The 57,385-nt window shown below is 45.1% G+C and carries 62 protein-coding genes (2 of these 62 cut by a window edge); 13 read left to right on the plus strand and 49 right to left on the minus strand.

Annotation, left to right across the window (positions count from 1 at the left end):
- The 3 genes from C7460_RS05970 to C7460_RS05985 all read right to left on the minus strand — a co-directional run.
- On the minus strand, positions 1-215 hold the 5' end (the start) of the coding sequence (locus tag C7460_RS05970; RefSeq protein WP_115867176.1) for a hypothetical protein. 286 nt of this gene lie to the left of the window's left edge; only the first 215 of its 501 coding nucleotides appear in the window; the start codon lies at positions 213-215; its stop codon lies off the left edge, out of view.
- Between the two features lie 202 nt (positions 216-417).
- Entirely contained in the window at positions 418-756 is a 339-nt protein-coding gene (locus tag C7460_RS05980; protein WP_115867178.1) for a hypothetical protein, read from the minus strand.
- A 105-nt stretch (positions 757-861) separates the two neighbouring features.
- On the minus strand, positions 862-1,173 hold the full coding sequence (locus C7460_RS05985; RefSeq protein ID WP_115867179.1) for a hypothetical protein: 312 nt from the start codon (positions 1,171-1,173) through the stop codon (positions 862-864).
- A gap of 136 nt (positions 1,174-1,309) precedes the next feature.
- Here C7460_RS05985 and C7460_RS05990 point away from each other — a divergent pair, with 136 nt between their 5' ends.
- Positions 1,310-1,723 (plus strand): hypothetical protein, encoded by a 414-nt coding sequence (locus C7460_RS05990; protein WP_115867180.1) that lies wholly within the window; start codon positions 1,310-1,312, stop codon positions 1,721-1,723.
- Between the two features lie 30 nt (positions 1,724-1,753).
- Here the strand turns inward: C7460_RS05990 and C7460_RS05995 are convergent, their stop codons facing one another.
- The gene (locus C7460_RS05995; RefSeq protein ID WP_115867181.1) at positions 1,754-2,959 is read right to left on the minus strand and encodes a tetratricopeptide repeat protein; all 1,206 of its coding nucleotides are present in this window, start codon (positions 2,957-2,959) and stop codon (positions 1,754-1,756) included.
- 135 nt (positions 2,960-3,094) lie between these two features.
- Positions 3,095-3,274, minus strand: a complete 180-nt coding sequence (locus tag C7460_RS06000; RefSeq protein ID WP_115867182.1) for a hypothetical protein — start codon at positions 3,272-3,274, stop codon at positions 3,095-3,097.
- A gap of 168 nt (positions 3,275-3,442) precedes the next feature.
- Here C7460_RS06000 and C7460_RS06005 point away from each other — a divergent pair, with 168 nt between their 5' ends.
- Entirely contained in the window at positions 3,443-3,691 is a 249-nt protein-coding gene (locus C7460_RS06005; RefSeq protein WP_115867183.1) for a hypothetical protein, read from the plus strand.
- A gap of 98 nt (positions 3,692-3,789) precedes the next feature.
- On the opposite strand, the gene C7460_RS06010 is transcribed toward C7460_RS06005, so the two are convergent.
- The 33 genes from C7460_RS06010 to C7460_RS06170 form a co-directional block, all read right to left on the minus strand.
- Entirely contained in the window at positions 3,790-4,032 is a 243-nt protein-coding gene (locus tag C7460_RS06010) for a helix-turn-helix domain-containing protein (protein WP_115867184.1), read from the minus strand.
- An 87-nt stretch (positions 4,033-4,119) separates the two neighbouring features.
- Positions 4,120-4,560, minus strand: a complete 441-nt coding sequence (locus C7460_RS06015; RefSeq protein ID WP_115867185.1) for a hypothetical protein — start codon at positions 4,558-4,560, stop codon at positions 4,120-4,122.
- Positions 4,561-4,670: 110 nt separating this feature from the next.
- Entirely contained in the window at positions 4,671-6,788 is a 2,118-nt protein-coding gene (locus C7460_RS06020; RefSeq protein ID WP_115867186.1) for a hypothetical protein, read from the minus strand.
- Positions 6,785-7,546, minus strand: coding sequence for a hypothetical protein (locus C7460_RS06025; protein WP_115867187.1), 762 nt, complete (start codon positions 7,544-7,546; stop codon positions 6,785-6,787). The genes C7460_RS06020 and C7460_RS06025 overlap by 4 nt, the downstream gene beginning before the upstream one ends.
- A 2-nt stretch (positions 7,547-7,548) precedes the next feature.
- Positions 7,549-7,968, minus strand: a complete 420-nt coding sequence (locus tag C7460_RS06030) for a hypothetical protein (protein WP_115867188.1) — start codon at positions 7,966-7,968, stop codon at positions 7,549-7,551.
- A 1-nt stretch (position 7,969) separates the two neighbouring features.
- Positions 7,970-9,229 (minus strand): hypothetical protein, encoded by a 1,260-nt coding sequence (locus C7460_RS06035; protein ID WP_115867189.1) that lies wholly within the window; start codon positions 9,227-9,229, stop codon positions 7,970-7,972.
- The gene (locus tag C7460_RS06040; RefSeq protein ID WP_115867190.1) at positions 9,222-9,587 is read right to left on the minus strand and encodes a hypothetical protein; all 366 of its coding nucleotides are present in this window, start codon (positions 9,585-9,587) and stop codon (positions 9,222-9,224) included. The genes C7460_RS06035 and C7460_RS06040 overlap by 8 nt, the downstream gene beginning before the upstream one ends.
- Positions 9,584-9,931 (minus strand): hypothetical protein, encoded by a 348-nt coding sequence (locus C7460_RS06045; protein ID WP_115867191.1) that lies wholly within the window; start codon positions 9,929-9,931, stop codon positions 9,584-9,586. Before C7460_RS06045 ends, C7460_RS06040 begins: the two co-directional genes overlap by 4 nt.
- Position 9,932: 1 nt before the next feature.
- A complete protein-coding gene (locus C7460_RS06050; protein ID WP_170147908.1) occupies positions 9,933-10,811 on the minus strand; it encodes a hypothetical protein in 879 nt (292 codons plus the stop codon).
- Between the two features lie 72 nt (positions 10,812-10,883).
- Entirely contained in the window at positions 10,884-13,763 is a 2,880-nt protein-coding gene (locus C7460_RS06055) for a phage tail tape measure protein (RefSeq protein ID WP_115867193.1), read from the minus strand.
- Between the two features lie 60 nt (positions 13,764-13,823).
- Positions 13,824-14,183: a hypothetical protein gene (locus C7460_RS06060; protein ID WP_115867194.1), complete on the minus strand. Its 360-nt coding sequence runs from the start codon at positions 14,181-14,183 to the stop codon at positions 13,824-13,826.
- Positions 14,184-14,231: 48 nt separating this feature from the next.
- Positions 14,232-14,714: a hypothetical protein gene (locus tag C7460_RS06065; RefSeq protein WP_115867195.1), complete on the minus strand. Its 483-nt coding sequence runs from the start codon at positions 14,712-14,714 to the stop codon at positions 14,232-14,234.
- Entirely contained in the window at positions 14,711-14,926 is a 216-nt protein-coding gene (locus C7460_RS06070; RefSeq protein ID WP_115867196.1) for a hypothetical protein, read from the minus strand. The genes C7460_RS06065 and C7460_RS06070 overlap by 4 nt, the downstream gene beginning before the upstream one ends.
- Positions 14,927-14,929: 3 nt before the next feature.
- Positions 14,930-15,754, minus strand: coding sequence for a hypothetical protein (locus C7460_RS06075; RefSeq protein ID WP_115867197.1), 825 nt, complete (start codon positions 15,752-15,754; stop codon positions 14,930-14,932).
- Positions 15,754-16,260: an N-acetylmuramoyl-L-alanine amidase gene (locus C7460_RS06080; RefSeq protein WP_115867198.1), complete on the minus strand. Its 507-nt coding sequence runs from the start codon at positions 16,258-16,260 to the stop codon at positions 15,754-15,756. Before C7460_RS06080 ends, C7460_RS06075 begins: the two co-directional genes overlap by 1 nt.
- Positions 16,257-17,234 carry a DUF6712 family protein gene (locus C7460_RS06085; RefSeq protein ID WP_115867199.1) on the minus strand — a complete coding sequence of 326 codons (978 nt, stop codon included), beginning with the start codon at positions 17,232-17,234 and terminating at the stop codon, positions 16,257-16,259. The genes C7460_RS06080 and C7460_RS06085 overlap by 4 nt, the downstream gene beginning before the upstream one ends.
- Entirely contained in the window at positions 17,218-18,567 is a 1,350-nt protein-coding gene (locus tag C7460_RS06090) for a hypothetical protein (RefSeq protein WP_115867200.1), read from the minus strand. The genes C7460_RS06085 and C7460_RS06090 overlap by 17 nt, the downstream gene beginning before the upstream one ends.
- The gene (locus C7460_RS24010; protein WP_147302870.1) at positions 18,564-18,773 is read right to left on the minus strand and encodes a hypothetical protein; all 210 of its coding nucleotides are present in this window, start codon (positions 18,771-18,773) and stop codon (positions 18,564-18,566) included. Before C7460_RS24010 ends, C7460_RS06090 begins: the two co-directional genes overlap by 4 nt.
- 300 nt (positions 18,774-19,073) lie before the next feature.
- A complete protein-coding gene (locus C7460_RS06100) occupies positions 19,074-19,394 on the minus strand; it encodes a hypothetical protein (protein WP_115867202.1) in 321 nt (106 codons plus the stop codon).
- A gap of 340 nt (positions 19,395-19,734) precedes the next feature.
- The gene (locus C7460_RS06105; protein WP_115867203.1) at positions 19,735-20,076 is read right to left on the minus strand and encodes a hypothetical protein; all 342 of its coding nucleotides are present in this window, start codon (positions 20,074-20,076) and stop codon (positions 19,735-19,737) included.
- Positions 20,077-20,492: 416 nt separating this feature from the next.
- Complete coding sequence (locus tag C7460_RS06110) at positions 20,493-21,011, minus strand: hypothetical protein (RefSeq protein WP_115867204.1); 519 nt, start codon at positions 21,009-21,011, stop codon at positions 20,493-20,495.
- Positions 21,012-21,082: 71 nt separating this feature from the next.
- Positions 21,083-21,481: a hypothetical protein gene (locus C7460_RS06115; protein WP_115867205.1), complete on the minus strand. Its 399-nt coding sequence runs from the start codon at positions 21,479-21,481 to the stop codon at positions 21,083-21,085.
- A 323-nt stretch (positions 21,482-21,804) separates the two neighbouring features.
- Positions 21,805-22,302, minus strand: coding sequence for a hypothetical protein (locus C7460_RS06120; RefSeq protein WP_115867206.1), 498 nt, complete (start codon positions 22,300-22,302; stop codon positions 21,805-21,807).
- A gap of 1 nt (position 22,303) precedes the next feature.
- Positions 22,304-22,555 (minus strand): hypothetical protein, encoded by a 252-nt coding sequence (locus tag C7460_RS06125; RefSeq protein WP_115867207.1) that lies wholly within the window; start codon positions 22,553-22,555, stop codon positions 22,304-22,306.
- 27 nt (positions 22,556-22,582) lie between these two features.
- Positions 22,583-24,301, minus strand: a complete 1,719-nt coding sequence (locus tag C7460_RS06130) for a hypothetical protein (protein ID WP_115867208.1) — start codon at positions 24,299-24,301, stop codon at positions 22,583-22,585.
- Positions 24,291-24,923, minus strand: a complete 633-nt coding sequence (locus tag C7460_RS06135) for a hypothetical protein (protein ID WP_115867209.1) — start codon at positions 24,921-24,923, stop codon at positions 24,291-24,293. Before C7460_RS06135 ends, C7460_RS06130 begins: the two co-directional genes overlap by 11 nt.
- The gene (locus tag C7460_RS06140; protein WP_115867210.1) at positions 24,916-25,635 is read right to left on the minus strand and encodes a hypothetical protein; all 720 of its coding nucleotides are present in this window, start codon (positions 25,633-25,635) and stop codon (positions 24,916-24,918) included. Before C7460_RS06140 ends, C7460_RS06135 begins: the two co-directional genes overlap by 8 nt.
- Before the next feature lie 174 nt (positions 25,636-25,809).
- Positions 25,810-26,028: a hypothetical protein gene (locus tag C7460_RS06145; protein ID WP_115867211.1), complete on the minus strand. Its 219-nt coding sequence runs from the start codon at positions 26,026-26,028 to the stop codon at positions 25,810-25,812.
- A 586-nt stretch (positions 26,029-26,614) separates the two neighbouring features.
- Positions 26,615-26,854: a hypothetical protein gene (locus C7460_RS06150; RefSeq protein WP_115867212.1), complete on the minus strand. Its 240-nt coding sequence runs from the start codon at positions 26,852-26,854 to the stop codon at positions 26,615-26,617.
- 27 nt (positions 26,855-26,881) lie between these two features.
- Positions 26,882-27,253 (minus strand): P-loop NTPase family protein, encoded by a 372-nt coding sequence (locus C7460_RS06155; protein WP_115867213.1) that lies wholly within the window; start codon positions 27,251-27,253, stop codon positions 26,882-26,884.
- A gap of 69 nt (positions 27,254-27,322) precedes the next feature.
- Positions 27,323-27,655, minus strand: coding sequence for a hypothetical protein (locus tag C7460_RS06160; protein ID WP_115867214.1), 333 nt, complete (start codon positions 27,653-27,655; stop codon positions 27,323-27,325).
- A gap of 10 nt (positions 27,656-27,665) precedes the next feature.
- Entirely contained in the window at positions 27,666-28,454 is a 789-nt protein-coding gene (locus C7460_RS06165; RefSeq protein WP_115867215.1) for a phosphoadenosine phosphosulfate reductase family protein, read from the minus strand.
- Between the two features lie 84 nt (positions 28,455-28,538).
- Complete coding sequence (locus C7460_RS06170) at positions 28,539-28,982, minus strand: hypothetical protein (protein ID WP_115867216.1); 444 nt, start codon at positions 28,980-28,982, stop codon at positions 28,539-28,541.
- Between the two features lie 383 nt (positions 28,983-29,365).
- On the opposite strand from C7460_RS06170, the gene C7460_RS06175 reads away from it, so the two are divergent.
- Entirely contained in the window at positions 29,366-29,836 is a 471-nt protein-coding gene (locus tag C7460_RS06175; protein ID WP_221409460.1) for a hypothetical protein, read from the plus strand.
- A 55-nt stretch (positions 29,837-29,891) separates the two neighbouring features.
- On the opposite strand, the gene C7460_RS06180 is transcribed toward C7460_RS06175, so the two are convergent.
- The 10 genes from C7460_RS06180 to C7460_RS06225 all read right to left on the minus strand — a co-directional run bounded on the left by C7460_RS06180 (position 29,892) and on the right by C7460_RS06225 (position 36,050).
- A complete protein-coding gene (locus C7460_RS06180) occupies positions 29,892-30,275 on the minus strand; it encodes a hypothetical protein (protein WP_115867218.1) in 384 nt (127 codons plus the stop codon).
- A 51-nt stretch (positions 30,276-30,326) separates the two neighbouring features.
- The gene (locus tag C7460_RS06185; RefSeq protein ID WP_115867219.1) at positions 30,327-30,698 is read right to left on the minus strand and encodes a hypothetical protein; all 372 of its coding nucleotides are present in this window, start codon (positions 30,696-30,698) and stop codon (positions 30,327-30,329) included.
- Positions 30,699-30,711: 13 nt separating this feature from the next.
- A complete protein-coding gene (locus C7460_RS06190) occupies positions 30,712-31,164 on the minus strand; it encodes a hypothetical protein (RefSeq protein WP_115867220.1) in 453 nt (150 codons plus the stop codon).
- A 50-nt stretch (positions 31,165-31,214) separates the two neighbouring features.
- Positions 31,215-31,544: a hypothetical protein gene (locus C7460_RS06195; RefSeq protein WP_115867221.1), complete on the minus strand. Its 330-nt coding sequence runs from the start codon at positions 31,542-31,544 to the stop codon at positions 31,215-31,217.
- A 62-nt stretch (positions 31,545-31,606) separates the two neighbouring features.
- Positions 31,607-32,140 carry a hypothetical protein gene (locus tag C7460_RS06200; protein WP_115867222.1) on the minus strand — a complete coding sequence of 178 codons (534 nt, stop codon included), beginning with the start codon at positions 32,138-32,140 and terminating at the stop codon, positions 31,607-31,609.
- Positions 32,141-32,143: 3 nt separating this feature from the next.
- Positions 32,144-32,635 (minus strand): coiled-coil domain-containing protein, encoded by a 492-nt coding sequence (locus C7460_RS06205; RefSeq protein ID WP_147302871.1) that lies wholly within the window; start codon positions 32,633-32,635, stop codon positions 32,144-32,146.
- Between the two features lie 76 nt (positions 32,636-32,711).
- Entirely contained in the window at positions 32,712-33,776 is a 1,065-nt protein-coding gene (locus C7460_RS06210; RefSeq protein ID WP_115867224.1) for a hypothetical protein, read from the minus strand.
- A 3-nt stretch (positions 33,777-33,779) separates the two neighbouring features.
- Positions 33,780-35,018, minus strand: coding sequence for a hypothetical protein (locus C7460_RS06215; RefSeq protein ID WP_115867225.1), 1,239 nt, complete (start codon positions 35,016-35,018; stop codon positions 33,780-33,782).
- A gap of 50 nt (positions 35,019-35,068) precedes the next feature.
- Positions 35,069-35,557, minus strand: coding sequence for a hypothetical protein (locus C7460_RS06220; RefSeq protein WP_115867226.1), 489 nt, complete (start codon positions 35,555-35,557; stop codon positions 35,069-35,071).
- The gene (locus C7460_RS06225) at positions 35,526-36,050 is read right to left on the minus strand and encodes a hypothetical protein (RefSeq protein ID WP_115867227.1); all 525 of its coding nucleotides are present in this window, start codon (positions 36,048-36,050) and stop codon (positions 35,526-35,528) included. Before C7460_RS06225 ends, C7460_RS06220 begins: the two co-directional genes overlap by 32 nt.
- Before the next feature lie 419 nt (positions 36,051-36,469).
- On the opposite strand from C7460_RS06225, the gene C7460_RS06230 reads away from it, so the two are divergent.
- Positions 36,470-37,033 (plus strand): TetR/AcrR family transcriptional regulator, encoded by a 564-nt coding sequence (locus C7460_RS06230; protein WP_115867228.1) that lies wholly within the window; start codon positions 36,470-36,472, stop codon positions 37,031-37,033.
- A 62-nt stretch (positions 37,034-37,095) separates the two neighbouring features.
- On the plus strand, positions 37,096-37,656 hold the full coding sequence (locus C7460_RS06235; protein WP_115867229.1) for a carboxymuconolactone decarboxylase family protein: 561 nt from the start codon (positions 37,096-37,098) through the stop codon (positions 37,654-37,656).
- A gap of 49 nt (positions 37,657-37,705) precedes the next feature.
- On the opposite strand, the gene C7460_RS06240 is transcribed toward C7460_RS06235, so the two are convergent.
- Positions 37,706-41,680 (minus strand): hybrid sensor histidine kinase/response regulator transcription factor, encoded by a 3,975-nt coding sequence (locus C7460_RS06240; RefSeq protein ID WP_115867230.1) that lies wholly within the window; start codon positions 41,678-41,680, stop codon positions 37,706-37,708.
- Positions 41,681-41,957: 277 nt separating this feature from the next.
- Between C7460_RS06240 and C7460_RS06245 the strand changes: the two genes are divergently transcribed.
- The 8 genes from C7460_RS06245 to C7460_RS06280 form a co-directional block, all read left to right on the plus strand.
- Positions 41,958-43,184, plus strand: coding sequence for a glycoside hydrolase family 88 protein (locus tag C7460_RS06245; protein WP_115867231.1), 1,227 nt, complete (start codon positions 41,958-41,960; stop codon positions 43,182-43,184).
- A 65-nt stretch (positions 43,185-43,249) separates the two neighbouring features.
- Positions 43,250-44,800, plus strand: coding sequence for a hypothetical protein (locus tag C7460_RS06250; RefSeq protein ID WP_115867232.1), 1,551 nt, complete (start codon positions 43,250-43,252; stop codon positions 44,798-44,800).
- An 11-nt stretch (positions 44,801-44,811) separates the two neighbouring features.
- Positions 44,812-47,958, plus strand: a complete 3,147-nt coding sequence (locus C7460_RS06255) for a SusC/RagA family TonB-linked outer membrane protein (RefSeq protein ID WP_115867233.1) — start codon at positions 44,812-44,814, stop codon at positions 47,956-47,958.
- Between the two features lie 27 nt (positions 47,959-47,985).
- On the plus strand, positions 47,986-49,665 hold the full coding sequence (locus C7460_RS06260) for a RagB/SusD family nutrient uptake outer membrane protein (RefSeq protein ID WP_170147909.1): 1,680 nt from the start codon (positions 47,986-47,988) through the stop codon (positions 49,663-49,665).
- Between the two features lie 81 nt (positions 49,666-49,746).
- Positions 49,747-51,294: a sulfatase family protein gene (locus tag C7460_RS06265; protein WP_115867235.1), complete on the plus strand. Its 1,548-nt coding sequence runs from the start codon at positions 49,747-49,749 to the stop codon at positions 51,292-51,294.
- A gap of 1 nt (position 51,295) precedes the next feature.
- Positions 51,296-54,373: an Ig-like domain-containing protein gene (locus C7460_RS06270; protein WP_115867236.1), complete on the plus strand. Its 3,078-nt coding sequence runs from the start codon at positions 51,296-51,298 to the stop codon at positions 54,371-54,373.
- A 48-nt stretch (positions 54,374-54,421) separates the two neighbouring features.
- The gene (locus tag C7460_RS06275; protein ID WP_115867237.1) at positions 54,422-55,990 is read left to right on the plus strand and encodes a DUF4955 domain-containing protein; all 1,569 of its coding nucleotides are present in this window, start codon (positions 54,422-54,424) and stop codon (positions 55,988-55,990) included.
- A 225-nt stretch (positions 55,991-56,215) separates the two neighbouring features.
- A protein-coding gene (locus C7460_RS06280) for a T9SS type A sorting domain-containing protein (protein ID WP_115867238.1) crosses the window boundary here: on the plus strand, positions 56,216-57,385 show its 5' portion. The gene runs 255 nt beyond the window's last position; 1,170 of the gene's 1,425 nt are visible here — the first part of the coding sequence; its start codon is at positions 56,216-56,218; the stop codon falls past the right edge of the window.

Raw genomic sequence — 57,385 nt, forward strand, 5'->3', positions numbered from 1 at the left:
CGTGACCTGTAGCCGGAATTGCGATAGCCATCAGGTTTGCTGTCAAACTGGAATGCGGAAATACCCCCTGCGAAGCAGTCTATACCAATAGTGTGTGCTTTGGCTCCGACCTCTTTGGTTATTTTGTTGGCTTCTTGATCGTAGGCAATTCTCTTATCTAATAATGAGATAAGCTGCTGGTATTCTGGTGCTGATTTATCTACTAAAAGTTTCATGGTTTTTCGTTTTGTTTGAAAGGATTGTTGATGTCTACCCATCCATACCAGGTAGCGTAGGTTGGGCCTTTTCTAAGCGCACACTTTCCACTTTCAACCTGTGATCCCTTGATGTTTTTAAATCCGATTTTAGGATCGTGGGTGTAATGTTCACAATTGCGGCATTGCGTATTTTTCGGGCAATCTGATTTGGCATTGAAGCTCATGGTCGAGATGGAATTTTTTGAGCTTGATTGTCATACTGCAGCTTGGTAAGGCTGGATACTTGCTTGCAATGTGCGATGAGCTCAAGCATGTGCTTATGAGTGGTGGCATGACCGCCTGTGGCGGATGGTAGGATGAACATAATCAGGTGCTCAGCATTGCGCACCTCGAGACAGTGACGCCAGTAGCTCCAGTCTCGAATGAAGCAAAAGCGCTTTTGAAGGAGGATACAGATTTCCTCTAGATGTCTTAGCTTCAGCTCTCTATAAATGTGCTTTCGCTGTGCCAGGAATCCTCGCATGGATTTGCGTAGTTGTTCTTTGGTGGCGTATTCCATTATTTCTTGGATTTAAGGGTTTTAGCTGGGGTCTCCCGCCCCGGGCCTTCCCCCGGGTGACAGGGGAAGGTGTAGGGCAGGTCCTCATGAACCAGCTTGTGTCTGTTAGGCTACCTGTGGGTGGGCTTCCAGTATGTCTTCTGCAGTGCGAAAATCTTTGGCCGAGATATCCAGGAGTTCCTCGATACTTTTCAGGCCAAAGAAGTAGGTGAAGGTGATGGCTTCATCGAGTTTCATCTTGTAGGAGCCATTGATGAGAGACTGCAGGCGCTTGCGGCTTCCAGACTGTAGTTGGCTGTCTACGTATTTGGACATTTCGGAGAGTAGGCGCTCCCGTGCCTGGTCTCTGTCTGGCGCTCCGGCGATGGCTTGTTCGATCAATAGAGCTAGTTTGTTGGAGGTGGAGGTTGTTATCATTTTGTGCTGTTTTACTTACATATAATCGTATATGCTCTATAAATAGAGCTAGATGTTAGACAAATATAACTAGATGCTCTATAAAAGCAAGTAAAACCTTACAAAATTGCTCTATATTAGTGACGATATTGCAATCATGAACGAAGGTCAATTACTTGAGGATCTGATCAAGGAGTCGGGAATGAAGTTTGATACCGTAGCTGAAAAGATCGGTAAGTCATATCATACCCTGCTACGAAAGAGAAAATTGGATCGGATAGACGATGATATCTGGATCAAGATCGGAACCATTCTGAATATTGACATTTCTCAACACATCCCCCGTTTAAAGAAGTTTGTAAAGAATTCTTATGCCAGTAATTCTAATGAGGCGTTGGAGTCTCGCTTGAATGAGCTGGAGCTACAGGTAAGGACGGATTCGGATGATATCCTGTTTCTAAAGAATCGTATAGCAGACTATGACCTGATGATCGAGGCTAAGAATGAGGTGATCCGTCAGCAGTCTGAGACGATCAAGCGCCTGGAAAAGGAGCTGAAGAAATACAGGTAGTCTCTATCTCCCAGCTCTTCCATTTACTATTTACTTATTGAGCATCTGGCGCATGGTATTGCGATACTCGGCGTTTTGTTTGGATAGGATTTTTAATCGCTCTTTGATCTTCTCGGGGAAGAACCTACGCGTGTAATACAGTGATGCGAATATAGCAACGAGTATGGTGGCCAGAATGATAAACTGGTATATCGTACGTTCCTCTTGCTGCTGAAGCTCTCTGCGGCGAAGTTCTATTTGTCGTTCTATCTCGAGGATTTTGAGTCTGGCGTTTTCTGCCCGGATGAGCTGGTCTTTGGTAAGATCCTCAGCTACCAAATCGGCCAGAAGAGCCTCGTAGTGATGAATGCTGTCGGGGTGGGTATGGTATCTTCTAAGGTCTAGTAGTATGGACTTGTAGTCCCTGGAGTCCAGGTCTGAATGAAACCTGTCTTTGGCTGCTATGAGGTGGGGGTATGGATCGTCTACAAGTCGGGAGAGGTTGTAGCTGATGTGCATGGCGAGCCTGCTGGACTGAAAGGGGATGGATCTGGACAGGTAAGCAATGGCTGAATCTGTCATGCCTTCTTCTTTGTAGGCATTGCCGATGTTGTTTAGCGCAAATCCCTGGTATTTGGTGGAGCCTACGTGTGTGCTATAGTCTAGCAGGTCAAAGTAGTACTCACGAGCCTGTGGGTAGTCATTTAGGTAGAAGTAGATCAGGCCGATCTCGTTGAGATTTTTGCAAATCTGCAGGGTGTCTTTTTGGGCAAGGTAGTAGTCGTAATTTTCTGTGAAGTACCAGAGTGCTGAGTCCATTTTGTTTAGCTTCTGGTATGCCAGGGCGAGGTTGTACTGATTTCTATGCTTCCAATGGTCATCTGGCGCATGCTTGAGTGCTTTGATGGCGGAGTTTCGTGCTTCCTGGAAGCTGTTCCACTTGTAGTAGCACTGAAAGAGTCTCATGTATGCACGCATGATGTGGAGCTCCTCGTCACTTTTGAATGCCAGGTCTAGCGATTTGTGCGCGTGGATGAGTGCCTGCTCCACGGAATCCTCGGCATAATACACACCTGCAAGGTAGTAGGCGCTGAGGTGGAGGGAGTCTGCCGGCATGTCTGATTCTAAGGCTGAAAAAAATATTGCTTTGCAAGCCGGGTTGCCCTCTTTATATAGCGAAAATGCAAGGTTGAAATCTTGAGCCACTATCATTTGATAGTGTATAATGGCTAAAAACACTAAAAAAGGTCGCTTCATTGTATCAATTGAAATTATGGCGAGGTTGAGTTTGTTAATTATAGCGTATTAGCACGACATAAAAAAGTAAAGGCACTTTTCGTTATATGGAAAGTGCCTCTAACTATTTGTATTTTTCTAAGTGAGGTCTGTCAATCAGCCACCACCATAGCCTCCGTCACCGCCATCTGGATCACCTTCGGCATTGCCATGGGTGGCATCCACATCGTGTTTTTCGATTTTGATTTCGTTAGCTGAGAGGTCATCGTTGCATGCAGAAAATGTACAAGCGATGAGCGCTAGAAGGGTGAGCATTGTTGCTGTCTTTTTTTTCATGATTAAAAGTGATTTAAGCCTCTTTTTAGAGGGTTGGTTATAATTTATATGAGTACTAAAGATAAGCAAGAGAGGATAAGGGGAGTAGGTCAGAAAATGGAGTGCTGAGAAGATTTGACTTTAAGTCTGAGAAGTCGTTAATTGGGAAGAAATGAAAAACTGATACCTATGGAAGCAATACTATTTTTGATTTGCGCGGCTATTTTTGTGGTTTTTTGGATAGCGGTCTATACGAAGCTATCTGACATCTTGCGCGAGCTGAAGATCCGGAACGTGTACCTGCGCAATGAATGGCGAGTAAGTGGTAAGGACCTGGACATGCCAAGCCTGAGTGAGGGGGACCTCTTTACCTCCTATAAGCTGGGGATTATCTCGCACCAGGCGTATAAAGCTGAGCGTAAACGGAGAAGGGGATAAATGGGATATCTGGATGTGCTGGTACTGGTACTAATGACCGCACTGGGTATGTACCTACATGCCTGGGTGAGAAGCAATCTGAAAAAGTAAAGCCGGATCTAGTCCGGCTTTTTTTGTGATTCTACAGGGGTGAAGGTGAGGTCTGCATAGCACTGGAGTGCTGTGCACAGCTTGAACACGATCCCCAATGAGGCGTTTACCTCGCCGCGTTCCAGCTGGCTAACATACTTACGACTCACGCCGCATTTTTCTGCAACCTCATCCTGGGTGAGCTGCCGGTACTTGCGCAATGTGTATAGCTGCTTACCTACAATTGCGATAAATTCTTGTTCTGGTGTCATATGAGCATTGTTTTTTAAAAGTGAAGCCCCGACCAGTGGCCGGGGCTGGTTTCCCGCTAGAACTTTGCGAGAAACTAACGGGAAGTGTTACTTCATCAAATAGGAGTTGATAACTGCTGCCAATCTCCTGTTCTTCTCAGTGTTGGTGAATGCTATGGACTTATTGTAATCCTGATGCTGATAAACCGGATGTGCCCAATATATATTTTCATTACCAATCACGAGAATCTTACCATAATTGGTCTCCATATAACCCTTTGCTTTTTCAAATTTTGCGCGTTTGATCGCAGCAATTACTTTGTTCCTATTGTGAGAGTGATTAATTCTGTGGTGTTTGAAGTCTCCAGCTCCATAAGATAGGTTATACGCTTTTCTGGATACTTTTTGGCTAGGTGAATGAGCTTCAATCCATCTCATTAATGAGCCTCTATTAGATACATCTATACCAGATGCTTTAGCTATTTTGAAGATTTCAGTGGTGTTTTCTGATCTTAAAACTGATGTGATTTGTGTTTTTGAAGTTTTCATGGTCGCAAAGTTTTTAATTCTGTAGAACAGCTCCGTGCCGTTCTGATATAGTAAAGGTAAATATATTTCTCATAAAAGAGAAATATATTTACCTTTTTTTTGAAAAAACTTTACAAACTATACCCCTCCACCTCCTGATCGCGGATGCCGTCTCGGGTGAGGGTGGCGCGGAAGGACCGGAAGCGCATGAGGCCTTTGAGGTGGCGGATGATTTTTTTTGTTGAAAGGTTTTTGGCCTCCAACCCTGATAGATTGCCTAGTGATTTGATGATCCGCGTTTGCTGCGCAAAGTCACGGAGCTTTAAAAGTGTATTATCCCAAAGATTGTTCTCCTCATAATTTTCAGCAATTTGCAAGCTTACTCCAGGCAATTCACTTTCACCGTCAACAGAATTGGAGTAGAGGTTGTCACTACTAGCATACGGGTAGGTGTCTACTTTATTGAAATCGTATTGCATGCCATGCCATTGCACTATGGTGCCTGAGGTGTCCTCAGCATCATCCTGAAACACAAAATCAAAAGAACCGTGTCGAGTCAGCGTTTTTCCAATTACAGGCATGAAAAATTTTACCTGACTGGCAGTCTTGATTTTTTTCACCTCTTTATCCTCTATATAATCCCATAGAAGGTCTATGAATGAATCATCCGGAGTGCCTGTAGTGGGATTGTAGATTGCTTGTAAGGTGGAAAAATAAAGTCTCGGCTCCCTAACGCCTGTATAATAGTCTGTGAGCGTGATAATATTGCCACTCCGACTCCTGGTCATGTTTGCGGGCACTATCAGTGATGGAAGTCCCTTTTCGTAGCCTCTGCCTCTACCTCCGGTTCCCACATTACCGCGAGTTCCTGGAGCTGCGTTTCGCCCCAGATCTACACTGTTGAAATTTCGCATCCGACTTAAGACTTTCTGTGTTTTATTTTCTCGAGAGCTAAATTCGAGAACGGCGAAGTAGTCGTAACTTAAAAGCAAACTTGTTTCAAAACCATTCAACCGCACTTTTCCCGGTGATGCAGCCGACTCTGTAAGTGTCATATCTACATCGTATTCACCATAGTACCATCTATCACGCATGGCCGGCGTAAATTTGCTCTGGAAAATAATCGGATTCTTCGTGCCAGTCTTCTTCTCTCTGAAAGGAGTAGCATAAGCCTCCATGTACAATACATCGTTGTATTTCAAAAATTGATAATACTTTTGCTCCCATTTACAAAATCCGTAATCGTTTTCAGCAGTACCAGGCTCTAAGCTTAGGTCCGTTTTGGAGTCAAACACACCCAAATAATTGCCTTGCATCTCTTGTGGCCCTATATGCAGAAAGTCATTGCCCTCTGCAAACCGAATGACCACATCATCTACAAATGTGCTCGATGGACGCTGGTACGTAAGAGCTAAATACGGACCATTTCGTCGCTTGAGTGAAAAGTCAAGGCTCTCAACTTGTATTAGTTTTTTAGCCACATCTACATAAACAGAAGCACCTGCATACACACTCACCTCATAGATTAGATCAGAAACAGAGATGTCGGGCACGAAAGCACCATACGGTAATGAAGCGCCATCGCTCAGGATAGTAAACTGATTCGGTGTGCATACTAGATAATTATCCAACACCTTGGAGGTAAGACGATACTCTGTGCTATATCCCAGCTCAGAGGCTGTAATATTGAGTAGGTGTTTGAGGGTAAAAAAAGGAACAGCAAATACATCGCTATTCGTAATATGGATGTATTCCTCGGTGATTGGATTTCGATCCACTTCACCATAAAAATGACACCAGGGAAATCTGATACCTCGGTTTGTGGTGCCGTTGAAGTGATTATAAACTACTTCGTAACCTCCGGAGGGATAACTAAACGTTCTTTCTTTAAGAAGCTCACGCAAGCTTCGACCTTTATTCGACTCCAATACACTATCCACCGTGCTGAGCGTAGCCTCGTAATATCTACCGTCCTCGCTTACACCTTCCAGCACGCAGCTGCACTCCCACCAGACATTTCCACCCCAGGTGATTGCAAAATCGTCATAGGTCTTAAACCGGTTGCGGCTGTTGGCCGGATCGCTGGCGTACTTAAAGGCCCATTCGTTGCCCTTTACGGGTATCTGGATGGGCGCGGACCATCCCTGTCCCAGGTGCCCGAAATCTAATAAGTCATCCTCGACATTCCACGGTATCTCAAACCCGGGGTCTAGGGTAAGCTGCCTGCCGTTTTTGCTGAGTCCTATCATATCACTCTATCCATTGCCCGCTGCTCGAATGCATAGCGGTAGGTGATCGCCAGGCGCTTGATGTTTGATTTTGCGGATGGCAAAATAAGCTGCTCCTGCTCAGGGATAATCGGTGCTCTGGTCACCACAGTGTCATGCTTATGGTATTCGTAAGCCTGCTTGATTAAGAAAAGATCTTTCAGTGCAAACACTTCTTTTCCCGGCTTAGCCGCACTGGATAAGCTGTGCTGCGTGCGAAACTTCGGATCGGCATAGCGAAACTGCTGGCTGGCACTTTCGTACACCGCCTCAAATGGCTGGGCGGTGATGATGCCATTTGCCTGGATCTGCTCCTGCTCATCGCCCACACAGATCAGGCTGTCCACTCCACCTTGCGAGTTGTGGTAGTAGATAGCGCGAATGTGATCACCGGTGGGTGTGTATGGGTAGCACTCTATGTAGTCCTCAGTCCCGTCCGGGTAATCAGGGCTGTCCACCCGGATGATAAACTTGCGGATGGTTTTTGCCGGATTTAGCATGTCGTAGTTGCGCTTGGCGTAGCTGATATCATACATGCGCGTCTCACCGGCCCTGAGCGTGGTGGCCAAGAGCTCGTGTTTTTCTGAAGTGTTATCAGTATACGTCACCACAGCCACCAGTTTGGGGCTGGTGACCGTCTGGTGAGGGAGAATGTAGAGAAACTCCGGGTGATTCTTGCTGATCATTCGCCGCTGTGGGCGGGTGGTGAGGAACTGGTAATGACTTGTAGTGTCTATCATTATTACAACGCTAGTTTTGCTGTGTTACTCCAATTGCTTTTAAGCCCATCTCTCACCGCTCTTACGCGGTAGTAATATGCCCTGCGAACTTCCAGTATTACCGATTTCTTGTTTGAACCATCGAATGTAAATGCCTGTGGTGGGCTGACAGGAATATGCGTATCTGTCTCTATTGCAGAAATCACAAAGTCGGTTGATCCTTCCACAAGCTCAAAAAGCTCCCCGGCTGGTAATGTGTATTGCTGGGCGGCTCCACCATTACGCTCGATCGTAATTGTAGCTCCTGACACTAGATTGCCAAACTGATCTACAACAGCCACAGACAAATTTTCCAGGTATTCAAACTTCAATCCCGTAAATTTCCTGATCAGAAAATCATTGTCTGGATAAAAAACTAATCCGGTAAGTTTATCTACTGGCATTTTAGAGTCCGTTAGCTCGAAAAGTGAATCGATACTTTCGCTTATACATAATTATTTTCTCAGTTTCACCCCATCTGTAGTCCTCCTCCCCATTGTAGTTTCCGAGTGTATCTACAGATGGGATCTCACCAAACCTAAAACGTTTCCACGGTCCATAAATACCATCCAGACCAGACCAAGCACATTCATAGATAAGTCGATCCTGACCAGCTAATGCTATTATTGCGTCATTGTCTAAGGATGGAAACCCACACAAATCTAATCGAGGTAGGTATCTCAAATTTGATTCCTGAAACTCCCCCGTCTCCACTACGGTATCTGCAGCTACTTCTATTTCTCCTGTACTTACATTATAAGTTAAGTTTGCATCAGAATCGATTATTGCATCAAGCCATTCTGAGCCATAGAAATAGGATTGGCCAAAAGTTGTCCCTCCAATGTTATTGCCAGCATTTCCCGCTCCAATATGAGGGCTATCAGCCGCAAGGCTAAAATCTCCCCCCTCAGCATTGTTAAACTTAGGATCTAAATCTACACACCCCGAAAAATATGTTGGGTTTGCTGCATTGGCTGCCGCCAGATCAGTATAAGAGGTTCCATCTATAGTGATGCTCCCCCTTATATTACTGTTCGTCGCAGGATCACCAGCCACGGTCATGGTCAGGTGTGAGTTTTCATCTATGTAACAACCTCTGTGAGTTCCGTTTCCTGAAATAGGGGAGTTAATTATTATACTATCAAAGGTTGTATCCCTTCTTGCCGTAGCCTGTCCAGCGGTATACACGGAATTGATAAGAATGCACCCTCTAATATATCCAAAAGCCCCTCCTGTAAAAGTGTACTGATTTAATAAGCCCGCATTCACAAATACACAATCCTCAGCGTAAGTAGAATTCGCGGAATTAGTTATTCTCAAACCGGTGTCGTAATTTTTGAATATTATATTCTTGACATAATTATTTGATCCCCCAATTGTAAGACCAATACCAGATCCCGCACCTAGCAGCATGACACTACCGTCTCCGATAATATTTCTTGTACCAGCACTCAAACCGGTTTCTTGATAAACCCCCGTATAAATCACAATCGTGGCAGTTGATGATGTCGATGCTATAGCTGTTGCTATAGTTTGCCAAGGGTTTGCAGCAGTGCCAGTTCCTGTGCCGTCATCTCCCCATGGAGCCACAAAGTAATGATTGGCTTTTGCTGTAGCACCAGTCGGATCTGTTGCCCAGTCTATTCCTTCTTTCCAGTTAGGCATGTAATATTCGAATTAAATAGTAAAACCATGTAATTGGACTCAGCACCAAGCAAAATAAGATCATCAGAATGGACATAATCACTAAGCCTGGCACCCATCCCTGACCTACCTTGAAGTCCTCGTCAATATCACTTAAGTAAGCATTCTTGCAGTGTCCTTTTCCGTCTACTGGGTAGAAAGTAAAATCAACTATCACCCTACAAACAATCCAAAACAAGCTGTCAGACCGCATAATCAGGCTCATAAAGCCTATACGAGCAGACACTGATATATCAGGATTACCACCAGAGAGCGCATTGCCAAGCTGGCTAATCGCATTAGCCACTCGCCCAAGATATGTAGCGTTGTAATCTGTCATGCAGGTGGATTTACTATTTCATCAGTTTTTGCAATAGCCTCATTACGCATATTCTCAGCAAAGGCTTTTACTCCTGGGAAATAGGTGTCACGCAGGTGTGACATCATGTTGTTAAAGTCACCTGGAGATAAGGTAAAGACCGGTTCATCTGGATCTTTGCTAAGCGTCAGATGTACAAGGCCATCATCCTTCAACTCAGCATTCAGATAAGGAAATGAATTGAAGCCACCATATGCATTAACTGCGTTATCTACTTTGTTCATAACCTTTACACAATGCGAGGCAATACCGATCAGCTCATCTGCGTCATTAATTGTTTCCAGGTTTATTTCAGTTAGTTCCATATTACTCGGATATATCGTCTATATATTCAGTTACATTTTCAATTACTTCACCGACTTTAGTCCAGCCGGTCACCCTATCCAAACTTCTTTCTATTTCAAAGACAGTTTCATTTTCTGAGTTATCCGTCCAGGTTAGGCGGTTTTCTGTGTCGCTTTCAACAGTACTATGAAGGTTGGATGGTGCGTCTGGCGGTGCTAGAATGAAATACATATTCACACTATCATACCCACCCAGCAGCACAGCCACCACATCGCTGGTCACGATCGTGTATTTCAGTCCTTTATAAATGGTAGCATTCGTATAGCCGGGCACCTCCAGCTCATCGTAAGTACCTGCCGCTATGTCAGTGGTATCTAGCCATAGCTCATCTCCCAGCTCGTAGAGCTTGTTGAAGTTCTGCGTACTGGCGCCGGATCTGGTGCGGAGCGAGGCAAACACCTGGTCTGTCTCCAGCACCACTATGTAGTCCTCGCCTGTTTCCAGTGCGGTGATATCCACCCAGCTCAGCGTCTCCTCATCGCTATCCTCATGGTAGATCTCCTCTACCAGCTCCAGCTGCGCCGGGTCATCTTCGTAGAACTCACACTTTATCCGGCGAGAGGTATTAGCCATCACCACGTCATCGTCGAAAAAAACGGGAGCGTCATAGTTCAGCACATCAGCCTCCAGCAGGTCGTGCACATAGAAGGTGCACTGGCTGTTGCTGTCTGGCCATGCCTTCAGCGCAGTTACAAACTCATAAGTGCCGCTGTGCGGGCTAGTCTCCACAAACAAGCGACATACCACGGCATGTTTGTTCGTCGTAGACACCTTCCAGGCTACTACGTTTTTCGAAAAACACGGGTCAGTCGGTTGTTGTGATATGATCGTAATTGCCATCAGTCCCAGTCGTAATAGTAGTGTCCACAGCTGCACGTGTAGATGTTAATCTCCGCGAACAGCGGCTCCGATTTATGAGAGTGCCCCACGATCGCGTGTATTAGTTTTTTTAGCTTGGTAGTCATTTGCTCGCTCATGTTCACGGGGTGTAAAGTAGGAAGGAATGCCTTTTTGAATTAGGACATTAATAAAAGCGCCCAGCTTATCTACTGCAGCATCGAGCTTTTGCACATCTAGGGAGATGTTGTGACTCATACTTCCACCCTGAGCAGATCTATCCAGGGAATATCCGGCTGCTTTGGCTGCCAAAATTGCCTCTGCGTTTATTGACTCAGGATCATGCCGGATATAAGCCGGAATGAGGCCCTCCTGAGGATGATACATGCCCCCGGCAGCTGAGCCTACCAATGGGCCATAGGCATCTCGCATGCCTGTATAAGTCTCCGGAGCGTCCAGGTTGCCATGATAGTAGGATCGAGGGGAAGCTGTTTCCTTTTTTTGACTACCGAGTTGCTCGATTTGGGCATCGGCTTGCATGCTATTGGCTCTAATAGATGCGAAAGCGGACATTACTGTGCCCACAATAGCGGCTATAGCAGCAGGAATGGCCAACGGTGCTGCTGGTCCGGCTGTAGCACCAGCTACGGTACCAGCCTTGATGGCTGTAGCTAATGCCGATGCCTGCTCAGCCAAAACAGCTACATTGCTTGCTACTACCTGAGCATTTGCCAGCCGTGCAGCTGATCTGATGCCGTGCTCGGTAGCATCTGACTGTAAGCTGGCAAGGGCTCCGAATATTTCGCCAGCACTAGCTCCCAGGGACTGAAAATCGCGAAGGTTTTCCTTTTTCTGCTTTTTGATAGCTTCATCCTTGATCTTCAGGTTTTCTAGGAAGCTGAGCGTTGCTTCCAGATCTTTGTCCATCATGGCGTCAAAGCTGTCGGTAAAGGCTTCTTCAAACTCTAGTGTCTGTTCATTGAGCGACTCATAGAATTCTCCCTTGCCATGCTTTAGCTGCAACCACAGATTGTCCCAGTCATCTACCATGACATCCAGGAGCTCCTCACCATCGTCTATCCAGCTCCAATCTAAATCTTCTTCTGCCGGGTCCGAGGCCTGCTGAGGGCCTCGAGGACTGGTCTGACCAGACTGAGCATTTTGTCTGTCTTCAATCGCTTTTTGATACAGTTTTTCGATCTCGATGAGCTTTTCCTGGCCGAATTTTATGTGTTTAAAATTCTCACCGTATTTTTCCTGGAATTTGTCAAAGGAGTCTATCCCTTTATTGAGCGCGTGATCATACGATTCTTGAGACTTGATAGCTATTTCGTAGCCTTTCTCTTTGCTGGCATACCAAACATCAAAAATTCGAGAGGATTGTTCTAGAGTCTCTCCCTCTGATACCAAGGCATCAACAACAACCTTTTTATATTTTTCAGTGTTGGCGATGATTTTATCCATGGGGATATCTTCCAATTTCTTGAAAAATGATAGTACTGATTTACCTGAGTCGGTCTGCATCCCGGCATCCATCAACTTCAATATTTCATTGTCTGAAAGACGGTCAAATGAATCGAACATGGTAGAGAAGACCAGGTCGAGATTTGTGATCGCAGTAACTGCTTCTGTGGCCATCTGAACAGTGCCACGAAGTGCGCCAGCAATGACCCCATCCCCCTTTTCAACTGTGAGTAATAACCCTTCCCATGCAGAGTTTAAGAGCTTGATATCTCCGGTGAGGTTGTCTAGTTGCTTGTCTGCAAACTCCTGGGCAGTGCCCTTAGCATCGTTTAGCGCTGCGGTGTTTGCCAGGATCTTGTCTGTGTTTTCGGCGATAATGGCGGAGACGACAGCTCCACGCTTACCGAATAGCTCATTGGCTGTAGTGAGTTTGTCCTGGCTGTTTTTGATTTTGGCCAGAGCGTCATTTAACGAGAGTCCTTTGTCCGCAATGTCAATGAAGATGTTTCTGAGTGCGGTGCCAGCACTGGAAGCATCTACATTGGCATCTATGGCCGCTGACAAAATTGCCAGGGTTTGCTCTAAAGACACGTTGCTGGCTTTGGCAGCAGGAGAAACAATGGCCAGGGCGGTTTTGAGGCGCTCGAAGTTGAAAGCACTTATCTGAGTGGATTTGGACAGTACGTCAGCAACTCGTGTAGATTCTTCGGCCTGCAGATTGAAAGCATTTAGCTGGCCGGCCACCAGCTCAGCGGCTTCAGCGAGGCTGACTTTCATAGCTGTAGCTGCAGCGAGGATCCCAGGAGTCATCTTGATGATGTTTTGCTCCTCCTGGCCCAATCGTGCCAACTCGATCTGGGCCTGAGCTACTTGCCTGGCGGTGAATTCGGTGGTCTTGCCGAGCCGGAGCTGCTGAGCCTGGAGTGCCACAGTCTCTTTGGTTGCGACCCGGAGGATACCAGCTAGCTCACTATTTATTTCCTGGAAGTTTTTGAAGGTGGTAACAAAACTTCTGATACCGCTGATCAGGGTGTAGATACCTGTAGTGATGAGGGCTGATGGTCCGAATAGTGAGAGCGACTGTTTGAAGGATCGTCCGAGGTTGTGCCAGACTCCTGTAAGGCCACGCACCTCCATTCGCTGATGGCGAATGACTTTGTTTACCTGAATAAGCTCTGATTTTAGCTTTTTGTACTCCTTGGTACTTCTGTCTACGGTGGTATCTACCTGTCTTTGAAGATCTCTGGCATGATTTCGCAGCTGGCGCATGGTCATGCCTGCTGTGCCTAGCTCCTGGCGTAGCTCGGTGATTCTCTTTTTAGTGTCTGTGAGTTTTTTGGAGGTATTGACATAAGCAGAAGTGCCCTTGCGCATGCCCTCGAGTGCTTTTTTGTACTCGTTAGCTTCCATCTCGAGCTTGCCGAGCTCATTGATGCCTTGTTTGCCATCTACGATGACGGTGGTTTTTGCGGTATCCTGGAAATTGGCCAAAGAAGATCTCCTTTTTGGGCCAAGGTAGAGCGGGGGAGTGTGGTGTGGTAGGACGGGAAATTAAGCTGCCTTCAGCGGCTCTTTTATACCACTTAACACTTCCTGACTGATCTGATAGCCAATGGCTCCGTATAGATCATACAGTCGGCCATAGAAGGTTTTGGAGTACCATTTCTTTGGTTTTCGCGCTTTCCTGCCTTTGTCAAGATCCAGACTACCACGAGTAGACATCCCCAGCGACTTGCCGCGACCAACTCCCATATCTACATATCTTCCATACGTGAGCATGGTAAACTCCCCCTCGAGGTATCCTTCACCTTTGGAGCGTAGCTCCTGGTGCAGCTGCTTGCGTAGCTCGTGTGTCACGCCAATGCCCTGACGGACCAGCTGCTGGATTAATAAGCCCTCAGTCTTATTCATCCAACGGCGAAAAAGTGCGTATATGTGGGATTGAGCTTCGATTACTGATTAGGTAAGAGGTTCCCAGTCGTTTTCGTCATAGACCAGCTGGTCATTGGCATTGTCGGAGACTGTAAATGTGCAGAAGCATCCGAACCACTTGCTGTACTCTGGGCCTACTTTCATGTAATCTACACCATCGATATTACCGAATCTAAACAGTCCTTCCTGGTTGAGTCTTTCGTGATACACTTTGCCCAGAATCTTTAGTGCGGCGGTTTTGGCTTGATCATAGACGGCATCTTCAGCTTCCCAGTCGTTGTTGGATACATGACTAAAAATGAAGAATCCAAATTTCTGTCCATCGCGAATGTTTTCATTGCTCTGTCCGGAAAGGCCTCCCTTTGGTTCATCCATGACCAGGTAGAGGCTTGATTTGTCCAGGTTGGATACTTCTTTTTTGAAGTGGTCAATGTTGTGAAAAAAGCCTGAAAGCATCTTCAGGCGATTGCCTACATCTTTAAACCAGTTGGTAGCGTCGAGTGCTTTCATTTCTTAGTGGGAAATTTTAGTTTGAGATAGCGGGTGAGAAAGAAGGTGCCAAGGGTGATTACAAGTGATGTGATGACGCTGATCATGCCATTGAGAAGTTTGTCTTGCCAGGTTTGAATATAAACCATGATAACACCGGTACCAGATCCAGCCACTGCAGGCACATAGTCATGAATGATGGTGAGTAGTTTGACAATTTTATCGTTTGTCATTGGTTATTTCCTTTTGCTTTCTTCGATTGATTTGTTGAGATCGTAGAGTGCCACATCAGCATCTACCATGGAAATTTTCTCCATGTTGAGCGCCCCGCCGGCCATGGATCTGAGCGCATCTATCCAATTGCCACCTCCGGATCCAGTCTCACCACTAAATACGTGATTGTATCGCTCGACCTTAATGGCTCTGCAGCTGATGTAGAAGATCAGGATGGCGTATTTTATATTGTCAGGTATTTGGGCAATGATTTTTTCAGCACGATAAATGACCGTATTGTCATTGTATACTTCGCGAACGTCTCCATTCCAGGTGGACGTATTGCTAATGATTTGCTTGTGTCTGTATAATACTGCTATCAGACGGTTAAGCGATTGCATGCGTAATGGAACATTTGTGTAGTTCTTTCGGTACGCCAGGTAATACGTTTCCGCTTTGATGAACTCCATGAATACCATTTTTTTACAACTGTCTGGTGGGCCGTATAGTCTTTCACTTTTGCGGATGGTACGAGGAATTGTAATCACAGGGATCAAATTGCGAGTGAGGGAGTACGACTCAGGGGTAAGTATGAAATCAGCTAATAATCGGGTGTCGGCCATGAAATCAATCTTATCCTCATGGCTGGTTTTGAGCAATAGGTTCCAGGCGAGCCACCAATGCTTTCTAATTTCCAGGAGGCACATGATGATTTTGAAGACTGCCTCATTCGGATGGATATTGGCATGCAATAATCCTGCGATGGTTATCAGCTGGTTTGGTTTGAGGTCATTCCAGGTACCAGGGATGTTGTCAAACTTTTTTCCTTTGAAATAGAGGGCGCTCATTATAGGGCTAACTGATTAAAAATATCACAATACTCTATTTCGGCATCAAAGCAAGGGCATTGTTTCATGAATTCCCATGGTTCAATGATCCCATCTCCGTCAACATCTGGAGAGAAATCTCTATGCCCTTTTATTGTGATATGATCAATGGGCTGGTAAAGCTCTAAGACTTTCAATACGTAAACTATAGTTGAGACAATGGCCGATTTCTGTCTATTTGTTCTAGTGTCCTTGGCGTCACTTGCTTTATTTGGATTTCCTCCAGAAACAACCCCCCCAGAATAGCAAATACCAACTGAATCTGTATTGTGGCCATAAATATGAGCGCCAATTCTCTCTATAGGTCTAATCTCATAAGGCATGCCACTATTGGTAATTAGATAATGATATCCCCCCGGAGAATTTATTCCTCTTTTTAAGTGCATTGCTTCTAGCTGCTTAGGACCAAAGTACACGTCTTCTGGTGTGGCTGAACAATGAATGATGATCTTATTTATTCGTCTCATAACATCGTGAATATTGGTGAGTCTGAATCGTTTTCGAGATGATCAGAGGGCTTTTCACCCTCTACATACAGATCGCTGTTTTTGTAGAGCGGATAGTCGTCAGCATTGGTGTAAAGAAAATCGGCGAGCTGCTGAAGGTACTTTTCGGCCTTGGCAATGTGCAAATCCCTCCGGGATCTCAGGCGACTTTGCTCAGCTGCAGTCACGGACTCAGTACTGCCACTGGTAGAGTTTTCCAGCAGGTGAAAGCCCTGGTCATCGCTGATCATTGAGTTTTCAATGATGAAATCTGCATAGCTAAAATGAGCAATTGCACCCCTGATGAAGTCAAGCAACTTTTCGTTGTTAGCGGAAAGCTCACCACTTGCAAGCCATTCACTTTTAAGTGAATCATAAAGATCAGGTCCGAGAGTTGCTTTGACCTGTGATCTTTCCACCTCGCGCATCAATGGCTCCATGGATAGGAAAGTCAGTCTTCGAGATTTGATATTGACATACTTCTGGAAGATGACAGCCGAAGTAATGAACAGTTCGCGAGTATTGGCAAAGTTCCAGGCATAAATCCCCGTATTTTCTTCCAAAAACTCAATTAGATCATCGAGACCGTCCAGCCCGGCATGAGCCAGGTTACCACTGAGTGCTTTGAAGCTCCACTGAGTGACAGGCTTTTTCTCATCTGAAGAGTATTGGCTGATGCCATCTTCTTCGATAGTCATGTTTGCTTTTGGGATATACATCCAAATAGCAATGTTTGCCAGCGCTGGATGTACATATTCGAGCAGTTCTTTTTCCGATTCGTCTGTGGTACCATCTTCATACGCCAGTGCCAGGCTATTCATCAGCGTGGGCCCAAGAATCCATTTTATCCATCGGAGCTGAGCTCTTCGTATATCGGCATTCAGTTTGTCGATGGAGAAAGATTTCGCTAAGGAAACCTGAGATTTGATATCCTCTTCGTTAATCAGTAGTTTCATCAGGGAGAGTGGTTTCGCGTTGTGAAGGGGTTACTGCATTGAGCATTTGCATGAACGATCTGGAAAATCGCCAGATGATCATTTGTTTGCTGGAATTCCATCCGTTGAACCAGCTGATATAATCGTAAGGTCTGAGGACAATGTCTTGATGTGGTTTCATGAAGCTCACGAAAATGTTATAAGCCTCACGTTTGTCACTTCCCGAAAGGTTTGTTTTACCTCCCAACTGAAATCCAAACAGGGAGGGGTCGATTCCTGCCGCAGCAAACAGCTTGATCGACGCCTCGGTACTATCCTCGATGTAGATTCCTTGCTTCAGCTTATCATCGATTGGTAGGATCTCAACACCAGGATAAGCCTTTAGTGTGTCAGGATCGGTCTTGTAGCCAGTGGCGATGGTTTTTCCGGCATTCTCAGGGCCAGAGAGCCACTTTGTCATTGAATCAAATTCCGCTTTTTTCAATGCCTTTTTCTTTTTAGCATCAAATGTTTCCCACTCAGGCCACTTCCATGACCAGTAATAGTCTGGAAATCGAATGTGGTATTTGATGGTCATTTGATTTTTCATGACCGCTGCCTTCAGCTTCGGAATGTCATTTGCCAGCTTCAGCCAGCCATTGTGCCTAATGCCATTCCAGATGGGAAGCTGGTAATATATTTTTCCGGAAGGATAGGATAGTGGGTATACAAATCGAGGGCCGTCATTGCGCTTGGCAAGTCTTTCAGGCATGTCTACCCACGGATCTAAAAGTGGTCGCTTGAGCGTGTACTCATCATCAGCTGTAGCTCTTTCCGCCCAGTTCGCATTGATGAAGCATTTATCAAGCTTGCCTGAATCTTTCTGAAGCGCATACCGACAGTGGCCAGCTGGGTGTGCGGTTAACCATACTATTTTGGTTTTAGGCTTATTGACAATGATTTCGGGGAAAACATTGGCATATTTATAGAAGTCTACTGTAGCCTGGAGAGGATAGCGGGCGTTTCGAAATAAGAACTGCTCGATCTCAAAAATCTTCTTATTCTCAGTATCTCCCGTCTCGAAGTTGTAAACTGAATATTCAACGCCACCACCATACAAAGCCCTGGCATTCATATCCAGTGAGCGCCAGAGATCTGTATTTAACTCAAGGTCCTTGTCTACTTGCTGTGGCCAGTCGTTACCATCTCCCCAGTAGGCAATCTTGTAATCATTGGGTTCATTCGTTTCTTCTCGCTTAGCTGTTCGAGGTGCGACAGCAGTTGATGAAGTACCTGTTTCATAAATGGCTTTTTCACTTACCATTATTAGCGCTTCATCGCGCTCGTGGACGACTTCCAAAGATGACTCACTCATTGAACTAATTCTCCGTTCAGTTCTACAATTAGTTTTACATGCACCGTTCGATGTTGACCATCTTGAAATAATGGTCTGCACCATCCTCCCTGGTCGAATGTCTTACCAGTTAGTCGCACCTGATTGCCAGTGATGTATTGACCACCAGTACCACGAGACTTGGAACAGGTAAAGAATCCAATATCGAATGGTTCTCCACTCTCCATTCTTTCTATAGCTTGTTTTAAATGCATGGTACAAACAAACAGACAAGCACCCGTATGGCATAGGACAGGAAATCAGCAGATCACATAAGGCTGTTTTTTGTATGCAATTGCATAGGCTCGACAGTGCGGGGCGTGCAGGGCGCTGTGTTAAAAAATGTTTTGAATTTCAGGATATAGAGTAAAGTGTCAGAAAATCAACGTGTTATAAATAAGACTTTTAAAAATATGGGATATATAATGTGTCATAAATACAACGCAGAGGCCAAAACACATCTTTTTAGAGGTGGAGTCAACCGAAATTTAGTCTTCTGAAAGCAGTGGAGTGAGGAAATCTTTCAAGTCCTGGTCGAAATGAGGGTCTGTGAGAAGGTGATGAAGCTTCTTTCTGGTATAAGCAATCTTGGATGACTGCTTCTGGTGAATCCAGGTGTGATGATGGACTGAAGTGTAACCAGCCAGCTGCAGAACCTCATGCATTTTGTTAATGGATGGCCACTGGCCCTGATGACGAATACGGGAACGAATTGAGCGTACAGCATTACCAGACATGCCCAACTGGTGATGGATACCTTCTATGCAAATGACTGAAAGGAATAGGGCTTTGGTTTGATGAACTTTCATTTATGTGTATCAAATAAACGCACTGAAAAAGAATGTGTAGACAAGCAACCAACTACAAGTAATTTAATGGAGTCTCCTGATATATCATGACCATCAAAAACGAGGCGACCTGACTGATCTACAAAGTAAACTGGAGACTTATCCATGATTCAATTTGTATGATTCGTAGAAACTCACCATCTGATCAAGGTGTCTCTTATATTTCCGTGTAAAAGGATAGGTCTTGAATGACTCTTCACAATTCCTAATAGGACGATTCGATTGTTGGCGAACTCAATGCTCTGGGTAGGCAGCGGTGCAGTGCCTGATAGCCCATCCAAAAGTGCATATAATGCCCGGCTCATGATTCTGGGGAGAATGTGATGAGAAGCTCCCCGGAGGTGAGGTCTGTGATGGTAAGTGGGAGTGGTTTGTAGTCGGGGGCATCCGGGTCTTTGCCGGTCATGCCGTCCAGGTAGGCGTGGAGTCTGGCGGTAAAGTTTGTTTGCCACTGGGCATCGTGACTATCCCACATAAGATTACGTAGTAGCTGTACGTGATAGGTACTGTAATTGATTTTGATGGCACCACGATCTCTGAGGGTCTTGATGGCATTAACGAGTTCGAAGGATTTGGACTGCTTTATCTTATGAGCTTCTCTGACTGCTCGCTTTTCAACTTTTCTTCGCTCTTTTCGGTTCATGGGTTGAATCAAAAATTAGGGGCAGGCTCTAATGCCTGCCCCGGTGGTTGTCTATGCCCGTCAATGGAGATCCTATGTTGATAGTGTGCTACGGATATCTCGAAACTTACACACCCAAATCACATCATTGTCGCCTTACGGGGCGAAGGGCTTTCTTCGGTGTTTGTGTGAATGCACTGGAACCGGGATTCGAACCCGATGGACGACCATTATGAAAAACAATAAACCCAACCAGCTATGAACAGTATTTTCGTCACGTTCCAGTGTGTTGGAGCCGGTGCAAGGACCGGCTCCAATGTATCACCGCCTAAAATTTACTCGCCATTGCGAATTAACCATGTAGCTAATGTAACAATAGTGTTGCAAAAATGCAATGCAATATTGCTAAAAGTTATTTAAAAATTGCATTAGCTATTTCATGAGATCTTGTACAGGATGTATAAACCTGCAAGAATGATGATAATGACTATGCCCAGGATAATCCATGGCTTCCAAGATACGGTACGATGGACTTCTTGTTCTTTCTCTTTGTTTTTGAGTGTTGTGTTGGTTTTGCTTTTGGACTGATCGCTGGTTTTACTGGAGTCTGATTCCTGACTCACTTCTTGCTTTTCTTCCTGGTGTTTCTTTCTGGTGGTTTTGGTGCCGGTAATCCTGGTGGTGCTATCTGTGCCGGTGATGGTGCCGTCTGGGGAGATCTCTACGGGCCCCACAATCTCAAAGGAAATAGTCTCGTGGGTGTCTCCGGAGGATGAGGTGGTGATCTCGGTGGTTTTGGAGGCTATCTGGTGTGTTTGGATATCGCTGTGGGTGGTCTGCTCTAAGGTGGCCTCTGTCTTGGATGTAGAGGTGTTTTTCTGGCTGTTTTTACAGCTAAAGAGGGCTATTAGAAGGGCTATGTAGCACAGGAATAGTATGAGTTTGAGAAATTTCATTTTTAGAAATGTTTGCCGTAAAAAAAGCCATCCCTCTATCCCTCCAAGGGGAGGAGTAGAGGGATGGACGTTTAAGTTTTGATGAGTTTGATTAGCTTTTTGAGGCCTTCGGCTATGAATGAGCCGAAGTAGCCTATGACTGCTGCACTACCGATCTGATTGGCGCCCTGAGGTAGTCTGGTGGCGATATCTCCCAGCCATGCCTCGAGGTTTTCCTCGCCCAGGTAGAGAAATAGCAAGCTGGCCAGGATGTGGCAAAAGATGTTGTCCCACTTGTAGAGTATCCAGATGCGGATCCACTTCCTATTAAAGTCTCGGAGCCTGGTTTGCTTCTCTGCGGTGGAGATGTCTTTGTCTATGCTGAGCTCATTGTCTATCTCATCTTTATCTGAGCTGAAGCGAAAGAACCAGAACATGAGTATGCCGAAGAGGCAGACATACAGGTCCTGGGCTGAAAGGTGATCGAACATTTTGAATCCTCCGTTTTTTTAATTCGAAGGTGGAGGATTCGGAGGGGAAAAGGTAGGACGGTTGGTGGTTAGTATAAATCTATTATTTCAGCAATATTTTTGCTCGTGAATCATTTCGGATTCACTGTAGTGCTTTTCTGGATTGGAAATGAGCGTCTAAAGCGAGAAATCTAATCGTATCCGGACAAGTAGTTCTTTGACATTCGATATGATCGTAATCATTTGAATGCATTTTGAGAAAATCATTGAATAATGGGTCATTAGGAAAAGTAACCCTTCCACCTTTGATAGATTTTTCAATTAAGCCCCAGATACCTATGTTGTTATCGCAGCTCATGATTTAGGATTAAGAATGGAACGCCCAGAAAGTTGTCGAATGCGGGGGCTTGTCCGGGAGTGAATTTTTGGCGGCACTCAGAAATATATTCGAAGTGTAGACGATCGCTGATTGGTATTTTATATTTGGATCGATAGGCGATAGGGATGGTTTTCCAAATAGCGAATAATAGATCGTGAATTGATTTAAAATCCTTGAAGACTTCCTCAGGGGTAAGATCCAGAACTACTGGGGAAATATTGGCGTGATAGGCCATATCTTTAAAATAATCAAGCTCACGTTTTTGGGCTAGTCTATCAAGCTCCTCTTGTACCATTCCATCAGCTATTTTTCTATCGATCCGATATAGGTCTGGATTTAATTTGAATCCCATTTTTTCGGCACGCTCTACTGCTCCGAATGAGTGATTTTCGTTAATAAATTCGATAATGGGTAGTTCTTTACCACCAGTGGATCTACCTAATAGTTTGAGTTTATTATCCATGCTAAAAAATATTGACAAATTCCCATCCAACAACCACTCGCCCAATTCGATTCTTTCTGAATTCGACTTCATAATATGGCACCTCACTTGTATTCAAGTGCATTCTTTTTGATGATAAACCTATTGACTTAGATACAGGGATTCGAACGCTATCAAATCGATAATCAATAACTGAAGGGAGTTTTTCTCTAGCGATATCAATGACACCTGAATGGGAAGAAATCTTGTTTTTATACCAAGCTGCTTGATCCATGATTATAAAGGTAATGATAAAAAAGAATCAACCTGTCATGGTATCTGTAAACTCTGACTGATGGCGGATGTCTGACTCCAGGAGTCCCCACCAGAGGGTGTCCATGGCTTCTGTGACGTGCGGCGCCTCTACCTGGGGAAAGTTTTTGTCGCGCTCTTTGGACTTGTCTTTTTCGAATCCATTTTTACCGCTGATTTTCACCTCAGTGCCCTGTATGGCGACAATGGCTTCCTGATGCGTGGATTCGTTGACCATGAACTTCCAGCCGTCTTCGCGCTTCCCTTCCAGGAGTGAGCCCCAAAACTCATACTTGGTGCTGTGAAATGGTGTGCGGCCGATGTACTTGGAGATGACTTTGCAGTCTAGCTTCCGAAGGATGGATTTGATCTCTTCGGCAAAATTGAGGTCTTTGGAGGCATTGTCACCTACGGATGTGTGATCATACCAAAATACGACTGTTGGGTTTTTTTTGAGGTGGTACTTGTGGTAGTCGTACCACTTTTTGATGAGGTGTCGGATCTTGAGTGGGCGCTCCACGTACATGGCGTTGAGCTGGCGGGCTTCTTTGCGGGCCTTGTGGATCTGGCCGGTGACGATCCAGTTGATGGCGGCATTGTGATCGCAGGAGATATGCAATGGCCGGGATGCGTCATAGTCTGAGTACCAGCGGCAATCTGCTGTGGCTGCCTGGCTGTAATCGTCTAGCTGGAGTTTGTCCAGGTAGGAGTAGTTGGTAGCTGTGTAGCAGTGGGTGTCCGGATCGAACATGGAGTAGAAGCCATTTTCGACCTGGGCGATACGCTCATTGAGTACTGATAACCTAAAGACGTACTCTGAAAGGTTGCGCTTAAAGTTTAGTATGGCGTCTATACCCAGGGCATCTACATTGTCCAGGGTGGAAGCTTCTGAGACGAATACGGTGCCTTTGCGGAGCTCGTTGAGACCGGACTCAAAATCATCTATGAGGCGCTGGACCTTGCGGCGCTTTTTCTCCTGATACTCGGACACTCCTCCGGTGTATAGCTTCTGATTGATCTCCTCTAGCTGCTGCTCAAGCTCCTGTACTCTTTGCCTGAGCATCATGATGCCATCGATGACTTCCCTGTCTACCTGATCGTAATAATGGAAGAGCCATCGCCCCCTCTGATCGCGAGGCATGTCTGTGGTGAGCAGGATGGAGTGATGCTGGCTGAGGTGGCCAAAGTGCTCGGCATTGCCCCGGTTGGCATTGACTACCTCGGCGAAGTTGTCTTCTTTGAAAAAGCGAGCTTCATCTCCGTAGATATAATCCAGGTCTGAGGCGTTGGAGATGCCTACACGATCGAGGGAGATGAGCTGCTGTCCGGAGCCGTTGAACCAATGGATGAAGTACTTAGGATCTGTGACTGGTAGAAATGGTTTTTCACGTTTGAGCTCCTTTGGGGCAAACTTGCGGACCCAAAAGTGGGTGTCCTGGATGTAGCCATAGCGCTGCCAACCTTTGACGAGCTTGGGGATGATGAACATGAGCATCTTGTCAAAGGTGACTGAGACGATGCCTCCCAGGGACTTGGGCATGGTGAGGGCATTGCGCAGGGTGAAGTCTGTGCCTGGCCCCTCGGTCTTACCGGTGGCACGTCCCCAGATACAAATGGTGACCTGTGCCCAGATCATGTTGATCAGGATCTGGGGGATGTTGTGGTGGATGCGTTTCAACCCACCCCCAGCCCCTCCCGGGAGGGGAGTTTCGGTTGGTTTATTCTTCATCTTCGATAGTTTGAGCTTCTTCTACCTGATCGTAGAGTTTTTGGCGTTTTTTCTGGGTGAGTTTATCGATGAGTTTTTTGAGCTCGTGATCAGGGAGGACCTTATCCACTCTGAGCTCTTCTGGATAGTAGCCTAGAATGATTTTTGGTGGCTGTATCCGCTCATAAATGGAGGCGTCCATGGTACCCATCAATTCCTTGATGGTTTCTTTCATGACCTTGAGGGCGCTGACAGCTGCCCGGTAATCTTCGGCCGCTTCTGCCTTTTTTTTAGTGGCCATGATCTCACCCATGAGGATGTCTACCCAAAACTGCTGGCTATTGCTCTGATTGGTAACGGAGAAGATCTGCTGTGTGTCTTCGAAGATATTGCGTGCGGTGGATCTGCTGATGGTGGATCCTGTAGCGTCTTTGATGTACCTGATGAGCATGGGCTCTACCCGCAACCTGGTGCCCCACTTGCGGATGAGGTCTGCGCAGATGTACATGCGGTCTACATGAGTCTGTAGTGTAGGGGATAGCTGCGCCCGCGGGATGTTGCCCCGGAGGTAGGAGACTAGCAATTCACGATCGGTGTTTTGGATGGTGAGGAGCTTGGGAGGTGCTTTTTGGATATCACTCATCTTTCCAGTGGTTTTCTAGTTCGTAGGTTTCGGGTGCAACGGGAGCCGAAAGGATTTCTGTGGCTTTGTCCAGGACTGCCTGGTAGAATGGGAGCTTGTCTTTGGGCAGCTTGCCGTTTTTGGCACGGGAGATGTTGGACTTGTAGCTGCTGTGGATCCGGGCTATATCCATGTAGGTGATGGCAGACTTGAATATGGCGCTGACCTGGCTATCGAGGCCCTGAGGGTGACGATCGAATAGGGCTAGTGGTGTGAGGTCTAGCTGGCCGGTTTCGCTGTGGTGGTGGATGACCTTCCAGCAGGCGTTGATCTCGTCGTGCTTTTCCAGGATCTCTCTGCAGACGGGGTAGGCCCTGGCAGGTGGTACGTCTCTGAGAAACTGGAGCTGCCCTCTGAGGTAGTCTTGCCGGCGTACGGCGTGATTTCGCCGGGTGATGACTTTATCCAGGTCGGGGTTTTCGGGTTTTTGACCTGCATCATTTTTTATTTGAACCGGGGTCTCCCCCTCGAGAGGGTATTGCTCTACGAGCTGCTGGAGCTCGCCGAGGAGTTTTTTTCGAAAGAAGAGTGTCTCGCCGGTGGCTAGTAGTCTGGCCAGGGAAGGATTGGCTGTAGACTGCTGAAACAGGGAGAGTCCGGAGTGGTACCAGTCGCCCTGATCTGGCGAGGATAGGAAGTCTCTAATCTGTAGAATAAGCTTCTGATCGATCATGGAGCAAAGATCGATCGTGCAATTGCGCTGTGGTAGGACGGGTGATGTGGAGTGGTAGAGCAGCGCTGCCTACGCTCATTCCGCCATGACGCGCCTCACTGCGTGCAGGCCGTCACGGGCGGCTAACAGCCGCTCAAAGCGCATACCCTGCGGGATACGCGCCATAGCTTGGTGTTAGAGGGCATTTATGAAATCCCTCAAACTTATTCCAATAGTTCCCTTATCATCAGTAATAATCGCTCCATCATCAGGTGATGGGCAAACTGATACTTCTTTGTCAAAGTAAGGCTGAACAAACTTTGTAAGTGCCGATATTTCCGATTCAGCAACCCTGTATTTGTCTTCTGCCTTTTGAATTGTTCTTAATATTTTTTGTTTTTCACGCTTTGTCATAATTTCTAATTCTTCTCGGTCTTACTACAAGGTCGGATTACTTCTCTTAACCTATCTGCACTGCCATCAGCTTCAGCGACCCAAGTATGAACACTACCGTCTGGCATTAAAGCTCTTTTAAAACTAAGTGTTGAAGCTAAATCCCTGAAGTAATGCAAGTCAATCACTTTCATGTAATCGTTCGTAGCATCAATCAATTTAATATTTCCATGAACAGCATTTTCTTGAACATGGTGTGTATCCTTCTGCCCATACTTCACGAAGTATTGGATCGCTCTCCTTTTCTATAGTTTTATCTGCCATTAGCCCTGCACACGCTTACTATTATCAAATAACCCCACTTTGTGTAAAATCTTTGTGTGTATAACTCATCAACATAGTAGTTGCCGGCTTGCTCTTCAAGCTCCTTTTTAGATGTTAATAAATCGTGGTTTTAGCTCTTCTTGAATCGACGGTGATCTTCCAGCATATTCATCCTGGTTATGTCGGGTAGTTAGTATACCGTATAGAGTAGCCGTTAGGCTTTTTCAAATTATTCACTGTAAAAACAACTTCTAGTGTATTCATGATCTTCATCTTTATTGGTCTACCGCGCAGGGGATTTGCCTATCAATTGATTCACTTGGTTTTCAGCGTTTATTTCATCCCATTGTTCATCTGTTAGATGCCTGCCTAATTGCATTTCTAATTCATCAACAGCTTCTTTGATTGCTTGAAATCTGTATTCATCACAGGTATCATCATTGATAAACTCTCTGCAAAATGATAGAATACTAAGCGCGTTATAAGGTTTTAGTTCTATTCCTACTTTTGTCTTATCTGCCATCGCTCTATAATTTATACAGCTGTCACCCTAAAGATGAGCATTCCTGCAGTGAATTACGTGGAAGTGGCTATTTCCCAGGCTTTGGTTGGTCACTTCATCCTGAGTTAGATAGATGATAGGAAGCTGATCTTCATCTTTAAATTCATTGCTCCAATGGTCTACCATAGGAAATTTACCCAATATCAAATCCATTTCGGCGATATCTTCGGCAGTGCAGTCGTCAATAATCATCAAGGAATATTGCTCTGATAAATTAGAGGGGAACCCCTGTTCTATTCGATCTTTGACTTGCTGAGCGGTGGTGTTTATTACCTTCTCATGGGTGGCAGCTATAGCCATAGATATCCAATTTTTACCGCTTCCTGAAGGGCCTGAAATAATAATGTTTTTTTTGTTCATGCTTAGTTTGAATTTAACTGCTGCCTGTAATTAACCAAAATGTAGCCGCAGGCAGACGTATGCGGCTATCTAAAGTCTTACCCAGATCACTGCACCTGGTGGGTGATGGTAGGGTATGGGTTTGTGAAACCTTCTGGCGCGGGATAAGAACCAGGCATATTTCCACTTGTCCAGCATGTCCAGGTCTTCAATATGGTGATATTTGATCAAACCTTTGTCCTTTGGGATGGGGAGTTGACTGCATCCTGTCAGTTCAGCTTCACCGAGGATCAATCCACTGCCCGATTCTATGAGGCCGATCTTGCCAGTGATCTGTGTGCGGGAGCTTCTCATCTCCCAAACTTTGCCTTCATCAAAGATCTTGTCCAGCCAAACTTTTTTAATAATCAATGCTCTCTCCATGGTCTCTCATTTACATCACCCAGTCATCGATGGTTTCCGGTTGATAATCATTGGCGATAGCTTCTTTCACTTCATTGATAGCAAATCCGTTTCTGAATGTGTGGCCAATCTTTTTTTCTGTAGCACAGTATCTATCCAATAGATGAGGATTGGCTTTTCCGGCTACTACCAGTGCATCGAATGGGCTGAAAATACAAAAACAACAAGAAAGACGAGGCATGCCTAAATCATATGCTGGATGGTATGGCAAACGATGGGTGTTGATAGTGGCCCAGACTCGTTCATTGCTCCAGTGGTGAATTGGGAGCCAATCGTGAACAGTACGCTTTTTTGTAGTCAGTTTGTCATTCAACTTAAGCACGGGTTTTTTTGATCTGGAGGGGCTTTCGTCACGGCGAAATCCAAACACGTACAGTACTTTACATTTACCCAGGGCTTTTGTGAGGGCTGTGACTACTCTGCCTCCAGGGCCGCGCTTAAAATCACTGGTACAGTATCGTTGACCATTGCTAGGCCATTTACCACGTCTTTCTACGTATTCGAGAAGGTTCTCTTCATAGCCATCTTTGGTTCTACGCTTCGAGTAGTACGTTTTCAAGCCGAATAAGTCGGCTTGTTGCTTAACCAGATCTTTAGTGCCGGGCCACTCCATGTCACCTAGATCCTGATGCGAAACAGCAATACGATCAAAAGGGAACTTCTGCTCTCTGGCCTGACGGCACACTTCCCAAAGGGCACAGAGTGAGTCTTTGCCACCGCTGGAATTGATGATAATCATATCGTATTCGTGCAATTTCATAATGTCTATCTTTTCGACCTGTCAATATAGAAAAGGGGTGCGCCCTCTGCTAAGACAAATAGCGGGGCGCGGATGGTCCCCCTGCTATACCTGAGCGAAGGCTCCGGAGACACGATCGTAGTTTGTGGACATGATGAATACCTGCCAACGCTCGATGAGGTTGGTGACGGTTTTGTAATCACGGACGTTTGACCTGGTGAGGGCATCTGTGGCTACTGAGGCCACGTCACCAAATGCTAGCAGCAGGTCTGCCGGGCCGTGCTGATCCATCCAGCTAAGGAATGGATCTATATAAATCTCAAAATCGCCTTTTCTGTAAAGTAAACCATCGCTGTTTTTTCTCGACATTAACTCGGTGACCTCCCGGAGCTCTTCGAGAAACTCGAGCGTCTCTGTAATGTCTCTGTCCCGAACGCCATCCCGGATAAAGCGGATGATCATATTGACCAGGTCTGGCAGATGTGTGGGGTGGGCGTCTAGCGGATACAGCTCTAGTATCTCACTGTACTTGCTTGTGATTGTTTCCATTGTGACTTTCGCGTTTTAGATAAATATAAGTGGGGCGAGGGTTCGCGAAAATCACAATGGTCATCATGAGATGAATTGCTTGGGAAAAACCCAACCTCGCCCCATATATTTGGGATTACCGATAAACTGAATGAGATCATGAAGACCGTGATTTGAATAATAAATTATGATTTTCGCTGATGTAAATGTAGGGGACAGAAAGGAGAGTTGCAAAAAAGTAATGGGATTTAGTATTTTGCGCTCAAAAAACAGTTATGAAAAACACATGCGTCGCCCTACTATTGCTGATACTTAGCTCATGTACTTACTATAGCGGAGTCTATGACTTATCTCTAAATCAAGTCAAATCAGGCACTAAAAATTATCCTCTTACGGCCAATACAATGACTCATTCAGACAGTCTAATAGATATCACGTGGAAATTAAATGCGACAAGTTTTTCTTTCCAACTGGTAAATAAATCCAATTCAAACCTTAGAATCAATTGGAATGAGGCAGTATATGTGGATCATAGTGGCACAAGTGGTGCAATCATTCACTCGGAAGTAAAATACATAGATAAGAATAAGCCTCAAAAACCCACAGTTATCGTCGCTGGATCAAAAGTAGAGGACATCATAGTGCCGAGTGAAAATATATATTATGTGTCCGGTCAATACGGAGGATGGAAAACGAAACCAATTCTACCTAATTGGGGGAGATCTCAAGAGGAGCTGGATGCTCTCACTGATGTTTACATAGATAAGGATATTTCAATTTTGCTCCCCATTTCATCAGGAGAAGATACATATGAGTACCTGTTTAAATTTCACGTAAATGATTTTAAAAACACTGGTAAGATGTCAGTTTACTAAAAAATCCTGACTTGGTGTGAAGTCAGGATCTGTAAATAAACTTATAAGTGATTGCTTAGCTTGATAAGGGTAGCAAACCCGAGGGTATCAATCCGTCTCGTGGCTTCCTGGTCACCGATCTAAAGGCAGATAGTTGATAGCCTCTCAATGGTTTTTTAGCATCCGGCCTGAATGTACTGGGTGGTGCTCGGGCTCCTTTCTGCAGATCTACGCCTTCAAAATCTCCAGGGCTATGATGACCGGATACCTGGAATGACACGCTACTAATAGCTCCCTCAAGGGAGGATAGGGTAGCGTGCTGATGGAAGTGCTGAACAGTAGGATCTGTGGAGATAGCGAGCACCTTGTCGGGTCCTACGGCCACCAGGGCGTTGGACACGTCTAGATCAGCCTGCACATCGCACAGGCTGACCAGAAGTATGAAGAGAAGGTTACGCATAGTCTTGAATGTTTTGAGTGTCTGAATCCCCTCCCAAGAGGGGACTATTAATTATGAGAGGGCGATGGACAGCTTTACTTTGACGTAAAACTTGTCACTGGCCTCTGCGAGATAAATGTCGTCTGCAGCAGCTCCACGCTTGATGGAGAACACCTCAGCGTTGTAGTCTATGGTGTTGGCCGTGGCGAGTCCCCAGCTGGTGATGAGCGCATCTATGGCTGTCTCCAGGGCAGCGACCATACCTTCAAAGGCCGTGACTTTGTTGGCATTGGTATAGGTACCAGCTGTGAGCTCAAAGTCTTCTTCCTCTTCTATGGTAGGGGCTGCTATGGCCGCATTTTTGGCCGTGGGTATGCTATGCCCAGAAGGAGCGCTAAGGATCGTGCTGGTGTTTATATATACTCTTTTGGTAACGATGGCCATGAGCAGAAGTGTTTTAAAGCTTGGGTTTGATAAATATCCTGGGTGCCAGGGTAAAGGTGTCTGTGGCGGTGGCGGCTTTGTTGTACCAAAAATTGAGATAACCGACGCCTCCAGGTACTGTGATGGTCTGCTCTTTGTACTCGAGGGGCCCAGGATGATCAAACTGCAGTAGGGTGTCATTGCTGATTTTGCGTCCGAGATCTGCGGTGGCTGCATCTGGTATAAGTGCATGGTATACCTGCAGTACGGAGAGGCTGTCTTCTGAGGCACCTTTGGAGTAGAGTACGCCTACGGTGAAGGTGGTGGCATTGCCAAAGTACTGGAAGTTGAGATCCTGCAAGCTGGTATCTGCCGCAATGGACGTGTAGGAGTCTGCATTTCCGATTTTTTGCGGCTGGGCTGTGAGCTCAGCAAAGGAAATGAGCATGATCAAGGATAAGAATAGAGCGTTTAAGATAGCTTTCATTTGGATTGTGGTTTTGGTAAATACACTTAATCCCCTCACAAGAGAGGATTTTAGGGTTTTGATTTTTTGGTTTTTGTGGCTTTGGAATCATCGGCCTGAGAGGCTGATGCAAGGAGCGCGTCTACATTGTGCACTTTTTTGGCTGGCTTATGCACCTCCTGATTCTGCTGTGACTCTATCTGTAGTGAATCATGGATTTCTTTCTTCACATCCTCTGATACCGGAACCAGGCGCTTGTATCCCAGGGCATAGAGCTTGTCGGCTTCTGCGGCTGTGATGGTACGGAAGTCTACCCTAAAGCCTCGGTACTCTACCTCACCTGGCAGTATGCCTACTAGGCGGTAGCGGTCTTTGATATGAGATGAAATGGTACGCTGCATAAATTTTGTGATTTATGACAGGTTGCCTAATGGATGACAACCTGCCAAAATTTTATTTCTGATTATGCTGCCGGGGTGAGAAGGATCTCTCCTTCATACACCGGAGCGATTCTGCCGATGGACTTAAATGTAAGCGTGGAACCTTTAAAATCACTCACAGCTGTACCTGTGGTGGTTTCTCCTGAATCCAGGTGTGCAGGGACGTCTTCCCATCCGAGCTGGCGTACCTGGCCGTCTAGTTCTTTGACGAGGACTATGAGGTCATCGTTTTTGAACTCTTCGAGTATCCCCAGCATGAGTTTTTTGTTGCCCGGCTGAGCGATGGTGGCCAGGTTTTCATAACTATGGGAGTTTCGCTCACCGACCAGGTTGGATTCGAGCTGGCCTTTTTCGAGGGTACAGCTGATCTTTTTGAAGCACTTGCCGCTGGCAAACACGTGATCTGTGGCGATGGTGACTTTAGCTTCCAGGTTGGCCGGAGCATCAGGAATCCATCTGATGGTGGTGAAATCTGACTTTCGGGCTACATAAATGACGGTGGCAAGACCGCCATCATTATTCTGGCCGTTTGGCCATACAACATCTTCGAGATCCATAGGTTACTCCTCTATTTCAAGAATTGGTGATTTGATACGTAACAGGTAATCGGTGAGCCCGACTGATTCAGGTTTGCCACCTTTGCCAGGGACTGTGATTTCACGATTTTCGGTGAGATCTTCCCGAGAGTAGGTGGTGCCTTTGACGCTGAACTTAGGGATGCGCTGCTCGATCTTCTTTCCCTTATGGGTGAAGAAGTTTCCGGTCTGCGTTCCGTTTTCTTCGTCCATTTTTTCAATGGAGGCGTTTTGCTCAGTGATGATGGCCTGAGCCGTGTCGTAATCTTCCTTCAGTTGCTTGATTTCAGCATCTTTGGTCTCTACATCGGAATTGGCTTGATCCAAAGCACTCTTTAATTGAGTGATGGTCTCAGCCTGAGATTCGTTTACCTTCTCAAGATCCTGAAATGCCTGGACGAGCTTTTTGTAAGCTTTGACCAAATCTTTTGGATCCAGGTCCTGAGGTTTATCTATTACAAGATTTTCGTTTGCCATGAGTTTGTTTTTTGTGGTATAGAACCGACTCATAAAATCCCCTCCGGAGAGGGGACTCGATAGAGTGTTTGAAAAATTATGCTTCGGTGTAGTGGTCTGCGATATCCTGAGCGGTGAACGTGGTGTCGTGCTCAGAGGTGATGACGTATTCCGGTACATCGAAGGTGATGACGTAGCTCCAGTTGTTGAGCAGGTGTACCTGTCTCTTTTCCTTTTGCACGTCAAACCTGCTGCTCTTATTGGATCTAGAAGGTTTGATTCGGTTTTTGGGAGTGGTGCCCCAAACCTGCTCAGAACCTTCCATGGCATCTGACTGCTTCACCTTGATGGTGGACTTGTCAATAGCCTCGAGATCGGATTCCTGACGGTAGTACAAGTTGTACTTTTCGCGACGGCCATCGACGTATCTGTCTCTAAGCGTCTCACTCATAAAGAGGAAGTCGATTTTCTTTCGCAGCTCTTTAGGGATCTCTTTGACGAATGCCTCAATTTGGCCGCAGAAGGTGACAGGGTCTATAGACCAGGCGCCCACGGTGATAGGTGTGACTCTACCAAGCGCGACCATCCGTGCGATCTGATGCTTGATACCGTCCATAGAACCATTGGCGGGCTGCACAATGTCATTGGAAGAAAACTGCCTGGTGAATACAGCTCCAGCCTGGGAGACTGTTTTTGCGGCGTTGAACTCGGTGATCTTCCAGCCCTTATAGGCTACCTCGGAGATGAAGTCTTCTTCAGCCTGAGGGAGCAGCTGCTCTGTAATCAACCATTTGATGAATCCCCACTTGGATCGATCGGCTTTTTCGATTTCTGTGAGGAACCCAAGATACGATGGCCACAGCGTGTCTGGTGTGCTGGTAGCGTCGATCTTGAATTCGCCGAGCTCCTGCTGCCACGGCGTGAATGTGGACTTGTTTTTGGCCGTGAACGGGATACTGAAGGCCTGCAGCACGCTATCTATGGTAGCATATACAGACTTGTAGTGGCTTTCATCCCAGGGAATCTGTCTGAAATACATGGACAGATCGTCCATTTTAAACAGTTTCATTTTGATATCACGAGCGGTCTGCCCACGATCAACATACTCTTTGCCCCATTCGGCGACAATCTGATCAATATCGATATCTGAGTAGGTAGTCATTGATTAGTCTCCTAAGTGTTCGTTTGCGGTTTTGACTGAGTAAGGCACCTCAGGCTGATTGGCTGTTTCGAGCTCTTCTTTGCCAGAGGGGTTTTCTGGGTTTTCGGGATCAGCAGAAGCTGACTCGAGCTCCTGTACTTTATCCTTAAGTGACTGGATTTCAGTATTGGCCTGATCCAGTTCCGATTGCTTGGCATTCTCGGCTGCTGACTTGGCATCCTCTACGTGCTGATCAAGCTCTTCTTTGGTGAATTTTTCATTTGCACCGGTGAATTGCTGGATCTCTGATTTTACTTCTGCCAGCTCTTCAGCAGAAGGAGTTTCTTTTCCAAGAATCTCGAGTGATCGTTGAAAATTCATAGTTTCTTTTTTGGTTTCCTGATTTGGGGAGTTGGTTGAAGATTTCTTGCTAAAGAATTTTTTGATGCTATTTAGCAGTCCAGTGTGTCCTTCGCTCATTTCCTGAGAGGGAGCAAAGACCTCAGCATGACGAGAATGTAAGAATTCAAAGAGTTTCTCTGGGTTGTCTCGAATGAAATCGTCAATGTTAGGGTTATCATTTAAGAACTCGGTGGCAATCACTGAGAATTTGTCGCTATTGAAGTTTGCAGAGAAGAGTTTATCGGTGGCCGCTCCCTGGTCAACTATATCACAGAAATAGATGTCATCCATCTCTACAAACAGATCCTTTTTAGGATCATAGTGAGTCATTTCCCCGTTTTGATTTCTGCAGCGATTCCATATTCCTTTTTTGTCGCAATACCAGATGTTGACTCTTTTATTGTCTTCATCGTATTGGTATTCGTAGAGGGGTTTGAAGACAATGCTGCACATGATTGCTTCAGGATCTTCTGATGCCTGGCTTATCATCCAGTCTTTCATTCCTGGATGAGTAGGAGAAAGGTTTGCCGAATCAAACAAGTGCAGGTCAGCGACCATTTTATCATCTTCGACTCTGAAGTTTTTGAATCGACCCATCTCTGATCCGAGCGTTTCATTGCTCATGGATGGATGGCCGAATCTGGCTTTCATTCCTTTTTTCTTGAAATTTTCGTTGGCTTTTTTGATGCCATCCTCAATAAAGGATTGCTCTAAATGTACCCCATGACCTAAAGCCTCACCAACCTGACACATGATTACGCCAGATAATACGCCATTTTCAGCATCTATATTAGAAGTGCCAAATGTCACTCTTTCAGATTTGAACCAGCGATTTGTCGGTTTGTGGGATTCCTTTGCCATTATGTAGGCAATGGTATATATATATAGGTGTGGGTGGTAGGACGGAAAACCTAAGTGAGATTAACCAATGGGGGTTTGTGAGGTGTGGAGCCGGTGAAGTAGAAGGTGTATCCATTGAAGTCCATCATTTTCATGCCTGTGCGATAGTCTTCATTTTGGCGCATGGGAGATTCGGGTGTGCCGATTAGTTTTTTAGCGCCGTTTCGGTCTTCTATATATAATACGAGTCCACGATCGGTTACTTTCTCCAGCTGGGATCGTATGTCTGCCCTGTCTTTGTTGAACCGAGCCTCTAGGGAGTTGTTGGTTTGCTTATTGCCAGCGGATATTTCAGACGGAGCCTGTAACTGAGGAGTAAGCAGGATAGGAGAGATGTCATGGAAGTGATTGTCGATGACGCTTTGAGGCACATCTATGGTGTCTGGATCTTGCCAGAGTGTCATCCAGTCGATAAGATCTTCCAGATCCTGGGCAATGGCGTATTTGATGACCTTGAGGCCTCCATAATTATCTGTGTAATTGTTGCTGATACTGGCCATACTCTACAAGTGATTTGATTTTGTTCCAGGTTTTGATGCTTTGATCTCCGGAGTAGATTGATGTTCCTTTAAGTTCCTGGTATTCTTCTGATCGCTGCCATTTTTTGTAGGCCGCCTCAGTGGAATACTCTGATTCGTAAATTTCCATTTTACGGAGGAACTCTCGTAGGGCAGTTTGGTGTGGAAGGATGTTGTGCCTGGCGACAGTATATTGGATCATGTCTCGGTAAAAGCACTGGGTAAAAAATCTCATGAGGGCATATAGCCTATCGAGTCGCTGCTGGCGACTGAGTATCCTGAGTTGTTGTTTTTGATTAATCTTGTCAAAGAAATAATTGTGGATACGTTTGCTCGAGCGTTCGGTAATTGCCGGAATGAGTATGGTGCCTTTTATATGGAGTTCATTTTGAGCTGTGAACCCCTGAGTAGACTTGAGGTACTTATATAACCATACGTTGATGTAGACTGTGGTTATCTTCCAATTTTGATCCATGAATGCAACTTACAGAAATGAAATGGCGTATCGTAGGACATTTGTAACACAAAAAAGTTGCATAAAAGTATTGAAAAACTTTCATAGTGTAATGATTAGATTGCAAGAAGTAAGTCTGATTCGGATAGTTTGAGGAAGTCTTCGATGTATATGGGGTTCGATTTGTGGTCAGTGGGGACTGCATCGAAAGCCAGATTTGAATTTTCAAATCTGGCTTTTTGCGTTTAAGCCTGTTGCTATTTTTAGAACTCCGCAGTTCAGATAGTTTCTGTATCATCCCGAAAACTTCTAGTTAATCTTTAAATAACCTCTTACTTCACAAGTTTTTGGTATGATGTGCCCTGATGTCATTGACAGGTTGGGTAATTTTTTTAAAAATAACTAAACAAATGGTTAGAATTGCCGTTTAGCTCAGTACGATGCCCAGAACAAAGAACTATAACGAGCAGGAAGTAATTGAAAAGGCCATGAACCTCTTTTGGCGTAATGGCTATGAGACCACTTCTATGCACATGTTGGAAAAGGAAATGGGAATTAATAAATTTTCTATTTACTCAAGTTTTGGAAACAAAGAAGGCGTTTTTCTGGAGAGCATCAAGTGTTACAAGCAGAGGCTGCATGTACTGATTGATAAGCTTAAAGGCTCCGATCAGGGGCTTGGGAGTATCAAAGCATACTTTTATGATTTTGTTGCTTTCTCTCGGGAAGGGGGCTGTGGTAAAGGGTGCCTGGTCACTAATACCGCCAATGAGCTAGGACCAGATGCACCTGAAGAAATAAGGGTGGTGCTGTCACAGTTTACGGCAGAGGTGAGGGCGGTATTTGCTCACATCCTGAAAAAGGACGAATCCTTTCAGGCTGGCCAGATCGATGAGGTGGCTGATTACCTGATCATCTCCATGTTTGGTCTTGCGTCTGCATCTAGAGTTTTTAGCACCAGTCAGCTCAAAAACTACATTGAAAATATATTCCATTTCAACTAAGCATTTTTTTTACCCTAAAACTAAACAAACGTTTAGAAACAATTTATAAATATAATTTAGACATGAGTACACTTAAAGTACATTCTATTGAGTCAGCTCCAGATGAGAGCAAAGCATCTTTGCGGGAGTCTGTGGAGAGTTTCGGTATGTTGCCAAATCTCCATGGAGTTTTAGCAGAGTCTCCTCAGGCATTAGAAGCCTACAAAGTATTGCATGGGCTGTTTTCCAACACCTCATTCAATGCAGAGGAGCTCACTGTGGTATGGCAAACCATCAATGTAGAACATGAATGCCACTACTGTGTGCCTGCCCACACAGGGATTGCTCATTCAATGAAGGTAGATCAAAAACTCATTGAAGCGTTGAGGAATGACGAACCCCTTGATAATGAAAAGTTGCAGGTGCTGAAGGATACTACGCTGAGCATCCTGAGAAACCGTGGTAAGATTTCGGATGAAGAGTTGGAGCGGTTTTATGCGGCAGGTTATGGAGAGCGTCATGTGCTGGACATTATTTTGGGCTTGGCACAAAAGACGATGAGTAATTACACCAATCATATAGCGAATACCCCAGTGGATGAGCCCTTTCAGAAGTTTGCATGGAGCAAAGAAGTGAGTGTGTAATCCCACACGCTTATAAGACACCCAGGTTGAAGGTATCGAGCCTGGGTGTTTACTCTTTAGGGAGGGCTGCTTCTTTACTCAGCTGATTTTTGTACGCTGTAGGGGACAGGTTATAGTTTTTTTTGAAGGCTCTGCTGAAGTAATTAGGATTAGAAAACCCGCACGCATATCCAATATCTGAAATAGACTTGTCGGGTTGATGTGCGATCATTTGAGCGGCTTTGTTCAGGCGAATGTTTGTGATGAATTCGTTTGGTGTCTGGCCTGTGATACCTTTGATTTTGGTGAAAAGGTTCGTTCTACCGAGCGACATGTCTCTGGAAAACGATTCTACATTGTAATCAGAATTGCTGATGTTTTTGAGCACGACTTCCTGAGCTTTTTCCATAAACTCTTTATCAATTCGCTTTTTGGCGACTTTACGAACGTGTTGAATCGGGTTTTCTTTATACAAGTTTTGCAATGACTTGCGGTTATTCAGTACGTTGTTTATTCGGGCAATCAGAATTTTGGTATTGAATGGTTTGGTGATGTAGTCATCAGCTCCTGTTTCTAATCCTTCTATTCGGTGTTCGTCTGAGGTTTTGGCTGTGAGAAGTACTACCGGAATGTGCGAGGTTAGCAGGTCGGTTTTGATTTTGGTGCAGAGTTCGGTACCACTCATTTTGGGCATTAGTACATCGCTGATTACAAGGTCTGGAGGAGTTTGCTTAATGAACTCCAGAGCTTCCAGGCCATTGTAGGCTGTCTGTATTTTGAATAAAGGCCTCAATAAGTCCTTTAAGAATTCCATGACTTCCAGGTTGTCTTCCACGATCAGCACTGTTTCGCCCATTTCTGTATATGTTGTGGGAGTCTCTCGTTCTGGTACTAGTGCTATTTTGTGCTCGTAAGTGGTGGGTTCCAGATTCGATTTGTGGTAGTGCTCGCTTCCGCCTTTGAGCTGCACTTTGAAGGTTGTTGATTGGTCTTTGGAAGAGCTGTTGACGGTGATTTGGCTATGGTGAGCCTCTATTACCCCTTTTGCAAGAGCAAGACCTATGCCTGTTCCTTGCTTTTCGTCAGCATTTGACATGTTGTCTAGTTGATAAAACCTGTCAAATATTTTATTCACTTTTTCGGATGGAATAAAGCTGCCAGTGTTGATGATTTCTATGAAAAGGTCGCCTTGAATTTCATAACTATTGATAATGATCTGACCCGATTCTGGGGTGAACTTAAATGCATTGGCGATCAGATTGTAGAAGACTTTTTCCATTTGGTTTCTGTCGAACCATAAAGGGAAGGACTCAAAATCCGTCTTCAAGGTGTAGTCTATATTGCCATGTTCGGCTAATTCAAAAAAGCTTAGGTAGATTTCCTTCATAAAAGGTATGAAATCGTGTTCCTGGACTCTTAGCTTAATCTTGTTTTGATCCATCTTTCTAAAATCAAGAAGCTCACTTATTAAGTTTCTTAGTCTTAGGGTGTGTTTCTGGACATTTAAGAGGCGGTTGTAGACACCAGGAGATAGATTGGAGTTTTCCAGGATCAGTTCTATCTGGCCAATGATGAGGGTGAGTGGCGTTCTAAATTCGTGAGAAATGTTTGTGAAAAACTGAATTTTTTGCTGATTAAGCTGTTCGTCTTTTCGGTGGTTTTCTTTTTCTACTTCCAGGTTATATGCAAGCTTGCTCTGCCTGATATACTGTAAGTTGATCAATATGATTATTCCTATAACAATCACAAAATATGTGACAAATGCCCAGGAAGACAGGTAGAATGGGGGAGACATCACGATACTGAGCTTCCTGACATTGTCAGGACTATTGGTGGTTCGCACAAAGAAATTGTAGGTGCCGTTATCCAGATTGGTATAAGTGATATTGTTTCGGGCTTCTGCTTTGATCCACTTTTTGTCGAACCCTTCCAGCATATACTCTAAGCCCTGACGGCTAGATTTGGTAAAGGCCATGTCTGAAATGGAAAAAGATATAGAGGAGTGTTGGTGTTTTAGGCGGATGATATCGGCATCCATGATGGTTCTGGAGATGATATCTGGGTTTAGCTCAGGCGTGATCTGGTGGTTGTTGATAGACAGTCCGGTGATCATCGGGTAGTTATTAGACTTTCTACTTAGAAAGTCCAGCTCTTTGAGTGCTACGAGACCTTCTACTCCACTTATATACAGAATGCCGTCGGATGAGTGATAAATACCATTGGGGCTAAGTTCTCTGAGAGGGAGACCATTATTGGAAGAGATGTTTTGAAACGAGCCCTCGGTGGGATTGAAAAAACTGATGCCTTTGTCCGTTTCTACCACTAGTCCACTGTATGGAGACTCTACTATTCCGAATGCAATGTTTCCGGGTAATCCATCTTCCATAGAATAGGTGCGAAAATTATCTTCTTCGGGCAGGTACTCAGTAAGCCCATCGGACGTGGCTATCCAGATCCGGCTGGACTGGTCTTTATATAGCTGATATACACAGTTGCTAGGTATTTGATCCGATCGATAATTTAGGAGTTTCTGGGTCATTGTATTGTATCTAAATACCCCTGATTTTTCAGTTCCTATCCATATTTCATGGGCTTTTGGGTGTAGTATGCTGAGAATGGGAGAGGAGAGCTCCTTTTGTAGGTGAGCAGGTAAAAAAGGACTAAACTGATAGGTTTTTAAATCGAATAAAAGCAGGCCTGCGCCTGTGCCAATCAGTAGGTTGTCTTCATAGGGAAGGATCGTTTGAATCTGAGATACCAGGGAGGAGTCTAGTGAAGTCGTTTCAGGTACATAGTGCGTAAATGTGTTGGTGTGAAGGTTTAGGCGGTCCAGACCTGCCCGATGCGTTCCTATCCATAAAACGGAATCTCCCTGCAGACATAAGCTTTTTACATTGTTGGCCGAGATGCTGTTGGTATGATCACTGGATGTGAAGTAGCTAAACTTTCCGGTGGAGCGCTCAAAGTAGTTTAGCCCACCACCATCTGTACAAATCCATAAGTTTTTTTTGGCATCTTCCAATACCTGGCCTACCACTCTGAAGTTTACCCCTCGGTTGTTTTGAGTGTTTTCTGGGTAGTAGCTAAAGAAATGACGGGTAGGATGAAAAACATTTGCGCCTCCATAGTAAGTGCCGGCCCACATAGCACCATCTCTGTCTTTGTACAATGACCAGATCGAATTGTGAGATAGGCTTGTTCTGAGTCCTTTGTAATTTTCATAATGAGAGATACTTCCATCAGTTTTGATTACATCCAGGCCTGTAAATGTGCCTACCCAGATATTCCCCTCATCATCTTCTTCTACACAGCGCACATAATCATTGCTGAGGTCATTGTTGCCGTGATAATGCTTCAGCAGGGTGCTGTCTTTTTGCTTGAGAAGTCCATTTTGGTTGGTGCCTATCCAGATGTTGAGGTGACGATCTACATACAGGCACATCACCTGATATTGCTCTTGTGTTAGTAGGGTTTGTTCCGTATCATCCTTCTTCCATACGCCCATATTTGTGCCTATGAGCAGGTGCCCATTGTATTCCATAAGTTTGGAGATACGCTCGTTTTTTCGAAGCTCCACAGGTGTTTGATGGAAGGTCCCGGAAAGTGGGTCAAGTAGAAAGAGACGGTCTGCAGTTGCTACCCATAGGTTGTTGTTGATGAGGTAAAAGGAGCTGATACCCGTAAGTGGGTAGTTGCGAAAGGTTTCTGTGTGAAGGTTAAATGCGCTGATGCTATTTGGGGTGTGCACCCATATGAGACTATCCTCACTCAGTAGGGTCTGTATCTGATTTTCTATAAGCGAGGGTCTGGAGTCTGAGGTACGATATATAGTTACTTTTTTTCCATCATATCTGTTGAGGCCATTTCGGGTGCCCAGCCATATGCTACCGTATTTATCCTGACTGATGCTCATTACAGAGATCTGACTCAGCCCTTCTTCCAGTCCGAGGTGTTCAAACTCAATAGCCTGGGTCCATCCTTTAGTTAGCAATAGACTGGATAAAGCAGAAAGCAGTACGAAAGCAATTACTTGAAACCTTGTCATGTGTCTGTTTAATTTCTGAGCGTCTGAACCGATTATTCAACGAATGGTCAAAAAAATACTTTGCGGGGTAAATCTCGGTACTTATCGTTCAGAATTTATGAACTATTGTACGCCTCTCCAAGCCATGCTATTTCAAATCACTGCACACTTGTCGGGTTTATCCTTTGTACAAAAAGAAAGGAGAACTGAACGTATGTGAAAGCCATCGATTTAGTGAAAATCTAAATTGCCATCATCAAATCAAAAAAATGAAAGGCATATAATTTTAAGCGAAATAATGGTAAAGCATTTTAATATTTTCTTAGTCGCTTTAGCGCTAACACTTGGTATTTCCAGATGTAAACCACCAAAGGAACAAGTGACCAGACCTGCCCGACTAGACCTGGCAGAGAAAAAGCTGGGTGACCTCCGTGAGCTGGCTGTGGAGCAAAACAAAATTCCAAGAAGTGAAGAACCGAACGGTGAGATCATGTGGGCCACTAAGTACGACCAGCACGGTAAGATGAAATTTGACTGGACTTTAGGTTTTTTCCCAGGTACGTGCTGGTATTTGTACGAGCACACGAATGATATAGCCTGGAAAAAGGCTGCAATTAAATTTCAAGAGCAGATAGAGCCATTCAAAACCAACTTGAATTCTCATGATTTAGGTTTTGTATTTTATTGTTCTTTTGGGAATGGCTATCGAATCACTGGAGAACCGGCCTATAGGCAGGTACTTATAGAGGCAGGAAACTCATTGCTGAGCCGATACAGCCCGACGGTTGGGTGTATTCAGAGTTGGAATGTGGACTCGGGATGGCAAGCCGAGCGGGGATGGAGTTTTCCGGTGATTATAGACAACATGATGAACCTTGAGCTACTGTTTGAGCTCACCGAACTCACCGGTGACAACAAATACCGTGAAGTAGCCATTGCTCACGCAGATCAAACATTAAAGCACCATTTTCGCGAAGACAACAGCTCCTATCATGTAGTGGATTATGATGCGTCATCAGGGCAAGTACGTCACAAGCACACCGCTCAGGGGTTTGCGCATGAAAGTGCATGGGCCAGAGGTCAGGCCTGGGGGCTTTATGGGTACACCGTATGTTTTCGGTATACCAAAGACGAGCGATACCTGAACAGAGCCATTAAGATTGCCGATTTTATGGTAAATCACCCCAATTTGCCGGCCGATGGTGTTCCCTATTGGGATTTTAATGCACCCAACATCCCTGATGAACCAAGAGACGTTTCTGCTGCAGCCATTACAGCTTCAGCTTTGGTAGAACTCAATAGGTATACCGGCCAGAAGTATAAGTCGGAGGTAGACAAAATCCTTAAAAGCTTAAGCAGTGATGCCTATTTGGTAGGAGCGCATGATGAAACCAAATTTTTATTGGACCACTCAGTAGGAAGCATTCCTCACGGTGCAGAAATAGACGAGCCACTTGCCTATGCCGATTACTACTATGTAGAGGCAGTTTTGAGGCAGCAGGATAAACAACACATACTCCAATAATGAAAAGTGAATGAATGGTCTAGGCCAATTAAATCTATTATAACAACCAATAATCTAAGTATGATATGAAACAAATGACACTATTAGCGGTGATTGCTATATGGTTGACTGGATGTATCGAAGACTCTTTTGTGAGCGACAGCCTGTATGAGTCTGATCCTCAGGCTCCTTCCGGGCTTAGTTATGCTCCCATGGTAAATGCAAGGGAGTATTCGGTCATGCTTTCTGCTCCTCCTACGTACAACTCGTATGGAGCAATCCCAACATTCGAGATTTTAAAGGTGAAAGATGGTGATGGAGCGGTCGTTCCAGAGGATACTGTGAGTAAATACTTCACCATTCTCAATTACTCTGTAGATACGGTAGTGGTAGATGATGACGGGTATTTTGTAAACGAAGCAGGTGATACCATTCGCCAATATACAGCCATCAATTCTCAGGATATAGGACGAATCCAAATTGCGTCCAATAACCCATTGAAGGAAGGAACTTACTTCTTTGATATTAAAATGACCACCACTTATAACGATCAGGTTTTTGCAACCACTTTTGAGAATGTATTTGAACTGTACATGGGGCCGAGACTGGCCTCTGGATTGGTGTATGTCCCAGGTGGACAAAACCTCCTGGTAGGGCAGGATGACAAGACTACAGCACCTATGCTTTTCGGAGCAAATCCAGATTATAGGTTTGAGTTAGGGGATCACACAGATAAACTCAGAATAGATGCCGCAACCGGAGAGCTTTCTATGGTGAGTGGCTATGTGCCTACTGAAGAACCGGAAATTGTGTCTCCTACCATCAATGTTATTAGCAACATTACCGACGAGTTGGTGTCGTTTCAAGATGTTATCAACGTTTACTTATCATCAGAACCTGTAGACATTCCCAAACTGACAGTGGATGTCTTTTATCCCACCATGGAAGCAGAAAATACCGTGTATGGATACAGGATTCATACCGTATTGGAAGGAGATCCAGATATTTTTTGGAACAATTCAAATGCGGATGCTATTGCGGGGGAGTATCGGCCAGATGAAAACTCCAACCAACGAAAGCTGGTCATTAATTTGGTGAAGCCATCTACCGCTGCTCAGGTGCCACATGAGTCGTGGTGCATTATGAACTCTCAAGATCTGAGTGCATACCAGTTTGGCTATGATGTAGAAGCTACCTTTTATACCAAGAACAGATTTGTAGAATACTTGTCTACTGACGGTACATCTCCATCTTTATTCAAAATGTACATTTCTTCAAATTATACAGGCGATTTTGAAGCCGCAGAATGGACTGAAATTACAGACGAGCTGGTATCTAATATCGAATCAGGAGGGGCTTTTGTAGAAGAAAATGAATTTGAAGGATTTCCGTATCCGGGTGATCAGGGAGCATATGGTTTCGATGATCCCGATGGGCTGAAAGATGCATCCAAAAACGGTGACAATAAATATACCAGGAGTGTGTTTGACTTATCGCCGTACGCTGGGATGAGCAATGTCACGATTGCTTTTAGAGTCCATACCACCTTTGAAGGTACAATAGCCAGAGCTGGAAACTCCAATAGGTCTGGCCAGTACTGGTTATCTGACTTCCACATAAAAGCTTACGAACAATAAAGACTTATCTAATGAAAAAATATATATTCTTTGTTTTGGTGTGCTGTGGCCTCTCTCTGGTCACAATGGCACAGGTAAAGATATCCGGTACTGTTACCGACGGGGAAACCGGAGAGACCATTCCAGGAGCTACGGTGACTGTGCCAGGTACTACCAAGGGCACGGTGACGGATCTGGACGGTAGGTTTACATTGCCCAACATCGGTGCAAATGAGACTATAGCAGTAAGTTTTATCGGTTATGAAACGCAAAAAATAGCCATCAATGGCCGATCTGAAATTGACGTGCAGTTGTCTGTAGATGTACAGAGCCTGGATGAGGTAGTAGTCGTAGGGTACGGTACCCAGCTGAAAAGAGATCTGACCGGTGCCGTAGGTACTGTGGATGCAGAAGATCTGGCAAAAGCACCCACTCCCAACTTTGATAAGGCATTAGCTGGACGTATTGCCGGTGTTCAAGTAACCTCAGCGGATGGTACGCCAGGTGCCAATGCCAATATTGTAATTCGTGGAGGGAATTCGATTACTGGAGACAATTCGCCACTTTTTGTAGTGGATGGTGTCCCTCTACAGGATTTTGACCCTGCATCACTCAATACCAATGACATTAAGTCATTTGATGTGCTAAAGGATGCTTCTGCTACTGCAATCTATGGATCCAGAGGTGCCAATGGCGTTATTCTGATTACCACCAAAAGTGGACGGTCTGACGGGAAAACCGATGTGAGTTTTAGCTACAATCAGGGGGTACAGTATGCACCCAAGCGACTGGAGGTAATGAATGGGTACCAGTATGTTTCCTATTTGGAGCAAATAGCACTGATTCAGGATAATTATAGTCCGGGTGTAGAAACCAAACAATTTTTGGAGACCTGGGTAGATCCCGAGCTATACCGTAATGCTGAAAGCACTAGTTGGCAGGACGAAATACTCCGGCAGTCATCTTTTAACAACTACTCACTGTCTGTGAGTGGTGGTACAGAGCAAACAAGACTTTACTACAGTGGGCAGTATCTCGATCAGGAAGGAACTGTGATCAATACAGGGTTCAATAAAGTAGTGAACAATCTACGGGTGAATCACAAGGTGGGAAGCCGGCTAAAGCTGGATGCAAACCTTGTGCATAGTTTGTCAAACCGCCTCGGAGTAGATGTAAACGGAAACGGCTTTAGTGGAATGATCATACGTGATGCTGTTAGGTTTCGCCCGGTAGAACCTATCAATGATGATGGGCTGGACGGTTTTGACCCTGATGAAGAAGCAGGTAGAAGGCTGTATGATCCTGTGGATAACCTTAACAATACCGAAAGAAAAGACAGACGAGAGCTCTTTCGTGGTACATTGAATGCTAACCTGAAAATACTGGAAGGTTTGGCACTGGACGTTACTGGTAGCTATCAGTCACAGAACAGAAACAATTCCATTTTTTATGGCGCAGAGACCTATGAAGGAGAACGAGGCATCAACGGTATAAGCGGTAGAATAACGAACCAGCGACTGGAGGTAATTACAGGGTCCAGTGTGCTGAAATACAATAAAAAAATCGCATCTGATCAGCGTTTTGGAGTGCTCGCTGGAGTGGAGGCTCAGTCTCGCTCGTTGGAGTCATCAGAGCTCGCCAGTACTCAGCTCCCTACTGATGTGTTTGGTATTCATAATCTGGGGCTAGGACTGATTGCTCCTATTCCTTCTTCCAACTTTACACAAAGTACGCTATTGTCTTATTTCGGACGGGCAAACTACACGCTCAAAGACAGGTACATGGCTACTGTAAACTTTCGTGCCGATGGGTCGTCAAAGTTTAGAGAAGAAAACAGGTGGGGCTATTTCCCTTCTTTTTCTGTAGCGTGGATTGTCTCTGAGGAGCCATTTTTCGGTAGCTCAGACCTGGTCTCCAATGTGAAGTTACGTGCGGGGTGGGGTAAAACAGGAAACAACCGTATCGGAGATTTTGATGCCTTTACTACTCTGTCTTCTACCAACAACTCAGGCTACATTTGGGGTGCTGGTGAAGCTTATCAGGTGGGAGCGATCATAAACAACCTTGGAGTTCCTGATCTGAAATGGGAGACTACCAGTCAGTACAACCTCGGCCTTGATTATGGTTTGTTTAAAGAAAGAATACAAGGAGAAGTGGATTTGTACTTGAAAAGGACCACTGACCTGCTGCTAAATGCGGATATGGCTTCCAGTACCGGATTTACCAGAGTACAGCAAAATGTAGGAGAGGTGGAAAACAAGGGGCTGGAAATAGCGCTACGATCTTTCAATGTCACCAAAAACAACTTTGATTGGACCACAAGCTTCAATATTGCCTTTAACCGCAACAAGGTGATCAATCTAAACCAGGGACAGGAGGCCATCTATACGGATCCTGCGCGAATAAACCTGGGAGAGTTTCAGTACATCACGCAAGTAGGCCAGCCAGTAGGCCAAATTTATGGACTGCAATACGATGGCCTTTACCAGTTGGATGATTTCGTATATGACAACACTAGCGGTACTTATCAGCTCAAGGAAGGTGTGCCTGATAATGGCGGCAATCCTGCTCCCGGTAGTGTGAAATTTGTAGATGTAGATGGTGATGGTACCATCACGGAGGCCGACAGAGGTGTAATCGGAAATACCCAGCCCAAATTCATAGGGGGACTCACCAATGATTTTAGGTATAAAGGGTTTGATCTTCAGGTCTTTTTCCAATGGTCTTATGGTTCGGATGTCCTCAACCTCAATAGAGTAGAATTTGAATCTCCAATGGGATCGGCTCAAAATGGGTTTGTAGCGCTGATGGATCAGTGGACACCTGATAATACTGACACAGATATTCATGCCTTGAAATACCAGCAAGTATTTGGACGGCCAGTTAACGGCACCCGGATCAGTGATCTTTACGTAGAGGATGGTTCGTTTTTACGACTCAAGACCGTGTCATTCGGATACCGTTTGCCAGAAAACGTATTGTCGAAGGTTTTTGTGAAGTCATGCAGGGTGTTTGTTTCGGCCCAAAACATCTTCACATGGACCAACTACTCTGGGTATGATCCTGAAGTTTCCATTCCGCCAAGAGGCGGTGTGTCCGCTGCTCTGGCTCCAAACCTCGACTTTTCTGCATATCCGCAGAGTGTTACTATCACCGGAGGGGTCAACATTACCTTCTAATTTTCCACAAGATAAATGAAGATTCAAATGAAAAATACGCTAACAATCAGGCTGCTTTCCATTGTACTCATCGCTTTGGGTACAAGCTGCGGCGATATTCTGGATGTAAAACCGGAATCCGTATGGGAATCAGATAGTTTTTATTCCAATCCACAGGAAGCTGAAATTGCTTTAGCAGGTATATATGGTGTAATTGCCAGTGATTTCGGATATGGTCGTGACCTCACTATCTCGCTAGAGGCAGGTACAGATGAGATGTACTATAACCGTAGCGCCAACGAAAACTGGGGCTATGCAGTCTATAGAAATACTCCGTCTGATGATGAGACCTCCAATCTTTGGACCAACATGTATGAAGCCATCAACCTTTCCAATCTATTTTTGGAAAGCATTAGCCCTTCGAGTTTCGAAACTGAGGAGGCCTTCAATGCGCTGGTGGCTGAAGCCAGGTTTCTCCGGGCGCTATGCTACTTTAACCTTGCCAACTACTGGGAGGAAGTGCCCCTGAGGCTTACTTCATCCAAAGGACAAGATGATAACCATGCTCCCGCGGCTTCTTTGACAGACATATATGCGGCGATTGTGGATGACTTAACGTATGCCACTGAGCACCTTCCGCATCCTGCTGACAATTCGTTTGTATCAGGCAGAGCGCATAGATTCGCGGCGCATGGGCTTTTAGCCAGGGTATACCTGAAAATGTCCGGTTACCCGCTGAACGAGAATCATTACCAAAAGGTAATGGACCACTGTGAGGTCATCATTAGTGATGGGTACCATCAGCTGACGAGCAATGCTGATACCACCGGATATCGTCAGGTATTTTACGACCTGATAGGAGGTAATTATAACACCACCGAAGTGTTGTTCGAAATCGCCTTTCAGAACCTGAGAGATCAGGGCTTGCTGGATGTAGATGGACGTCATGGTAACCTCAATGGGATCAATTTTGGCAGTAGCAATACGCTCGGTGACCCCAATGGATATGCGATGGCCGGAGTATACCCTTCGCTGGCCAATTTGTTTGATAAAGCGAATGACAAACGCTACCAGTGGAACATCGCATCGTATAAGCGAACTGGTGCCGGAGATATCATCCGAGTGGCCAGCGAGTTAAGTATACGGGATTTTTGCCCGGCAAAGTTTAGAAGATGGGAGCCTTTAAACTATGCTGACCTTGATGTGGAAGGTGAAAATGAATCTTATGTAGCTCTGGAAAGCAGCCCTAGTCAGCTGTATAGAAATTTTACTACGATCAATTTCCCTGTGCTCAGGTATTCTGATGTATTGCTAATGTATGCAGAGGCTGCTAACGAGGTTTCGGGTGGGCCTACTTCTTTGGCTTTAGAGTACCTAAATGAAGTGCGCAATCGGGCAGGTCTCGAAAACATCGAAGCGGCTAGCCCTGTAGTGGCTGCAGATCAGCAGTTGTTTTTTGAAGAGTTGGTAGATGAGCGTGCGCGTGAGTTATGCTTTGAGGGTATCAGAAGGTTTGACCTGGTGAGATGGGAATTGTTAGGCGATAAACTTGCCGAGGCTAAAACGGTGGTTGAAGGCCATCCGGACTTTTCATCCTCAAATCAGGATCATCTGTCCATCATACGGCCAGCTAATAACTTTGATCCATCTAAACACCTTTCACTTCCATACCCACTGGTAGAGGTGACCATCAATCAGTCATTGAATCAGAAGGAGTCGTACCAATAGCGTTTTAATTATTTCTTATTCGTAGATCAGGTAGGTGCTTATTCGAGCACCTGCCATTTTTTGAAAAGGGTTCCATTTACTATGAAAGCAGACAAACCACTATTTTTTCTAAGTCTTTTCCTAATCACATTGTTACAGGGATGCAACGTAAGCAAAACTGGAGGAAGCAGTACCGATGCCCGACCCAACGTGATTTTTATCTTTCCTGACCAATACCGAAATGCCAGCCTTGGAATCTGGTCCAAACCTGAATATGAAGGCAAAATACAGGGAAAAGGGGATCCGGTAGTTACGCCGGCATTGGATGAATTTGCCTCAGAAGCTGTCGTTTTTAGTCAGGCGCTAAGCAATTTTCCACTTTGTAGTCCATACAGAGCCATGCTTATATCTGGTATGTATCCTAACAACAACGGAGTAGAGGCTAACTGCCGAAAGGACCGAAAGGCTTCACTCAAGTCTGACATAGAAGGTGTGACGGATGTTTTTGCCAATAATGGATATGACGTATCCTATTTTGGAAAAGTGCACTGGCTTAAGAACGATCCGCTTTTTGATGAACACGGAACTTACGTAGGTTCCACGTTGCCTCCAGGAGGTCATTATATCAACGATTATGATACCTATGTGCCACCAGGACCAGATAGACATGGAATCGACTATATGTATCAGGTGATCAAGGATGTTCATTTTGATCCTTATGTGTATTCATCTGACCCAAAACTAATAGATGGTAAGTCTGATGGAGAACAGCACATGCCTGGTAGGTTCAATGCAGAAATAGAGTCAGAAGCCATTATCAAATACCTGGAAGTGACGCATAAACAGCGTGATCCTGAGAAGCCATTTTTCATGATGTGGTCTCTAAACCCCCCTCATAACCCCTGGACCGAAGAAAGCACCAAAATGGAATACTTTGACCAGTACACTGAAAATGGCACACCTAATCTCGACAAGCTTCTTACTCACGAAAATGCCGACCATGAAGTAGGGCATTACGCTCCTTATTATTTTGCCAATGTATCGGCCGTAGACTACTACATCGGGCGAGTTTTGGACAAGCTGGAAGAGTTGGATCTGGATGATAATACAATTATTGTATTCTCGTCTGATCATGGAGAAATGCTAGGTAGTCATGGCAAGCAGGGGAAAAACTATCCCGAAATGGAGTCGCTAAACATCCCGTTTATGATCAAATGGGGAGACCGGCTCAAACACAGAGTGGAGGACAGAATCGTGAGTGTGCCAGACGTAATGCCTACTCTGCTAGGGCTTGCCGGACTGGAAAATAAAATACCTGAGAGTGTACAGGGCGAAGACTTTTCGGATTTGGTCGTCAGTGCTCAAGAAACAAATCCTAAGCCAGAAGCAGCGCTGATCATGAGCTATAAGTACAGAGGTGTATTTACTGGGAGGTATACTTTTGTAGTGGAAGAAAAGGGAGGCAAAGCCAAGAATGTATTTTGCTATGACAATGAAAAGGACCCTTATCAACTCGAACGAATCGCGCCAGAACAGCTGGACAAAGAGCTTCTAAAAGATCTCAAGACAAAGCTTGCGGACCTGTTAGTGACCACCAACGATTCCTGGGTAGAGCGAGGTATAGCTAAAGAATACCTAAACTATAACTAGCATGAGTAGTGGCTATAGCGAATGTCTAAAGTCCGTTCTGGTATTAGCATGTTGTATGCTGCACTTCTCTGCTGTTTTCGCTCAGATGCAGGCTGGTGACCCTGGGGTTGTGCCTGATTACGCTGTGATAAATGCCAATAAGACTGCTTTTCCACAGATGGAAAGGTGGGCAAAAGCAGGTGTAAGGGGTGGAATTCCCTTTCCAGAGACATTTGATGTGGTCAGGAGTATGGAGCCGGGTACCAGTTCGGATATCAACAATAAAATCAAAGAAGTGTCGGGGCTCTTGAAGGAAGGGGAGCTCGGGCTGGTAGTGCTAAGAAATGGTGAATATGACATTCGAGAAGAAGTGACCATGCGGTCGAACGTCTCCCTCATAGGCGAAAGTAGGTCCGGTACTGTGTGCACCATCGATTTTAAAAATGGCTTTGGGTTTCACTTCTCTGGAGTACACAGGTCAGGCATTTATCGGATGACCATCCAGGGGGGGTGGGGCACGCCACGATACGATTGGAACTATAGCCTTTCAGAAAATGACGAAATGCCCGACAATGAGAATGTTGCAGTGAAATTTAAAGGGTCTGTAGATTGCTGGCTGGATGAGGTGAACATCTACAATAGTGGCAAAGATCCTATGCGCTGCGCTGCAGCACATACGACATTTCGAAACTTAAAAGTAAAGGGCGCACACCGCAAGGCTGGAGGTGCTCAGGGGTATTTTTTTATCCAGGGACCTGACAATCTCATCACAGGCTGTGAGATGACACACCTCAGACATATCTCATTGCAAGGCGCAGAGGTGGAGTACAATGTGGTCTATGACAATAACTTCCACCAGGAGGTCAGTTTTCACTCTGGTGACAATGGCAATAACCTGATAGAAGGTAATCGCATCACACTTCCGGCAGATATGCCACCCGTGGAGGCCGGAGGGCCATACCCGGAAGTCAATACCAATGCTCCCAACTATTTTGCCATTATGGGCCCCTGGTCTTCTCAGCACGAAGTATCGCATCACCCCAACTATCTTTTTGCTAATCAATGCCTCCAACTCAACCATAACTTTGGGTCGAATACGCCATGGTCTGACCCATCGGTGGTCTATTCAGGGCCTGTCAGGATTGGTAAAACTCCCGAAGACCATATCAGCAATTTCCCTGTGCTTTCGGAGGTTCCGCCTAAAGGTAATACCCTCTATGCCGTTTCAGGTGCTAACCCTACCGTAATAAGTCATCTGGCGAGAAGCCCGCGGTTGCAGTTTATCAAGCCGATCACTTCTCAGCTGCTTTATGGTAGTCCAGTTCTGATCCAGCTTCAGGCCTATGATGAATATTTGATCAATGAAGTACACCTTTACCTGGACTCACAGTTGGTGGGTGTAAAATCCCACCCTCCATACGTCTGGAATAATGAAGGAGCATTAGCCACACTCGACCTGGGGCAGCATGAACTTGTGGCTGTGGCTGAAGATGATGAAGGGCTTAAAACCACCCGCGTATTGAATATCGAGGTGGTTGACCCTGTGGTGCTTCCCGATAGTTATACTGAGACCTTTACGAACATGGAGTTGAGTGGGTGGGGTGAATCGTCATTCGTGGGAGATGATGGATGGGTTTGGTCAGTAAATGCGAAGGGAGTGAACGGAGACTTAGATGGTAAAGGCGTCTACTTTCAAAAACAACAGACCGGTATCAGGTCTGGAACACTTTTAGGTGGGCTAAAGGATTTGTCGTTTGAGTGCATCAATAAGTTTGATGACAGTGAGCGAATTATAGAAGTTTATGTAAATGAACAGCTGGTACACTCCCATCGTCAATCTGGTTATGACAAATACCAGGTGAAGGTGTCTGATCTTCAAATAATGGGGGAGTTTGTCATAGAAATACGCAATGCCAGTGTGGATGAAGGGGATGTAGCTAAAACAGTTTCATTTGATAACATTAGCTGGACTACTTTAGGTCAGCAGTTAGACGCTCCACCTGTTTTGACTTTTAAAAACTTGTACGACTCGTTCAATTTTCGCGAAGGAGAATCAGTAGAAGTACACGCTACCGCGATAGATGATAAAAAAATTGATTCAGTAGAACTATACATAGATGACAAATGGGTAGCTACTGCTACGCATCCTCCATATGAATGGGGAGAGGAGTTAAGTGCTTTGCGATTGCTTTCTTCAGGGGCTCACGATATCAAGATTACCGCCTATGATAACAGTCAGCAGCAGTCCTCTCACCAGGTTCGAATTTTGCGTAATGCAAATGATGCTCCGCTGATCAGTGTAACGGAACCGGTAAGTGGTAGTCGGCTATATGAGCTGACGGGTTTGGGTGCGTATATTTCGGATGATGGTGACCTCAAAAGTGTCAGCCTTTACCTAAATGACCAACTCTTGGACTACCAACAGGAAGAACCATTTGGGTGGGAGCATGCAGATACCATCAGTGCCCTGATTGGGTTGCAGGGTGCCCAGATTCTGAAAATCGTAGCAGAGGATACGGAAGGCGCTACTTCACAACGCATCATTCATGTACTCATGAATGATGCGCCCAACATATCTATCACAAATCCTACATCCAGTACATACCAGTTAGGAGAGGAGATTCCTCTGGAGATTGTTATTTCTGATGATTTTGGTGAAATGGAAAAAGCTACATTATACCTCAATGGTGAAACCCTCGATACTAAAAGCGATTCACCTTTCAGCTGGTCACACGATACGTCTTTTCCAGCGCTCCATGCGATGAGTATAGGAGCGCATACGCTTAAAGTCCAGGCAATAGATCAAAGCGGCCTTTTAGCGGAAGATTCTGTTATTTTTTCGGTGATCCAGGCGCTTGGAAGTCAAAGTAAACAAGAGCGTGCATTGATCTATCCTAATCCTACTAACCAGAAGGTTTTGGTGCTCACGGAGGTACCCCATACTGTGGCGGTATATGATGTGGCGGGTACTTTGGTGTATCAGTCTGTACATAAGGCCAGAGAAAGCCAGATAGATTTATCTGGAGTAAGCGCAGGAAGCTATCTCCTAAAGGTCAATGAGCCCACACAGGTGAAAAGCTACCTGCTGATCAGAAAGTAAGACGTGAATAAAACTAGACGAAAGTAGAACACTAAAAATATTAATATCATGAGTAAAATAGTTTGTTTCCTGGTTTGGGTAAGTGTGCTGAGTGTTTCCTGTAGCTCGCATTCTGGCGCACAAAATGATCAGGGAGATAAAGCCAGGGGCATTCACGTAGATGGCTTGCCAGATTTTTCTTACGCAGGCTATGACTTTGGACAGGGGGAGTTGCCAGAGGGTAATGGGCTGCAGGTTTTTCGTGTAGAAGACTTTGGAGCCATAGCCAATGATGCCAATTCTGATTTTAAAGCGATCCAGTCGGCAATAGATGCAGCAGAGGCTAATGGCGGGATTGTTTTGTTTGGGCCCGGCAGGTATTTGCTAAACGAACAAAAAGGAAACCAGCAGGGACTAATTATTGAAGCTGACAATGTTATTTTAAGAGGAGCAGGAGATGGTCCTGAAGGAACCGAGCTGTTCATGTCGTGGCAGCTAGAGCCTGCAGACCCTTCCAAAATGTACAGCACTCCAGCCATGATTCAGTTTAGAGCATCTTCCAAGAAACAAGATGCAGGTAGTTTGGCAAAAGATGTAGCGCGGGGGCAGGATCATTTGGAATTTGTCGGAGAGCCGAAAGTGAAAGCTGGGGATTTTATTACAATATCGGCAGTGGGGACCTTTCTCAATGAGCAGCTCTTAGAAGGCAAGAAAACCAGGCCTATTTGGAGTCGCATCAACGAACGAGGGGCCGCAGTGGATGAAATTCATCAGGTGAAAGCAGTGGATGGAAATAGGGTTGTTTTGCATGCGCCTGTTACTTTGGCTATTTCCGCTAGCGATCCATGGGAGATAAAAAAGATTCAGCTGCTACAAAAATGTGGAGTTGAGCAATTGCATTTCATTGGAAACTTTCATGAAGGTTTTGAACACCATAAAAATGCACTGCATGACTCAGGGTTTACCGGAATCGCTATGGTTCGTACCTTCAACTCCTGGATCAGGCATGTATCCTTTAGTGATGTCAGTGCTGCAGCAAGCTTCAGCTCATCTTTATGTGGTACGTTTTTACATTGTAAAGTAAAAGGCAATGGTGGACATTCTAGTTTTGGGTTTCACGCCAGTACGCGTTCACTGATGGCATACTGTGAAGATCAGGCCAATGCCTGGCATGGCCCTAATGCTTCTCACCGCTCTGTGGGTAGTGTAATTTATAAATTTGAAGGAATCAATCGTGGTATCGATCTGCACGGTGATTTTCCAAGAAATACACTTTTTGACCAATGCGTAATGGCTGGGTTCGATGGTGATAGTGTGGGTAGGGCCAGTCATGGTGCGAGCTTTCGCAATTTGCCCAACCACATGGGCGGGTTGGTGCTATGGAATTTTGAGCAAACCGCAAGACCCAGACCTGGATTCGATTTTTGGGATTTGTATGAAGACAAACCAGATGAGCTCTATGGTCCACTAACAGCTGTAAACCCGGTGATAGTAGGCTACAAAGGGGAAGGAACCAGTTTTGTGAAAGAAAGCGTAGGCAAGGTAGAGTCCTGGGGAAAACATGTGGCTCCTGCTTCCTTGTTCCTATACCAAAAACAGCAAAATGGAATGAAAATTCCTACTTATCTGAAGAATTAAGAAACTTCATTCAGTTGATGTCAGTCGATTAGCCGTTTCATGAAGTACATGAGCGGCTTTTTGCATTTGTAGCGTGAGTGAAGTTGAGGCAACGTAAATGAGGGCTCTCAAGCTATTGTTTAGGTACGATATTGACAGTTTTCTGTACAATCAGTCAAAGGAAAATGGTGTATTGATAGTTCATTGCTTGAATTATTTATCCATTCAAATCAAACTATTAAGCACATGAACCACGTACAAAAACTACCTAAACTGCTGGTTGGAATTGTTTTCTATTTTCTCACTATTAACCTGTCTGCTCAATTGTCCAACATACCTTCTGCCAAAATTGACAGATGGAATGACGCAGGAGTTGCTGGTGGCATACCGTCACTCCCAGGGTCGTTTACCTCAGGTAACTCTGTCACCGTTACCACGAAGACCAATGCGGGGATACAGGCAGCTATAGATGCTGCAGCCTCTCAGGGTAAAAGCTGGGTGTATCTGCCAGATGGATGGTACAATCTCACAGGACAGGTAAACATGACGTCAGGCGTTTCCCTTGTTGGGCAAAGTAAGTCCGGCGTAAAAGTGCTGATTAAATTCAATACCGGTAATGCCTTTTCTATGTACAAAGACAGTAATTGCGGTATCTACCGTATGACCATTAGTGGTCGGTTTCCTGTAGGTGACGGCACATACTACGTTACACCTACCAACAAATGGGGCTGTAGCACTTGTAACGAGCTGCCAGCAGTTACAAATATCAGTATTCAAATCAACGAATCGAATAATTGCTGGGTAGACAATGTGGCTATTAATAATAGCGGACGACACCCCATTAATATTTCTAATGATTCTCACCATATCACTATAAGAAATACTGATATCAAAGGAGCATTCAATAAAGGAGGGGGAGCTAATGGGTACTTTTTTATCCAGGGAAGAGACAATCTAATTACTGAGTGTACGGTCACACAAATCAGACATATTTCTTTGCAGGGACCTTCATCACAATACAATGTCGTATACGACAATGTCTTCCAGCAGGAGGTGAGTTTTCATGCCGAAGACGCTGGTAATAATTTGATAGAAAATAATACTATTACGCTACCTGCAGATATGCCTACAGGATACTATGCCATAATGGGGACCTGGTCTACTCAGCACAACATGTCATTGGCAGATAATTACATTTATAACAACACATGCGTGGAAAACAATCACGGTGGCGCAGTGCTATACCCCGGGCAAGATGGTGCAGGAGCGGTAGTATATGCCGGGCCGATAGATGGAAAAAAGGAAGCAGTGGCTGCTGGGCGTACTTATGACCATACGGCCAACTTTGAGGCGGAATACAACGGCCCATCAGGTGGGGCTATCTACGGTGGTAGTGGCAGTAGGAAAGCTGTAGCC

Source organism: Marinoscillum furvescens DSM 4134, assembly GCF_003386095.1.
GTDB classification, from domain to species: domain Bacteria; phylum Bacteroidota; class Bacteroidia; order Cytophagales; family Cyclobacteriaceae; genus Marinoscillum; species Marinoscillum furvescens.

Coding starts and splice junctions, on each gene's coding strand:
- C7460_RS05980 (WP_115867178.1), bottom strand. CDS start 756: ATGGAATACGCCACCAAAGAACAACTACGCAAATCCATGCGAGGATTC.
- C7460_RS05985 (WP_115867179.1), bottom strand. CDS start 1,173: ATGATAACAACCTCCACCTCCAACAAACTAGCTCTATTGATCGAACAA.
- C7460_RS05990 (WP_115867180.1), top strand. CDS start 1,310: ATGAACGAAGGTCAATTACTTGAGGATCTGATCAAGGAGTCGGGAATG.
- C7460_RS05995 (WP_115867181.1), bottom strand. CDS start 2,959: ATGAAGCGACCTTTTTTAGTGTTTTTAGCCATTATACACTATCAAATG.
- C7460_RS06000 (WP_115867182.1), bottom strand. CDS start 3,274: ATGAAAAAAAAGACAGCAACAATGCTCACCCTTCTAGCGCTCATCGCT.
- C7460_RS06005 (WP_115867183.1), top strand. CDS start 3,443: ATGGAAGCAATACTATTTTTGATTTGCGCGGCTATTTTTGTGGTTTTT.
- C7460_RS06010 (WP_115867184.1), bottom strand. CDS start 4,032: ATGACACCAGAACAAGAATTTATCGCAATTGTAGGTAAGCAGCTATAC.
- C7460_RS06015 (WP_115867185.1), bottom strand. CDS start 4,560: ATGAAAACTTCAAAAACACAAATCACATCAGTTTTAAGATCAGAAAAC.
- C7460_RS06020 (WP_115867186.1), bottom strand. CDS start 6,788: ATGATAGGACTCAGCAAAAACGGCAGGCAGCTTACCCTAGACCCCGGG.
- C7460_RS06025 (WP_115867187.1), bottom strand. CDS start 7,546: ATGATAGACACTACAAGTCATTACCAGTTCCTCACCACCCGCCCACAG.
- C7460_RS06030 (WP_115867188.1), bottom strand. CDS start 7,968: ATGCCAGTAGATAAACTTACCGGATTAGTTTTTTATCCAGACAATGAT.
- C7460_RS06035 (WP_115867189.1), bottom strand. CDS start 9,229: ATGCCTAACTGGAAAGAAGGAATAGACTGGGCAACAGATCCGACTGGT.
- C7460_RS06040 (WP_115867190.1), bottom strand. CDS start 9,587: ATGACAGATTACAACGCTACATATCTTGGGCGAGTGGCTAATGCGATT.
- C7460_RS06045 (WP_115867191.1), bottom strand. CDS start 9,931: ATGGAACTAACTGAAATAAACCTGGAAACAATTAATGACGCAGATGAG.
- C7460_RS06050 (WP_170147908.1), bottom strand. CDS start 10,811: ATGGCAATTACGATCATATCACAACAACCGACTGACCCGTGTTTTTCG.
- C7460_RS06060 (WP_115867194.1), bottom strand. CDS start 14,183: ATGAATAAGACTGAGGGCTTATTAATCCAGCAGCTGGTCCGTCAGGGC.
- C7460_RS06065 (WP_115867195.1), bottom strand. CDS start 14,714: ATGAAAGCACTCGACGCTACCAACTGGTTTAAAGATGTAGGCAATCGC.
- C7460_RS06070 (WP_115867196.1), bottom strand. CDS start 14,926: ATGACAAACGATAAAATTGTCAAACTACTCACCATCATTCATGACTAT.
- C7460_RS06075 (WP_115867197.1), bottom strand. CDS start 15,754: ATGAGCGCCCTCTATTTCAAAGGAAAAAAGTTTGACAACATCCCTGGT.
- C7460_RS06080 (WP_115867198.1), bottom strand. CDS start 16,260: ATGAGACGAATAAATAAGATCATCATTCATTGTTCAGCCACACCAGAA.
- C7460_RS06085 (WP_115867199.1), bottom strand. CDS start 17,234: ATGAAACTACTGATTAACGAAGAGGATATCAAATCTCAGGTTTCCTTA.
- C7460_RS06090 (WP_115867200.1), bottom strand. CDS start 18,567: ATGAGTGAGTCATCTTTGGAAGTCGTCCACGAGCGCGATGAAGCGCTA.
- C7460_RS24010 (WP_147302870.1), bottom strand. CDS start 18,773: ATGGAGAGTGGAGAACCATTCGATATTGGATTCTTTACCTGTTCCAAG.
- C7460_RS06100 (WP_115867202.1), bottom strand. CDS start 19,394: ATGAAAGTTCATCAAACCAAAGCCCTATTCCTTTCAGTCATTTGCATA.
- C7460_RS06105 (WP_115867203.1), bottom strand. CDS start 20,076: ATGAACCGAAAAGAGCGAAGAAAAGTTGAAAAGCGAGCAGTCAGAGAA.
- C7460_RS06110 (WP_115867204.1), bottom strand. CDS start 21,011: ATGAAATTTCTCAAACTCATACTATTCCTGTGCTACATAGCCCTTCTA.
- C7460_RS06115 (WP_115867205.1), bottom strand. CDS start 21,481: ATGTTCGATCACCTTTCAGCCCAGGACCTGTATGTCTGCCTCTTCGGC.
- C7460_RS06120 (WP_115867206.1), bottom strand. CDS start 22,302: ATGGATAATAAACTCAAACTATTAGGTAGATCCACTGGTGGTAAAGAA.
- C7460_RS06125 (WP_115867207.1), bottom strand. CDS start 22,555: ATGGATCAAGCAGCTTGGTATAAAAACAAGATTTCTTCCCATTCAGGT.
- C7460_RS06130 (WP_115867208.1), bottom strand. CDS start 24,301: ATGAAGAATAAACCAACCGAAACTCCCCTCCCGGGAGGGGCTGGGGGT.
- C7460_RS06135 (WP_115867209.1), bottom strand. CDS start 24,923: ATGAGTGATATCCAAAAAGCACCTCCCAAGCTCCTCACCATCCAAAAC.
- C7460_RS06140 (WP_115867210.1), bottom strand. CDS start 25,635: ATGATCGATCAGAAGCTTATTCTACAGATTAGAGACTTCCTATCCTCG.
- C7460_RS06145 (WP_115867211.1), bottom strand. CDS start 26,028: ATGACAAAGCGTGAAAAACAAAAAATATTAAGAACAATTCAAAAGGCA.
- C7460_RS06150 (WP_115867212.1), bottom strand. CDS start 26,854: ATGGCAGATAAGACAAAAGTAGGAATAGAACTAAAACCTTATAACGCG.
- C7460_RS06155 (WP_115867213.1), bottom strand. CDS start 27,253: ATGAACAAAAAAAACATTATTATTTCAGGCCCTTCAGGAAGCGGTAAA.
- C7460_RS06160 (WP_115867214.1), bottom strand. CDS start 27,655: ATGGAGAGAGCATTGATTATTAAAAAAGTTTGGCTGGACAAGATCTTT.
- C7460_RS06165 (WP_115867215.1), bottom strand. CDS start 28,454: ATGAAATTGCACGAATACGATATGATTATCATCAATTCCAGCGGTGGC.
- C7460_RS06170 (WP_115867216.1), bottom strand. CDS start 28,982: ATGGAAACAATCACAAGCAAGTACAGTGAGATACTAGAGCTGTATCCG.
- C7460_RS06175 (WP_221409460.1), top strand. CDS start 29,366: ATGACTCATTCAGACAGTCTAATAGATATCACGTGGAAATTAAATGCG.
- C7460_RS06180 (WP_115867218.1), bottom strand. CDS start 30,275: ATGCGTAACCTTCTCTTCATACTTCTGGTCAGCCTGTGCGATGTGCAG.
- C7460_RS06185 (WP_115867219.1), bottom strand. CDS start 30,698: ATGGCCATCGTTACCAAAAGAGTATATATAAACACCAGCACGATCCTT.
- C7460_RS06190 (WP_115867220.1), bottom strand. CDS start 31,164: ATGAAAGCTATCTTAAACGCTCTATTCTTATCCTTGATCATGCTCATT.
- C7460_RS06195 (WP_115867221.1), bottom strand. CDS start 31,544: ATGCAGCGTACCATTTCATCTCATATCAAAGACCGCTACCGCCTAGTA.
- C7460_RS06200 (WP_115867222.1), bottom strand. CDS start 32,140: ATGGATCTCGAAGATGTTGTATGGCCAAACGGCCAGAATAATGATGGC.
- C7460_RS06205 (WP_147302871.1), bottom strand. CDS start 32,635: ATGGCAAACGAAAATCTTGTAATAGATAAACCTCAGGACCTGGATCCA.
- C7460_RS06210 (WP_115867224.1), bottom strand. CDS start 33,776: ATGACTACCTACTCAGATATCGATATTGATCAGATTGTCGCCGAATGG.
- C7460_RS06215 (WP_115867225.1), bottom strand. CDS start 35,018: ATGGCAAAGGAATCCCACAAACCGACAAATCGCTGGTTCAAATCTGAA.
- C7460_RS06220 (WP_115867226.1), bottom strand. CDS start 35,557: ATGGCCAGTATCAGCAACAATTACACAGATAATTATGGAGGCCTCAAG.
- C7460_RS06225 (WP_115867227.1), bottom strand. CDS start 36,050: ATGGATCAAAATTGGAAGATAACCACAGTCTACATCAACGTATGGTTA.
- C7460_RS06230 (WP_115867228.1), top strand. CDS start 36,470: ATGCCCAGAACAAAGAACTATAACGAGCAGGAAGTAATTGAAAAGGCC.
- C7460_RS06235 (WP_115867229.1), top strand. CDS start 37,096: ATGAGTACACTTAAAGTACATTCTATTGAGTCAGCTCCAGATGAGAGC.
- C7460_RS06240 (WP_115867230.1), bottom strand. CDS start 41,680: ATGACAAGGTTTCAAGTAATTGCTTTCGTACTGCTTTCTGCTTTATCC.
- C7460_RS06245 (WP_115867231.1), top strand. CDS start 41,958: ATGGTAAAGCATTTTAATATTTTCTTAGTCGCTTTAGCGCTAACACTT.
- C7460_RS06250 (WP_115867232.1), top strand. CDS start 43,250: ATGAAACAAATGACACTATTAGCGGTGATTGCTATATGGTTGACTGGA.
- C7460_RS06255 (WP_115867233.1), top strand. CDS start 44,812: ATGAAAAAATATATATTCTTTGTTTTGGTGTGCTGTGGCCTCTCTCTG.
- C7460_RS06260 (WP_170147909.1), top strand. CDS start 47,986: ATGAAAAATACGCTAACAATCAGGCTGCTTTCCATTGTACTCATCGCT.
- C7460_RS06265 (WP_115867235.1), top strand. CDS start 49,747: ATGAAAGCAGACAAACCACTATTTTTTCTAAGTCTTTTCCTAATCACA.
- C7460_RS06270 (WP_115867236.1), top strand. CDS start 51,296: ATGAGTAGTGGCTATAGCGAATGTCTAAAGTCCGTTCTGGTATTAGCA.
- C7460_RS06275 (WP_115867237.1), top strand. CDS start 54,422: ATGAGTAAAATAGTTTGTTTCCTGGTTTGGGTAAGTGTGCTGAGTGTT.